The sequence below is a fragment of the Streptomyces sp. NPDC054765 genome, from assembly GCF_053612065.1.
In genome coordinates this window covers 55,202-112,305 of sequence record NZ_JBSHBP010000008.1, presented here as the reverse complement: position 1 = coordinate 112,305, position 57,104 = coordinate 55,202, and the positions used below count along the sequence as shown (strand labels likewise).

The following is a 57,104-nucleotide window of genomic DNA, read 5'->3' as shown; positions in this document are numbered from 1 at the left end:
CCTCGTAGAAGGGCCGCGCCGCGTTCGCGCGCCAGTCCACGAGCAGCGGCAGTTCGTCCTCCTCCGTGTGCAGTCCGATCCGCCCGATGCGCAGGGCCGTGCCGTCCGTCCAGTCGATGCGCCCGAAGACCAGCCCCTTCTCGGCGCCTTCCAGCCGGCCTATCTCCTTGGTCAGACGGTCGGCGGCGATCTCTCTCTCGTACGCCTCGCCGGCGCCGTCCGCCGGGGCCTTCAGCACACTCGCCCGGTTCGCTCGCGCCTCGGAAAGCCGCTCGGTGAGCAGCTCATACAATGAGGACACGTAACCTTGCTCCGATTCAACCGCACGCACGGCAGAATCATTTATGTTTGACAACAAGGGACTCCTTCGATTCGAGCCGCACCATACGGCCAAAGTTCCCTAAAGGTAAGTCTTGACTTACTTGTTGCGTCTATGTCCTTACGGCTGACCGCACTTCGTGTCATGCATTCTGTCGTTTCCCTTGAATGTCGGTGATATTTTGCCGTGCACGGGAATGGCAGTGAATCCACGGGAAAGGTTCGTGGTCGCGTCACGGGCCGGGACGGGGCTGGCCTGCATTCCAAATGCGGACACCGGGGGCCGCCGTGATCCGGTTGTGCGACGCGGCGAGTTGGGTGATGTTCCCGCCGCCGTGTGCGGCCCGGATGCCGGACCTCAACGACTCAACATGCTGACTTGACAGGGAAGATGAGTGTGATCGTCTTCCCCAGCCCCATGTCGTCGGCGAGACAGGCACCCAGTCCCAGCGAGGTCATCCGGTGCAGCCAGCCGAGTCCGCGCACCTGGTAGTCGCGCAGCGTCGCGGTGAGCGCCGCGGGCTGCCGTACGGGTGCGAGGTCGCTGCCTTCCGGGTCGGCGAGCCGGTCGCGCAGCCGGGCAAGCCAGCCGGCGGCCTCCACTTCCACCCGGCTGCCGTCCGCGTCCTCGGCGGTTCCGGTGAGTGCGGCGCCGAGCGCATCGAGCGGTGTGAGCTTGTGGTCCCGCCGCTCCCGGGCGGCCCGTACCGCCTCCGGGTCGATCAGTACCCACTGGTCGTGCAGCCGCACCAACGGCCGTCCCGCCTCGGCGAGCCGGTCCAGCTCACTCCTGCTGATCTCCCGGCCGCCCACCGCAAAGCGCCAGCTGAAGGAGAGCAAGGCATCCGCGGACAACAGTGACGGCAGTCCCGGTTCCGGCCCCTGCCCTCCGCCGTCGCCCTCCGCACCGGGCGGCCCCACCACGGCCCGGCCGGTCAGCTTGCGTGCCAGCTCCTTGGGCCAGTGCACCTGCACCCCGGCGGCGGCCAGTGCCCGCCCGCCCGGACCGAGCAGCTCGGCGACTTCCTCGTCGGCGAGATCCAGTGCCCCGGGCACTGCCGCGGACAACAAGGGGGTGAGCGGCGCCCACGCAGCCGCCGCACGGCGCAGCGTCAGCAAGGTGTCCCTCCGCGCCCGCGGCCCGAAGGCCTGCCCGGCGGGCGAAGTCCCCGCCCACACCTCAGCGGCATCCGCGACCGGCGTCGGATCGGTGAGGCTGTGCAATTGGACAACGGCGCTGAAGCCGATCCGGCCATCCACGGCGCCCGCGCCGACGTCACCGTCCGCCTCGCGCAGCTCCGCCGACCCGCTCCCCGCCGCTGACGACACCCCGCACGCACCGCCCTTGCCCACCCGCCCCTCGCCCCACGCACCGGACAGCGACCCACCCCGGCCATCGAGCCCCTCAGGCTCCGCGCCCTCCCTGCTCTTCCCCTTCGCACCCTCCGCGTCCACGCCGTGCACCTCCACCCGCAGCGAGATCCGCACGCCCGTGTCATGCCCCGCGGCGACATCCGCGGCCCAGGCACGCTGTTCGGGGATGTGCTGCGGCGCGGACACCGCGAAGGCCGGCGCTCCGGTGACCAGCGCCGCGCCGGGGGAGCGCGGCAGCCCGTCCGCCACCGCGTCGAGGAAGTCCCGCACCTGCCGCTCCGGATCCGGCAGCGCCAACGGATCGGAATCCGGCAGCGGAGCGGCGTGCGCGTACGGTGGCATCGCGGCGGCGAGATCGCGCAGCCGCCCGATGTCCGCCGCGTCGAGCGGGCCCAGCCGCCAGGCGTCATATCCGGCGGGACTCACCCCGGGCAGCAGCCGGCCACGCGCCGCGAGCTGCAGCGCCAGTACGGACGCGGCACCCCAGAAGGCGGCAGCCGGATGGGTGCCCCGCGCGGCCCGCGCGCGGGTGAGCACCGGCACCGCCTCGGCCACCGGCAGGACCAGGGCCGGGACCTCGCACAGCGAAACCCCGCCGTCCTCATCCGGCAGGGCCACATCCAGCCGTTCCGCCGCCGCACCTACCCGGCCCGCCGCACCATCTGCGGAAGGCGCCTCCCATACGGGCTCACCATCAGGGCGCCAGAAGGCGACCCGCCCGGCCCGTGGCGGATTCGACGGCAGGAAAACCGCTGCACAGCGGGAGAGCACGGAGAGCTGAGCGGGCGTGACCGCGGGGAGGGATGTCACTGGGTCCCGAACTCCTCAAGTTTGACTACTGGCGCCTGGAGCGCCCGAGAGTACAGGACGGCAGGCGTCTGCCTGGAACCTGCGGCGCGAAAACGGCGTTCAATGGAGTACACAGAGCGCGGCATACGCCGCGGAAGGGGCGTGAAGGATGTCCACACAGGCGAAGGTCGCGGTCGGCGGCGTCGCGGTGGGAGTGATCCTGCTGTGGCTGCTGCCCTTCTGGGCGGCCCTCTTGGTCATGGTCGGAATCCCGGCCGTCGCGTACCTGACGCTCGACTCCTCCCAACGACGCCGACTGCGCCGCGTCAGCCGCAAGCAAATCGGCCGCTGACCAAGCCGGACCCCCGCCTCACGCCGGACACGGCTCCGGTCGTACGCCCCGCCTTGGCTTACGCCTTGCACGGGGCCTGCCTCTTACGTGCCTCGCCCCATCGGGCGTGCCTCGCCCCATCGGGCCGGTGCCTCTCGCGGTTACCGATGGCCGGGGGTGGTGCGTTGTCGCTTCGCGGATGGCGCATGTTGCGCGTGGTGGGGGCTGGGTGTGGGGCTGGGGCTGGGGCTGATGGGGGCTGCCCTGCTCGGGTCGGTGCGTGTTGGGTGTGGCTGGGCTCGTTTCGCCTGGTCCTTGTGGGTGGTGGGGTCGGAGGGTTCCGGTGGGTCCCCTCCGGCCCCCGCGGCACTCACGAACCCCGCACGGCCCCAGCCCCCCACCAAGCCGGACCGCAAACGAATCACAGGGTACGAGCCTGCCGCCGTCGCCGGCCCCGCCCGCCGGCCCCGCGTCACAGACTCGCGCCAGCCCCACCCCGCCTCACACCGGCCGCGCCGCCAGCTCGTCGAGTGACAACAGCAGGCCGGGAAGCGCGGGCCCCCGGCCCACCGGATGCACCTCGCCCGGCTCGTCGTCCAGCAGCACGAACGCAATGTCATCGGTACGTGCGACCATGCTCCAGCCGGGCCCGTCGACCCGCAGCGTTCGCGCCTCACCGGCCGCGAACGACGACCGCACCCGCCCCGGCGGCGGCGGCTCGTTCACATAACCGCGCGCCTCCTCCAGCACCCGCCGCACCCCCTTGTGCGCGTGATCCCCGGGCTCGGCAAAGCTGTCCTCGTCATCCACCTGCTCCCGCCACACCGCCCACTGCATGGCGATCTCATCGGCGCCGAGCCGCCGCTGCGCAGGCCCCCACTCCTCGGCGTCCGGCGGCGCGAGCGGCGCCGGGTCGCCTTCCTCCGGCTCCGGATCGTGCGGCTGCGGCACACCCGGCGTCGATACGGCGAGCGCGAGCGGCCAGCCGGGCAGCGCTCCGACGATGCTGTCCTCCTCGGGGGACAGGTCGTACTCCATCCCGCAGTCCCATGCCGCGATCGCGCAGGCCACCAGCGACACATCCTCCGTCGCCACGGTCCAGCGCGCGCCGGCACTGTCCTGACCGAGGACCAGCCCGTAGCCCTCCGCGTACGGTTCGAGCCCGAGGCCCGCGCACACCTCTGGGTAGTCGTCGCCGAGCACGCTCGGGAACTGCGCGGGCGTCAGCAGCACCGCCGTCAGCACGAACAACTGGTCGTTGTCGGCGCTCTCGGTCGTGGGCACGCGGGCCTCCCCATCCAATCCATCGCGGAGTACGTCGGCGCACCCTAATTGGCTTGGTACGGCCTTGTCACCAGCCATACGCTGCGCAGATGTGTTTTACAGCAGCCGGATGCTCTTCGTGTGCCGGGCCTGCCGGGCCTGCCGGGCCTGCCGGGCCTGCCGGACCGCAGGGAAGAAGGCGCCGGCCTCGCAGGACCGGTCCGCCGCCCGCGGCGCCGCGCCGAGCTGATCGACCCGGGCGCCGACCCGGCGGTCCCCGAACGGCGTGACGTGGCCGGGTGGCGGCGCGCCCTGGAGACCGCATTGCGTGCGGACCTGACCTTCCACGGCGGCTGCTGCCGCGGTACGGGGCCGGGCCACAGACCGCGCACCCCGCGCGAGGTCCGGGAGGGGCCGGCGCTCGCCGACCGCACCGGCATGCCCGTCAAGAAGGCGCTCGCCGTAGTGGATCCGGCACTCACGGACCGCTACGGCGCCGAGCGCGCCCCGGTGGTGCGCGGAGCGAGCATGGCCCTCCTGGACAACGCGCTGCTGGAGGCCTTCCGCTATGAACGGCCCAAACCGGCGGTCCGGAAGGCCGTGCGCACCGCCCTGAAGCTGCGCGCCAAGGCCGTACGGCTGTTGCCGCCCCGCCGCATGCCCCACTACGCCCGCCAGAACCCGGAGATCAAGGGCTACCCGAACGGCTTCAAGGTGGCCGAGCCCGGCACCTTCCCCACCTCCCGCCGCACGGGCAGCTGCCCGGTGCCCCGCACGGACGGCCCGGCGGCGTGCTGAGACATGGTCACCGGCCGCCCGGTCACCGCCGGCGGACCGCCAGCGCGAGGTAACGGGAGTCCTCGTCCTCGTACCGGATCAGATCCCAGCCGCTGCCTGCCAGGAGGGGCCGCAGGTTCGGCTCCGCCCGTAGGTCGCCGGGGGTGACCGGGCGGCCCTTGCGGGCGGCGAGGGCGGCCCGCCCGAGGGGATGGAAGAGGGCCAGCCGGCCACCGGGGCGTACCGTCCTGGCGAGTTCAGCCAGGCCGCCCGCCGAGTCCGGCAGATGGGAGATGAGCCCGGCGGCGAACACCGCGTCCAGCGCGGCGTCGGGCAGCGGCAGCCGGGTCACGTCCGCGAGCAGCAGCGCCGCGTCACGGTCACGCCCGGCCCGTACGGCGGTTCGCAGCATCTCGGGCGTGAGATCCGCGCCCAGTACCGTCCCGCGCGCCCCCACGGCCGCCCGCAGCGCGGGCAGCGCACGCCCCGTGCCGCAGCCGGCGTCCAGGACCCGATCGCCCTCCTGGAGGCCCAGTTCGGCGACGCCCGCGGCATAGGCGGGGCCGTCGCCGGGGAACTTCGCGTCCCAGCCGGCGGCGCGCGGCCCGAAGAACGCACGGACCTCGTGCGGCCGGTCGGCGTGGTGGTCGGTCATCAAAAGCTCCTCCGGAGGCGGGACGGTCGGCGAGAGAGGCGGTGCGGGTGCACAGGACGCCCGCGACGGGCAGGGTCACCACGACGCCCAGGTTCGTGGCCCCGGTGGCGGCGCGCTGTGCAGGTCCAACTATCACGAATGTGACGGTGGGCGGGCTGCTTGATCCGAAGACGTGGCGGCTTTCGTAAACCCAGGGAAAACCGGACCGGTGAGGGGTACGGTCCTCGCCATGGATTTCGGGCGGCCCGCCGCCGGCTCCTCTCGCCGAGCCATGGATCCGCCTACACCGTGACGCGCAGGACCCTGCATCCTGGAGGAGACGGCCGATGAACGCCGCACAAGGGGCCCCGGAGGACGCAGCCCCGGCCCCCGACGCCGAGTTGACCCTGAAGATCTTAGTAGCGGGCGGCTTCGGCGTGGGCAAGACGACCCTGGTGGGCTCGGTCAGCGAGATCCACCCGCTGCGCACGGAGGAACGGCTCAGCGAAGTGGGCGAGACCGTGGACGACACCGCGGGAGTGGACCACAAGGGCACCACCACGGTGGCGATGGACTTCGGCCGCATCACCATCAGGAGGGGCCTGTCCCTCTACCTCTTCGGCACCCCCGGACAGGACCGCTTCTGGTTCCTGTGGGACGACCTGTCGGAGGGCGCGCTGGGGGCCGTGGTGCTGGCCGATACCCGGCGGCTGCAGGACTGCTTTCCGGCCGTCGACTACTTCGAGCGCCGCGCGATTCCCTTCCTGGTGGCCGTCAACTGCTTTGCGGAGGCAGGGTCCTACGGGGCCGACGAGGTGGCCCGCGCGCTGGACCTGGACCGTGGCACCCCGGTCGTGCTCTGTGACGCGCGGGATCGCGACTCCGGCAAGGAGGTGCTGGTCCGGCTCGTCGAGCACGCGGGACGGCGGCACTCCGCCCGGGTGTTGGACTCGGTGGGCTGACCGGCGGGCGGCAGGCGTGGCGCGGATGCCCGGACGGCCCGCGCCACACGCACCTCAGCCGGCCACGGCCACGAGGGCGACGACCTTGCCGATCTTTACCCGTACCACCAGCTCGCCCGGCACGCCGTTGCGGGCACCGTACTCCTCCGCACGGTCCTCGCCCATGTAACGGGCCGCGATCCGGGTCGCCCAGTGACGTACGTCCGACAGATCGTCGCTGATCTCCGCCGTCCCCTCTACGACCACGAAGGCAAACGGGGGCTGTTCGTCGTCGACGCACAGTGCCACCCTGCCGTCGCGGGCCAGATTGCGGCCCTTGACCGTGTCCGCACCGGTGTTGAACACCAGCTCGTCACCGTCCATGAGGAACCACACCGGGGCGGTGTGCGGGCTGCCGTCGGCCCGTACGGTCGCCAGTTTCCCGGTACGGGTGCCCTCCGAAAGGAACCTCTGCCACTCATCCTTCGTCATCTTGTGTGCCATGCCGACATCCTCAGCCATGCGGTACGCACAAGCTCCGCATGGCACGCCGGGCTGTGGGGCCGCTTGCCGAGACGGCGGGGGTGGGACAGGCTGGCCGGGCGGTTCGCGGACGGACCGCGCGCTGCGGTCCGGCCACGAGTGCGGACGGGGACACGGGGAGGAAGCAGCAATGGCATTGAGCAGCGGACTCGACTGGCTGCTGGACGACCTGACCAAACGGGTGCAGAAGGTGCGGTATGCGCTGGTGCTCTCCAACGACGGGCTGGTGACCGGGACGAGCGAGGGACTGGAGCGGGACGACGCCGAGCATCTCGCGGCGGTCGCCTCGGGGCTGCACAGTCTCGCGAAAGGCTCGGCGCTCCATTTCGGAATCGGCCGGGTGCGCCAGACCATGGTCGAGTTCGACGACGGAGTGTTGTTCGTGACGGCGGCGGGGGAAGGCAGCTGCCTGTGCGTGCTGGCGGGCGCCGACGCCGACATGAGCCAGGTCGCGTACGAAATGACCCTGCTGGTCAATCGAGTCGGGGAGCATCTGGGCGTGGCGGTCCGCCGGCCGGAAAGTTATCCACAGGTCTGAGGCGGTGCTTGACCCGCCGGCATCACCTGCGACTACAGTCGTCACTGTCAGTGATCGACCGAGTTGCGGGGGAAGCGACATGACAGTGATGTGCGACGGGCGGCAGACGCTCACGACGGGGCGGGCGGCCCGCGAACTGGAGCTGAGGACCGGCGAGTTCGAGCTCGCCACTCAGCTGGGAGAAGTGCGGACGGTCCCGGCCGGGACCGACGACCGGCCGGGAGGCAGCGGATCGCTCGGCCGACGCCGGGTCCCGGCGGAGGAGATCGCCCGGCTGCAGGCCGAGCCGGACTTCCCGGACGCGCTCCGCGACCGGATCCGCACGGTCAGCACGACCGAGGCCGCCGCACTCATGGGCATCGGGCCCGGCAGGGCGGTGCGTCTGACCCGGGCCGGCTGCTTCGGCCCCGTCCGGTTCTATGTGAACCGCTTCGGCGCGGTGGTCTGGCTCTATCTCGCCGCCGAGGTCGCCGCCTTCGCCGACCGTGAACCCGACCTGATGCGGGGCAACACCCCGGCCGCGATGCGGGTGATGCTCGACAGCGGACAGGACTGGCGGGCCCGCCAGTGGCGCAGCCGCCGGGTGGCCCAGCTCATGGGGCTGACCGACGACCCCTGGGAAGCGGCAGCGGTGATCGCCGCCGTGCTGCCGCCGGAGGAGCTGGCCTCGGTGGCCGAGAACCCGCTGGAACGGTCCCAGCTGCGGCGGCTCAGGCCCACCCTGGCGTCCGTGATCACGGTGACCCCGGCCGCCAGGGAATCCTTCGAGCGCGTACTGACGGCGGATGAGTTCGACGAAGTGCTGTGGTACCGCGTCCATCTCTCCCGCTGCCTGGAAAGGGCCCGCCGGGACGATCCGGGGCGGCTGCGGGCACTGGCCGCCGTGCCCTCCGCCGCCCGTCCGGGTCAGTCGCCGAGTTTCCTGAACAGCCCTTCCTGGACGACCGAGACCAGCAGTCTGCCCTCCCGGTCGTAGATCCGCCCGCGGGCCAGGCCCCGGCCACCGGTGGCGATCGGCGACTCCTGGTCGTAGAGGAACCACTCGTCCGCGCGGAACGGACGGTGGAACCACATCGCATGGTCCAGCGAGGCCATGTCGAACCCCCGCGGCCCCCAGAGCGGCTCGACCGGGATGCGGACGGCGTCCAGCAGCGTCATATCGCTGGCGTAGGTCAGCGCGCAGGTGTGCACGAGCGGATTGTCGCCCAACGGCCCGACCGCGCGCATCCACACCGCGCTCCGCGGCTCCGCACCCTCGATCTCGTCCGGTGTCCAGCGCAGCCGGTCGGCATACCGGATCTCGAACGGCATCCTGCGTGCCATCCGCTCCAGCGACGCGGGCAGATTGAGCAGGCGCTCGCGGACCTCTTCCGCGACTGTCGGCAGCTCCTCCGGGTCGGGCACCACCCGACGCAACGGCAATTGGTGATCGAAGCCGGCTTCCGGCTTGTGAAAGGAGGCGGTCAGATTGAAGATCGTGCGTCCCTGCTGGACGGCGACGACCCGGCGGGTGGTGAAGGACCGCCCGTCGCGGACCCGCTCGACCAGATACACGATCGGCACGCCGGGCCGGCCCGGCCGCAGAAAGTACGCATGGAGCGAGTGGACCGGGCGGTCACCTTCCGTGGTCCGCCCGGCAGCCACCAACGCCTGGGCCGCGACCTGCCCGCCGAAGACCCGCTGCAACGATTCCTGCGGGCTGCGGCCCCGGAAGATGTTCACCTCGATCTGCTCGAGATCCAGCAGATCGACCAGCATTTCGGCGGGATTGGTCATGACCGGTGGCCCTCCGTCAGATCCTTCGGCGGCCTCGGTCGAAGCCGTCGCCTCACAACTGACCCACATCCGTGACCCGCACCACCGCGCGACCCTCCTCGTCGGAGGCGGCCAGATCCACCTCCGCGGAGATGCCCCAGTCGTGATCACCGTTCGGGTCGGCGAAAGTCTGCCGCACCTTCCACAGCCCGTGCTCGGCATCCTCCTGAATCTGCAACAGCTTCGGGCCGCGCGCGTCCGGACCGGTGCCCAGCTCGTCGTATTCGTCCCAGTAGGCGTCCATCGCCTCGCCCCAGGCATCCACGTCCCAGCCGGAATCGGCATCCATCGCGCCGAGCTCCTCGACCTTGTCCAGCGCCGCCAGCTCCACCCGCCGGAACATCGCATTGCGCACCAGCACCCGGAACGCCCGCGCGTTCGAGGTGACCGGCCGGACCTGATCCGCCCGTTCCGCGGCCTGCTCCGCCGTCTCTTCTTCCGGGTTGGCGAGCTGCTCCCACTCGTCCAGCAGACTGGAGTCGACCTGCCGCACCATCTCGCCCAGCCAGGCGATGATGTCCTGGAAGTCCTCGGACTTCAGATCGTCCGGCACGGTGTGGTCCAGCGCCTTGAACGCACTCGCCAGGTAGCGCAGCACGATCCCCTCGGTGCGTGCCAGCTCGTAGTGGGACGTGAACTCCGTGAAGGTCATGGCGCGTTCGTACATATCGCGGATGACCGACTTCGGCGACAGCGGGTGGTCGCCGACCCACGGGTGACTCTTGCGGTACAGGCCGTAAGCGTGGAAGAGCAGCTCCTCCAGCGGCTTGGGGTACTCGACATCCATGAGCCGTTCCATGCGCTCTTCGTACTCGACGCCGTCGGCCTTCATCTCGGCGACCGCCTCGCCCCGTGCCTTGTTCTGCTGCGCGGCCAGGATCTGGCGCGGGTCGTCCAGGGTGGATTCCACGACCGAGACCATGTCCAGCGCGTAGGACGGCGACTCCGGGTCGAGCAGGTCGAACGCGGCCAGCGCGAACGTCGACAGCGGCTGGTTGAGCGCAAAGTCCTGCTGGAGATCCACGGTCAGCCGGACGATCCGGCCCTCCGCGTCCGGCTCCGGCAGCCGCTCCACGATCCCGCCGTCGAGCAGCGAGCGATAGATCGCGATGGCCCGCCGGATGTGCCTGAGCTGGTTCTTGCGCGGCTCATGGTTGTCCTCGAGGAGCTTGCGCATCGCCTCGAAGGCATTGCCCGGCCGGGCGATCACGGACAGCAGCATCGCATGCGTCACCCGGAAACGGGAGTTCAGCGGCTCCGGATCGGAAGCGATCAGCTTCTCGAAGGTGTTCTCACCCCAGTTGACAAAGCCCTCCGGCGCCTTCTTGCGCACCACCTTCCGGCGCTTCTTGGGATCGTCGCCCGCCTTGGCCAGAGCCTTCTCGTTCTCCACGACATGCTCGGGAGCCTGCCCGACCACAAAGCCGGCGGTGTCGAAGCCGGCCCGGCCGGCGCGGCCCGCGATCTGATGGAACTCCCGCGCCCGCAGCGTCCGTACCCGCGTCCCGTCGTACTTGGTCAGCGCCGTGAACAGCACCGTCCGGATGGGGACATTGACGCCCACACCGAGGGTGTCCGTACCGCAGATGACCTTCAGCAAGCCCGCCTGCGCCAGCTTCTCGACGAGCCTGCGGTACTTCGGCAGCATGCCCGCGTGGTGCACGCCGATGCCATGGCGGACATACCGCGACAGGTTCTGGCCGAACTTCGTGGTGAACCGGAAATTCCCGATCAGCTCGGCGATCTGGTCCTTCTCGGCCCGTGTACACATATTGATGCTCATCAGGGCCTGCGCCCGCTCCACGGCGGCGGCCTGGGTGAAGTGCACGATGTACACGGGGGACTGGCGGGTCTCGAGCAGTTCGGTGAGCGTCTCCGTCAGCGCCGTCGTGCGGTACTCGTACGACAGCGGCACCGGCCGGGTGGCCGAGCGCACCACCGATGTCGGCTTGCCCGTGCGCCGGGTCAGATCCTCCTCGAAGCGCGACATGTCGCCGAGCGTCGCCGACATCAGAATGAACTGTGCCTGTGGCAGTTCCAGCAGCGGAATCTGCCAGGCCCAGCCACGGTCCGGCTCGGCATAGAAGTGGAACTCGTCCATCACGACCTGGCCGATGTCGGCATCCTTGCCGTCACGCAGCGCTATCGAGGCGAGGACCTCGGCGGTGCAGCAGATGACCGGTGCATCGGCGTTGACCGAGGCGTCACCGGTGAGCATGCCGACGTTCTCGGTGCCGAACAGTTTGCACAGATCGAAGAACTTCTCCGAGACCAGCGCCTTGATGGGGGCGGTGTAGAAGGTGACCTGATCATTGGCGAGGGCGGTGAAGTGCGCACCGGCCGCCACGAGGCTCTTACCGGAGCCGGTGGGGGTGGAGAGGATGACGTTCGCCCCGGAGACCACCTCGATCAGCGCCTCCTCCTGGGCAGGGTAGAGCGAGATGCCCTGCTGCTCGGCCCAGCTCGAAAAGGCTTCGAAGAGGGCATCGGGGTCGGCGTCGTTCGGGAGATGATCGATGAGGGTCACGCCCCCATACTGCCTGCCTTCGGCCCGGATCAGGGAACCGAAGACCCAGATGGGGATCGGCTGAAGATCGACAACGCCGAATGCCGCCCGCCCGGACGGCCCCCGGACCCGGCCGTCCCGCCCCCGGCACCGGCCCAAGACGCCACCCCGGCGATCCTGACCTGCGAAGACGTACCGCACGGCAGCGCAGTCGGAGGCGGGTACGGTGCAGCACTCTTACGCTCCGTGCGATGTCAAGGGTGCGCCCTTGTTGCCCACCGTCACCCTCTGCATCGCAGCGCAGCCGGTACGTGTCAGAGATCACGCACCGTAGGAGGTCGGCGAGGTCGGCGAGGTCGGCGAGGTCGGCGAGGTCGGAGAGGTGGGCGAGGTGGGCGAGGTGGGCGAGGTCGGTGAGGCCGGCAGGGCCGGTGAGAGCCGGCAAGGCCGGCGGAGGAATCGCCTCGTCCGGATCGGGGGTGGGGGCTGACCGGGAGGCCTGATCAAGGAAGCGGGGGCAAGAAAGCGGGGGCAAGAAAGCCGTTCGGAAAGCTGTAGACGAGGTCAAGTAAGGCAGGCGAGCCGGGCGGCTCGGGCCGTTCCTGCATGGGGCGTCCGTCTCGGGGACGAGTGCGTCGACAGCAGCCGTTGGAGGCGATGGGGAGGGGGAGGGGGAAGGGGAGGGGGAGGGGGAGGGGGAGGCCCCCCAAGGATGAGGACCACCCGCACAGTTGGCGCAGTAGATACAGCGCACTCCGCCGGCGCCGGCCGTGACGAACGCCAGGAAGCTGCCGGTGCTCAGCAGTTGGCACGCAGTCCGGCGCTTCTCCGCCGGCCGGTCCTGCTGACGTTCCGCTCACGCCCCCGTCCGGGGTTGGCTCACCCCCTCCTCGTACGGAGATCATCTGACGCTACGCTGAGTCGCCGACCGGGCGTCAGGGGCGCGGTGCGGCAGTGCGAGAGGCGCACCGTGCGCGCAGGAGAACAAGCGCAAGACAACGTAAGAGAACAAGGGGTGGGAACAACCATGATGGGACCGGCACACTCGCTGTCCGGGGCCGCGGCCTGGCTGGGGGTGGGCGCGGCGGCGGCTGCCGCCGGACATCCGATGCCCTGGCCGGTGCTCGTCTGCGGGGCTCTGATCTGTGCCGGTGCGGCGCTCGCCCCGGACCTTGATCACAAGTCCGCGACCATCTCGCGGTCCTTCGGGCCCCTCTCGCGGACGCTGTGTGAAGTGGTCGACGCCATCTCGCACGGGGTCTACAAGGCGACCAGGATGCGTGGTGACTCGACCCGCAACGGAGGGCACCGCACGCTCACCCACACCTGGGTATGGGCCGTTCTGGTCGGTGGCGGGATGTCACTGCTGGCGATGCGGGGCGGTCGCTGGGCGGTGCTCGGCATCCTCTTCGTCCATATGGTGCTCGCCATCGAGGGGCTGCTGTGGCGAGCGGCCCGGGTCTCCAGCGATGTGCTGGTGTGGCTGCTGGGCGCGGCTTCGGCCTGGATTCTGGCCGGCGTTCTCGACCAGCCGGGCAACGGAGCGAGCTGGCTGTTCGACGAACCGGGGCAGCAGTACCTCTGGCTGGGCCTGCCGGTCGTCCTCGGCGCGCTGGTCCATGACATCGGCGATGCCCTGACCGTCTCGGGCTGCCCCATCCTGTGGCCCATCCCGATAGGCCGTAAGCGCTGGTACCCGGTCGGCCCGCCCAAGGGCATGCGCTTCAAGGCCGGTAGCTGGGTGGAGCTGAAGGTACTGATGCCGGTGTTCATGCTGCTGGGCGGCCTCGGCGGTCTGGGCGCCCTCGGATACCTCTGACGCACGCGGCGCCGGTGGAGGGGGAACCGGCGCACGGTCCGGGGCTGGGTCCGGGGCTGGGTCCGGAGCCGGAGCCGGAGCCGAGCGTGAACACTCGGGCGGGGCATCGTGGCGATCGCACACCGGCTGCACACCGTCCGCCCTACCACCAGGTTGCGCAGGTTGTGGTGGTGCCTGCGGCCTTGCACCCCCGCGCGGCCGCGAACACCCACCCGTCACCAGCGCTCATGATCACCTGGGCCCCTCCGCCCGAGGGGAATGGTCTGCACAGCGCACTCACGACAACGGCGGGTCGGCAGGGCCCCGGACTTTCGGCAGGGCCCCGGACGTGGGGCCCTGCCGCTGCTGCTTGCCGCATCAGCCGTGCCAGGACCGCCAGAGCGCCGCATAGGCGCCACCGGCGGAGACCAGCTCGTCGTGGCTGCCCAGTTCGCTGATCCGGCCCTCCTCGACGACCGCGATCACATCGGCGTCATGCGCGGTGTGCAGGCGGTGGGCGATCGCCACGACCGTACGGCCGTCGAGCACCCTGCCCAAGGAGCGCTCCAGGTCGCGGGCCGCCCGCGGGTCGAGCAGGGATGTCGCCTCGTCGAGCACCAGGGTGTGCGGATCGGCGAGCACCAGCCGGGCCAGCGCGATCTGCTGGGCCTGGGCGGGCGTCAGCGGGTGCCCGCCGGAGCCGACCTCGGTGTCCAGCTCCTTGTCCAGGGCCCGCGCCCAGCCATCGGCGTCCACCGCCCCCAGCGCGGCCCACAGTTCGGCGTCGGCGGCGTCGCTGCGAGCCAGCAGGAGGTTGTCGCGGAGCGAGCCGACGAAGACATGGTGTTCCTGGTTGACCAGTGCCACCTGCTCGCGGACCCGCTCGGCCGGCATCGCGGAGAGCTCGGCCCCGCCCAGGGTGACGGTGCCCGCCCGGGGACCATAGATACCCGCCAGGAGCCGGCCCAGCGTCGACTTGCCGGCGCCGGACGGCCCGACGAGCGCCAGCCGGGTCCCCGTGGGAACCCGCAACGAGACCTCACGCAGCACATCGACGCCCGCACGGTAGCCGAAGCTCACCCCGTCGGCGTGGACGTCCCTGCCGTCCGGGACCTGCTCCGTACCGGCGGCCTCCGGTTCGATCTCCCGGACCCCGACCAGCCGCGCGATGGACACCTGGGCCACCTGCAGCTCGTCGTACCAGCGCAGGATCATGCCGACCGGCTCGGTCATCATCTGCGCCAGCAGCGCCCCCGTCGTCAGCTGCCCCGGAGTGATCCAGCCCTGCAGGACGAAGGCGCCGCCGAGCAGCAGCACCGAGCCCAGGAGCAGCACATGCGTCAGATCGACGACGGGGAAGAGCACCGTGCGCAGAAACAGGGTGTAGCGCTCCCACTGGGTCCACTCATGGATCCGGCGTTCCGACAGCGTGATCCGGCGGGCGCCCAGCCGATGGGCCTCGACCGTACGTCCGGCGTCCACGGACTCGGTGAGCACCGCGGACACCGCGGCGTAGCCGGCCGCCTCCGAACGATAGGCGCCCGGCGCCCGCTTGAAGTACCAGCGGCAGCCGGCGACCAGCAGTGGCAGCGCGATCAGTACGGACAGCGCCAGCGGCGGCGCCGTCACGGTCAGCCCGCCGAGCAGCAGCACCACCCACACCACGCCGATGGCCAGCTGCGGTACGGCCTCGCGCATCGCGCTGGAGAGCCGGTCGATGTCGGTGGTGATCCGCGACAGCAGATCGCCGGTACCGGCCCGCTCCAGGACGCCCGGCGGCAGCGCCACGGAGCGGACGAGGAAGTCCTCGCGCAGATCCGCCAGCATCCGTTCGCCGAGCATCGCCCCGCGCAGCCGGACCATCCGGACGAATACCGTCTGGGCGGCCAGCGCGACGGCGAACAGCACAAGGGTGCCCTCCAGCGGGAGGTCCCGGGCACCCGCGGCCAGCTTCTCGACGACCCCGCCGAGCAGATAGGGGCCGGCCATGGAGGCGATCACCGCGGCGGCGTTCACCACGACGAGCACGGTGAACGCCGTGCGGTGACGGCGGATCAGCCCGCCGACGTAGGTGCGTACCGTGGCCGGTGAACCGACGGGCAGGGTGGTGAGGGTCTGCGGGGCGTCCGGATCGTGCTCCGGCGGCGCCAGGCCGATCATGCGCTCTCCTCGGTCTGGCCGGCCGACATCGCCGGCGCGGGTTCCGTTTCGCGGGTGACGACCGCGCGGTAGGCGGGATGGCTGTGCAGCAGTTCACGGTGGGTGGCCTCGGCGACGGCCTTGCCCTCCTGGAGGAACACCACCTGGTCGGCCTGTTCCAGGAGAAGCGGGCTGGAGGTCAGCACGACGGTCGTACGCCCCGTCCTGATCTCCCGCAGACCATCGGCGATCCGGGCCTCGGTGTGCGCGTCGACGGCACTGGTCGGCTCGTCGAGCACCAGCACCTCCGGGTCGGTGGCCAGCGATCTGGCGAGCGCCAGCCGCTGGCGCTGCCCGCCGGACAGTGACCGGCCGCGCTCGGTGATGTGGGTGCGCATCGGGTCTCCCGAGTCGTCGGCGGATGCCTGCGCCAGCGCCGTCAGCACATCACTGCACTGGGCCGCGGCCAGCGCCTTGGTGGCGTCCACCCGCCCGGAGGCCGGTACGTCGAGCAGTTCGCCGAGCGTGCCCGAGAGCAGCATCGGGTCCTTGTCCTGGACGAGTACGGCCTCACGGGCGGTGTCGCGCGGCAGATCGTCCAGCGGGGTGCCGCCGAGGACGACGGACAGCAGGCCGCTACCGTCACCGTCACCGTCGTCGTCGTGTCGCGGCGGGTGTCCGCCGAGGCGTTCGGCGAGCCGGCCCGCGGTGTCCGGGTCGCCGCAGACCACCGCGGTCAGCTGGCCGGCCGGGGCGGTCAGGCCGCTGACCGGGTCGTGCAGATCACCGGTGGGTGTCGTCCCCCGGCCGGTGGCCCGGCCGCCGGCCGGCCGGGTCTGTGCCAGTACGCGGGCCGTGCGCTTCGCGGACGGCTTGGCGAACGAGTAGGCCTGGGCGATCTCTTCGAAGTGCCGGAGGGGGAAGAGCAGGAAGGCGACCGCGCCGTAGATCGTGACGAGATCGCCCACGGCGATCGTGCCGTCGAGGGCGAGCCGGGTGCCGTACCAGACCACCGCGATGAGCAGCAGGCCCGGCAGCAGTACTTGGACGGCCGAGATCAGCGACCACATCCGGGAGCTGCGGACGGCGGCCTTCCGTACGTCCTGGGAGGCGCTGCGGTAGCGGCCGAGGAAGAGTTCCTCGCCGCCGATGCCGCGCAGTACGCGCAGTCCGGCGACGGTGTCGGAGGCCAGTTCGGTGGCCCGGCCGGCCTGCTCGCGCTGGGCGTCGGCGCGCCGGATGGCGGGCGGCAGCAAGGGCAGCACGGCCAGGGCCACCACGAGCACGCCGACGGCTACCAGCAGTCCGAGTTCCGGTTGATAGAGGGCCAGGGCAACGGCGACGCCGACCGTGGCCACGGCGGCGGAACCGAACCGGGAGAGCGCCTCGACGAACCAGCCGATCTTCTCCAGGTCGCCGGTGCTGACGGCGACGATCTCGCCGGCCGCCACCTGCCGGGTCATGGCCGGGCCCAGTTCCGTGGTCTTGCGGGCGAGCAGCTGCTGCATCCGGGCGACGCCGGTGATCCAGTTGGTGACGGCCGCGCGGTGGAGCATGGTGCCGCCGACCGCGATCAGTACGCCCAAGGCCATGATCAGGCCGCCGGCCAGGAGGAGCCGGCTGCTGTCGCGGTCCACCACGGCCTGCACCGCGAGTCCCACCGGCAGCGGGAAGGCGGCGATGCCGCCGACGTTCACCAGCCCCCAGGCGAGGGCCTTGAGCTGGCCGCCGAGCTGTTGTGCGCAGAGCCACAGAAGGAAGGCGCCGCCCGTTCGGACGTCCGGGACGCCCGGGTCGGGATGCGGAAGGTCGCGAATGTGCATGATGTCCCAGGCCAAGTCGTGGTGAGTGGTCGGCAACGGGCCGTCCCGGCAGGCGGAATACCCCTCTCGCTCGTCTTGTGTCCGGCGGAGGTTCTGGAAGGTTGGCCCGCGGCGTGGGCTGATTTCAAACGGTTTTTCCGCTGTGGCCATGCGATTCGGACAATCGTGCGGTGGTCGGTGGTCGGTGGCCGGTGGCCGGTGCACGGCGGACGGGTGCTGAACGGCCGTCAGGCCGACGGTGCGACCATGGACGTCATGCGAACAGCAGGCAGTGCGATGCGGACGGCGGCGGTGGCCGCGGCGGGGCTGGTCCTTCTGGCGGGCTGCGGCGGTGCGAGCGGCGGCCGGGACGGGGACGGCAAGGGCGACGGCGCGGACAAGGGGGAGCGCCCCGGCGGTCCGGCCCGCGGGGCGTCGGCCACCACCCACCTCAAGAACATCCCCGAGGTCGGCATCGCCCTGCGGTCGCGTATTCCCGCCGGTTCCCGGCAGGTCGTGGCGGTCTACGGCGAGGGTGCGAACTCCGCCGAGGCCACCGTCGTCCTCTATGACAAGGGCGCCAAGGGCTGGGACCGCAAGGGGAGTTGGGCCGCGCACAACGGCCGGTACGGCTGGACGACGGATCATCACGAAGGTGACAAGCGCAGCCCGGTCGGCGTGTTCCCGCTGACGGACGCGGGGGGTGTGCTGGCGGATCCCGGCGCCAAGCTGCCCTATACGCACTCCTCGGCGTTCACCCCGCCGTCGTACTGGTCGAAGAACACCCGTCACGACTTCGACTATGTCGTCGCGATCAACTACAACCGCGTCAAGGGGGCCTCCCCGCTGGATCCGACCCGCCCGCAGGGGCAGTCCAAGGGCGGCGGGGTGTGGCTGCATCTGGACCACGGCAGCGGTACCTCCGCCTGCGTCAGCGTCCCCAAGTCCGGGATGCAGGCATTGCTGCGCGCCCTCGATCCGGCGCGGCACCCCGTTGTGGTCATGGGGGACAAGGCGCACCTGGCGGCCTGAGCGTACGGGGCGCAGTGAGCGTACGGGGCGCGGGGTGAGTGGGCGAAGCGTGCGTCGAGCGCATGAGGCGTGGCGGCGTCGCACGGCGTGCAAAGCGGGAGGAAGGGGGCGCAGCAGTCACCCCTGCCCGAAACCGGATGGCCCGCGCACTTCTCCTTGGATCAAGCTCCAAGATTTCCGGGGAAGTTGCACGGACCTCTTTCGTGGTGCACGGCAGGCGGCCATAGTGACGGATCGTGGAAGTCCACTTCCGCATCACAGAATCCGTCCCTGGAGGAGTGCCCGTGCCGCACGCCACCGCAAGCCTCACCCGTCGCGCAGGGCGCTTCCTGCGCACCAGCCTGTTTGCGCAGGTCCTGATCGCTCTGCTCCTCGGTGTTCTCGTCGGACGGCTGTGGCCGCAGGCGGGATCGTCGCTCCAGCCGCTCGGTGACGGCTTCGTACGACTGATCAAGGCGATGATCGCCCCACTGGTCTTCTGCGTGGTCGTCGCCGGCATCACCAAGGCGGGTGACCTCAAGGCCTTCGGCCGGATCGGGGTCAAGGCCCTGATCTGGTTCGAGGTGGCGACCGGCATCGCGCTCGTCGTCGGCCTGCTGGCCGGCAATGTCTTCGCGCCCGGCGCCGGGATGCATATCGACCCCGCGTCCCTGGACAAGGGCGCGGTGGATGCCAAGACGGGCGGCGGACACCTGCCCTCCGCCGCCCAGTTCGTCCTGGAGTCCCTGCCGGACAGCGCCGTCGGCGCGTTCGCCGGGAACTCGCTGCTGCAAGTCCTGGTGCTGGCCTGCCTGGTGGGCGCCGCACTGCTGCACCTCGGGCAGAAGAAGGTGCCGCAGATCCTGCCGGTGATCGAGCAGGCCCAGGACGTCGTGTTCACCATCGTCGGCTTCCTCATGAGGCTCGCCCCGCTCGCGGTCTTCGGTGCCACCGCCCATCTGGTGGGGCAGTACGGCCTGGGCGCGATGTCGACGTACGGAAAGCTGATCGCGGTCTGTTACGGCGTCGCGCTGGCCTTCCTCGTGCTGCTCGGCTGCGCGCTCAAGGCCGTCACCGGGCTGAGCCTGTGGAAGTTCGTCCGCTACACCCGCGAGGAACTGCTGCTGGCGCTCGGCACCGGCTCCAGCGAGACCGTGATGCCGCGGATGATGCAGAAGCTGCGGGCCGCGGGCTGCCGGGACGACGCGGTGGGGCTGGTGCTGCCGACCGGCTACTCCTTCAACCTCGACGGCGCCTCGATCTACCTGTCCGTCGGCACGCTCTTCCTCGCCCAGGCCATCGGCGTCGATCTGTCGCTCGGCCGGCAGATCACCGTGGTGCTGGTCCTGATGCTGACCAGCAAGGGCATGGCGGGCGTGCCCGGTTCGGCGTTCCTCGCGCTGTCCGCGACGGCCTCCGCGCTGGGCGTCATCCCGGCCGCCGCGGTCGCCCTGCTGCTCGGCGTCGACCGGATCATGGACTCGATGCGGGTGACGACCAATCTGCTCGGCAACTGTGTCGCGGTCTTCGCGGTCTCGCGTTGGGAAGGCGCACTGGACCGGGTGACCGCGAAGAAGGTCCTGAACGGTGAGCTGCCGGCCGCCGCGCCGGCCGACCGGCCGACGGAGCAGGAGCAGGAGCAGGAGCAGGAGCAGGAGCAGGAGCAGGAACGGGAGCAGGAACGGGCGGCGGACCCGGCGGAAGCGGATCATCCGGTGAAGCCGCGCGGGGCGGCCGCCGACCCGGGCGCCGCCTCCGTCGCCACCCGCGACAGGTGACGCGGCGGGCCCGGCAGGCACGCAGCCGCCCGCCGGGCCCCGCGGCACCCCCGGCCCTTACTCCTGCGGCTTTTGCGAATCCATCCCCGGCCGCGCCTTCTTCCACAGCCCGCGGGTGAAGTCGGGAATCTCCTGCGGGGCGCCGTTCGCCTTGATCGAGAGATCGCTCAGCGGCACCGGTGCGGTCCAGGTCGCCGCGTCATAGACGTCGAAGTCCGGTACGAGGCCGAGCCGCATGCACTGCATCAGCCGGAAGACCAGCAGGTAGTCCATGCCGCCGTGACCGCCGGGCGGATTGGCGTGCTCCTTCCAGAGCCAGTGGTCCCACTCCGCGTATGTGGCGAAGTCGCCCCACTCGTCGTTGCTCTGGGCCGGCTCCAGATAGATCCGCTCGGGGTAGTCCTCGAAGAGGCCCTTGGTGCCCCCGAGGCTGTTGATCCGGCTGTAGGGGTGCGGGGTGGAGACATCGTGCTCCAGCCGGATCACCCGCCCCTTGGCGGTCTGTACGAGGCTGATCGTCCGGTCGCTCTCGATGTACGACTCCTTCCAGCTGGGGTCGTCCGCCGGCATGTGCTCCTTGCGGTACTTGGCGAGTCCGAGGGCGGGGGTGCCGACGCTGGAGATGCGTACGGCGCGGTCCCCGCGGTTGATGTCCATGTAGTTGGCGACCGGACCGAAGCCGTGGTTGGGGTAGAGATCGCCGCGCAGCCGGGTGTGCCACAGCCGACGCCACGGTCCCTCGTAGTACGCGGGGTCGAACATCAGGCCCCGCAGATCGTGGACATACGCACCGGCGCCGTGCAGCAGATCACCGAACAGGCCCGCATGCGCCATCCGCAGCACCCGCATCTCGTTTCTGCCGTAACAGCAGTTCTCCAGCTGCATACAGTGTCTGCGGGTGCGCTCGGAGAGATGGACCAGCTCCCACAGTTGGTCCAGGCGCAGCGCGAGGGGGCATTCCACGCCCACGTGCTTACCGTTGAGCATCGCCGTCTTGGCCATCTCGAAATGCCGGTCCCAGGGCGTGGCCGCGTAGACGAAGTCGATGTCGCCGCGCTTGCAGAGGTTCTCGAAGTCGTGGTCGCCGTTGGTGTGGACGGCGGGCGCGGGCTGCCCCGCGGCGGTGACCTTCTTGGCGGCCTTGGCGGTCTTGTCCTTCACCGGGTCGCACAGGGCGACCACACGGACGCCCGGCATCGCGAGAAAGAGGTCGATCATGCTGCCGCCGCGGTTGCCGAGTCCGATGATGCCGACGCGTACGGTGCTGCGCCGCTCGAACGGCACCCCGATCATGGTCCGGCTCCCGGCGGCGGGGGATGCGGATGCGGCACCGGCCGTCGCGGGGCCGGCCGCGGTGGGGGCGGCCGCCGCGGCGGGACCGGACGAGAGCCCGCCGATCCCCAGTCCGGCGCCCGCCGCACCGGCGGTCCACAGGACCGAACGGCGGCTCGGGCCCGCCTCGTCGGGGTCGTGGTTCTGCGAGGGTGCCTCGTTCATCGGTCCTCCAGGGGAGCGGTGGTGTGCCGGGGCATACGTGAACCTCGGTCAGGACCCTGTCGGCCGGCGGCCTGAGGCACAAGGGGGCCGATTGGACTCTTGATGCGCCACTCTTGGACTCTTGGCCGCAATACCGGACGGCCTGTGGCAACACCGGCCGCGCCGTTGACAACACCTTTCGCAAGTCGCTGAAAAGCCTTGCGGAAAGTGTTGACGTGTCCACGAGATAAACGGCAGGCTCCGAAGCGGAATCCCCCCATGGCGGCCCGGCGCGTGGCTGCTCGTGGGCGCGGTGCGTCCTGCCGTGCCCCGTGACGAAGGAGCCGCACGATGCAGCAACGTTTCCGTGTGCTGGGCGGGGCGCTGGCCGGAGTGCTGGCCGCCGCCGGTCTCGCCACCTTTGCGCCGTGGTCCTCGCAGGCCGCCCCACCCGGTGAAAAGACCGTCACCGCCACCCTGTTCGAGTGGAAGTACGCGGATGTCGCCAAGGCCTGCAGCAATCAGCTGGGCCCGGCCGGCTACGGCTATGTCGAGGTCTCACCCGCCTCCGAGCACATCCAGGGGGACCAGTGGTGGACCTCGTACCAGCCCGTCAGCTACAAGATCGCCGGACGGCTGGGCGACCGGAACGCGTTCGCCTCGATGGTCGGCGCCTGCCATGGCGCGGGCGTCAAGGTCATCGCCGACGCCGTCATCAACCACATGGCGGCCGGGTCCGGTACCGGCACCGGCGGCACCCGGTACAGCAAGTACCACTACCCCGGCTACTTCCAGGACCAGGACTTCCACGGCTGCCGCAAGAGCATCTCCGACTACGGCAACCGCAATGACGTCCAGACCTGCGAACTGGTGGGGCTCGCCGACCTCGACACCGGCAGCGACCAGGTCCGCACCACCATCGCCGGCTACCTCGACGACCTGCGGTCGCTGGGCGTGGACGGTTTCCGGGTGGACGCCGCCAAACACATCGCCGCCACCGACCTCGCCGCCATCAAGGGCAAGATGCGCGACCCGGGTTACTGGGTGCAGGAGGTCATCCACGGCGCCGGCGAGGCGGTACAGCCCGACGAGTACACCGGCAACGGCGATGTCGACGAATTCCGCTACGGCAGCCACCTCAAGAGCGCCTTCCAGAGTGGCAACCTGGCCCAGCTCAAGTCCGTCGCGGACGGCAAGCTCGGCAGCGACCGGGCCCGTACCTTCGTCGACAACTGGGACACCGAGCGCAACGGCTCCACGCTGACCTACAAGGACGGCGCGGCCCACACCCTCGCCAATGTCTTCATGCTCGCCTCGCCCTACGGCTCACCGAACGTCTACTCCGGCTACGAGTGGTCCGACAAGGACGCCGGACCGCCCAGCGGCAGCGGCGGCTGGACCAATGAACACGCCAAGCAGGCGATCACCGGGATGGTGGGGTTCCGCAACGCGGTGGGCTCGGCACCGCTGACGGACTGGTGGGACAACGGCGGCAGCGCCCTCGCCTTCGGCCGGGGCGGCAAGGGCTTCGTGGCCCTCAACAGCGGCGACGCCGAGCTGCATCAGGCCTTTGCGACCTCGCTGCCCGCCGGCACGTACTGCAATGTCGTCGCGGCCGCGCCGTCCTCGTGCGACGGTCATACGGTCACCGTCGGGGAGGACGGGAAGGCACAGCTCTCGGTGCCGGCCAAGGGAGCAGTCGCGCTGCACCTCATGCGCTGAGGCACTCGGGGTGCCCGATGCCCGGTGGCCGGACACCCGGTCGTGGGCGGGGCTGCCGGTGGCGGTGGCGGTGGCGGGTGGGGCGCAGGGGCCGGGGGGCCGGCTCCAGCAGCGGCATGACGGCACTCCTCCGGTTGACCCGGCGTCAGCTCAGTGCGGTCTGTCCGGCCCGTCGACCAGGGTGGACAGCAGACCGCCGAGCACCTCGCGCTGATCGGCGGTCAGGGGGGCCAGGATTTCCTCCGCCGCGGCCCGCCGCGCGCTGCGCAACGCGCGCAGCGTGGACCGGCCGGTGTCGGTCAGCTCGATCCGGACCACCCGGCGGTTGGCCGGATCGGGCACCCGGCGTACCGCGCCATGTGCCTCCAGCGCGTCCACGAGTGTCGTCACCGCCCGGGGGACGACTTCCAGCCGCTCGGCGAGGTCGGCCATCCGCGGCGGGGTGTCGCGGTAGTGGTCGACGATCCGCAGCAGCCTGGACTGCGCGGGGGTGAAGGCGATGTCCAGGTGCTCCAGGTGGTGTTTCTGGGCGCGGTGCATCCGGCGGGTCAGCCGTACCAGCTGTTCGGCGAGGTTGGTGGTGCTGACCGTCGGCTCGGGGGAGGGCATACCGCGAGGATAGCGGATGACAGGACATAGTTCATTGTGAGCATAGGTAACAATGAGCTAAGCTCCACGATGCTTGCCCTTGTCCCGCCCTGTCCGTTGCCCCTGCCCCCGTGAATCCGCACCCCTCGAAGGAGCCCATGCGCAGCGACGAACCCCAGTGGACCGCACCGCCCAAGGACCCGGGAAAGCCGGTCCCGCTGCGGCGGATCCTCACGCTCTTCCGTCCCTACCGCGCCCGGCTGGCCCTCGTCGGCCTGCTCGTCGGCGCCTCCTCGCTGGTCTCGGTCGCCTCCCCCTTTCTCCTCCGCGAGATCCTGGACGTGGCGATACCCGGCCGGCGCACCGGCCTGCTGACCCTGCTCGCCCTCGGCATGATCGCCACCGCCGTCACCACCAGCGTCTTCGGTGTACTGCAGACCCTGCTGTCCACCACGGTCGGCCAGCGTGTGATGCACGATCTGCGCACCGCCGTCTACGCCAAACTCCAGCGGATGCCGCTGGCCTTCTTCACCCGCACCCGCACCGGCGAGGTCCAGTCCCGGATCGCCAACGACATCGGCGGTATGCAGGCGACGGTCACCTCCACCGCCACTTCCCTGGTCTCCAATCTGACCTCCGTCATCGCCACCGTCTGCGCGATGCTGGCCCTCGACTGGCGGCTGACCGCCGTCTCGCTGCTCCTGCTTCCGCTCTTCGTCTGGATCAGCCGCCGGGTCGGCAACGAACGCAAGAAGATCACCACCCAGCGGCAGAAGCAGATGGCCGCGATGTCCGCGATGGTCACCGAATCCCTCTCGGTCAGCGGCATCCTGCTCGGCCGCACGATGGGCCGCGCCGACTCCCTCACCCAGACCTTTGCGGGCGAGTCCGAGCGCCTGGTCGACCTGGAGGTCCGCGCCAACATGGCCGGCCGCTGGCGGATGGCCACCATCGGCATCGTGATGGCCGCCATGCCCGCGCTGATCTACTGGGCGGCGGGCATGGTTCTCCAGCTCGGCGGCCCGGTCTTCTCCCTCGGCACCCTGGTTGCCTTCGTCTCGCTCCAGCAGGGCCTGCTGCGGCCGACGGTCGCGCTGCTGTCCACCGGCGTACAGATGCAGACTTCGCTCGCGCTCTTCCAGCGCATCTTCGAATACCTCGATCTGCCGGTCGCCATCACCGAGCCCGCCGAACCGGTCCGCCTCCCGGCGCCGCGCGGCGAGATCCGCTTCGAGAAGGTCCGGTTCTGCTACGACCCCGAGGCCGCCCCCACCCTCGACGGCATCGATCTGACCGTCCCCGCCGGCGGCAGCCTCGCCGTCGTCGGACCGACCGGCAGTGGTAAGAGCACCCTGAGCTACCTCGTGCCGCGGCTCTACGACGTGACCGGCGGACGGGTCACCCTCGACGGCACCGACGTCCGTGACCTCGACTTCGACACCCTCGCCCGCTCGGTCGGTGTGGTTTCCCAGGAGACCTACCTCTTCCACGCCTCGGTCGCCGACAACCTCCGCTTCGCCAAGCCGGACGCCACCGACGACGAGATCGAGCGCGCCGCCAGGGCCGCCCAGATCCACGACCACATCGCGGCCCTCCCCGACGGCTATGACACCCTCGTCGGCGAGCGCGGCTACCGCTTCTCCGGCGGCGAGAAACAGCGCCTCGCCATCGCCCGCACCATCCTGCGTGACCCGCCCGTCCTCGTCCTGGACGAGGCGACCAGCGCCCTGGACACCCGTACCGAACACGCCGTGCAGCAGGCCATCGACGAGCTGTCCGAGGGCCGGACCACCCTCACCATCGCGCACCGGCTCTCCACGGTCCGCGACGCCGACCAGATCGTGGTGCTGGATGCCGGCCGGATCGCCGAGCGCGGCACCCATGACGAGCTGCTCGCCGCCGAGGGACGCTATGCGGCGCTGGTGCGGCGTGACGCACACCTCACTCCGGTCGGCGATCAAGCGATGGCCCAGTAAGTGACCCGCGGGTAAGGTCAGTGGCGCGGCGGCCAGTTCACCGGTCGGGGTGGCCGCCGCAGGTGGGGTTGCCGGACCCCGGACCCCGGACCCCGGAGTCGGCCCCGGCCCCTGGCCCCCGGCCCCCGGCCCCACGCCCCCGGCCTCGGATGTGCTGCCCGCCCTCCATCAGGTCGGGCAGCCATCCCGCCGGCGACGGCGCGGGGCCAGCCGGAGCGCCGCCCCCGCCGCCGCTCAGTCCGCCCCCGCCGCCGCTCAGTCCGCGCCCGCCGCTGCTCAGTCCGCCCCCGGCGCCGCCGCCAGCAGAATCACCTCCAGCGTCCGCGGCCCGTGCACCCCCTCCACCCGGTCGAGTTCGATGTCGCTGGTCGCCGACGGCCCGGAGATCCAGGTCAGCGGGCGGTCCGGTGCCAGCCGTGGCAGCGCCTCCGGCACCGAGCCGACCACCTGGCCGGGGACGCGGACCACACACAGATGATGGTCCGGCACCAGCGTGATCCGGCGTCTTCCCTGGTTCGGGCCCGCGTCCAGGACCAGGGTGCCGGTCTCCGCGATCGCCACCGCACAGCCCGTCAGCACACTGTCCACGGCGTCCAGTTCCCGGGGCGTGCTCGACCCACGGTCCTCGACGCGGGTCACATCGGTTCCGGACGTCCACGACGCGTCCAGGCCCGGCGGCACCAGCACCGTCCGTGCCCCCCGCTCCGCCAGCAGCCGGCCGATCAGCCCCGGCAGCCCCTCCGCGTCACTGCGATGCACGACCGCCCGGTAGTCCGCGAGATTCTCCGCGAGCAGCTCGACGGTCTGTGCGCGCGTACGGGACCCGTGCACCCGGTGGTAGTCACGCGCCACCGGCGGCCCGCCCGGCCCCTCGCCGCGCGGCACATCCGCCAGCGCCCGGCGCACCCGCGCCAACACCACGTCCCGGCTGCTCACTCGGCGTCTCCTCGCTGCTCCGACGACGTGCCGCGGGTGCGCTGCCACCAGTCGCGGAAGGATTCGGCCGGCACCGCAGGCAGATCGCGCGTCTGCGACCAGGCACGGCCCGGTCCCGGCAGCCGCCGTGGATGCAGCCGACGGCTGCGGGCCGCCAGCCGCATCCCGGTCCGCAGTGCACCGGGGTGATCGAACGCCCAGGCCGCCGCGCGCATCGCGGCGCGTTCCGCGGCATGCCCCTTGGCCGGTTTGAGGACGGTGCGCGCCCCGCCCCGGGTGACCGGCCCGCCCTCCACGACCCGCTCCCGCAGATGCACCAGCACCTCGGGGATGTCGATGGCGACCGGACACACCTCGTAACAGGCCCCGCACAGCGACGAGGCGTACGGCAGCGAAGCCTCCAGCGCGCCTTCCACACCCCGCAGTTGGGGGGTGAGGATGGCGCCGATCGGGCCCGGGTACGGCGAGCCGTACGCATGCCCGCCGGCCCGCTCGTACACCGGGCAGACGTTCAGACACGCCGAGCAGCGGATACAGCGCAGCGCCTGCCGTCCGACGGTGTCGGCGAGGGTGTCGGTACGCCCGTTGTCGAGCAGCACCAGATGGAAGGTCCGCGGCCCGTCACCGTCCGTCGTGCCCGTCCACATGGAGGTGTACGGGTTCATCCGCTCGGCAGTGGAGGAGCGCGGCAACAGCTGCAGAAAGATCTCCAGATCCTGCCAGTCCGGCACCACCTTCTCGATGCCGACGACGGAGATCAGCGTCTCGGGGAGGGTCAGACACATCCGGCCGTTGCCCTCGGACTCCACGACGACCAGAGTGCCGGTCTGCGCGACCATGAAGTTGGCGCCGGAGATCCCGACCTTCGCCGACAGGAACTTCTCCCGCAGGTGCAGCCGCGCCGCCTCGGCCAGCTCGGCGGGGGAGTCGGAGAGCCCCTCCGGCGCCGGACGGCCCCAAGAGGCCATCTCACGGCGGAAGATGTCGCGGATCTCGGAACGGTTGCGGTGGATCGCCGGGACCAGGAGGTGCGACGGCAGATCGTGGCCGAGCTGCACGATCAGCTCGGCCAGATCCGTCTCGTACGCATGGATGCCGGCCCCGGCCAGCGCCTCGTTCAGCCCGATCTCCTGCGTCGCCATCGACTTGACCTTGACGACCTCCGTCTCACCGGTCTCCCGCACCAGCCGGGTGACGATCCGGTTGGCCTCGTCGGCGTCCGCCGCCCAGTGGACCTGCCCGCCCGCGGCGCTGACCGCGGCCTCCAGCCGCTCCAGATAGTGGTCGAGATGGCGCAGCGTACGGTCCTTGACCGCGGCGCCCGCCGCCCGTAGCTGCGCCCAGTCGTCCAGCTCCGCCACGGCCTTGGCCCGTTTGTCGCGGATGGTGTGGGTGGCGTGGGTGAGGTTGGCGCGCAGCCGGGTGTCGCGGGTGGACGCGGCAGCGGCCCGGGGGAACGCCGGCATGCCCAGGTAGGTGCCGCTCACCGCACCCTCCCTTCCGTACTGGCCAGGATCTCGGCGATATGGACCGGGCGGACCGCCGAGCCCTGGCGGGTGAGGGTGCCGCCGATGTGCAGCAGACAGGAGTTGTCGACGGTGCAGACCGCCTCGGCGCCGGTCCCGATGACGTGACGGACCTTGTCGGCGCCCATCGCCGCCGAGACCGCGGGGTTCTTCACCGCGAACGTACCGCCGAAACCGCAGCACTCCTCGGCGCCCGGCAGCTCCCTCAGCTCCAGCCCCTTGACGCGCTCCAGCAGCCGCCGCGGGCGGTCACCCAGCCCCAGCACCCGCAGCCCATGACAGGTGGGGTGATAGGTGACGGTATGCGGGTAGTAGGCGCCGACGTCCTCCACCTTCAGCACATCCACCAGAAACTCGGTGAGCTCGTACATCTTGGGCACCGCGACCGCCGCCGCGTCGACGAGTGCCCGGCCGCGCCCCTCGGCGGCCGCCTTCGCCCCGATCCGCGGATAGTTGTCACGCACCATCGCGGCACACGAACCGGACGGGGTGACCACGTACTCGTAGTCCCGGAACGCCCGGTCGAAGCGGTGCACCAGCGGTTCGGTGGCATGGCGGTACCCGGTGTTGAACTGCGGCTGACCACAGCAGCTCTGCTCTTCGGGGAAGCAGACCTCCACCCCCAGCCGCTCCAGCAGCGCCACCACCGCCCGCCCCGTCCGCGGATGGAGCAGGTCGTTGATGCAGGTGACGAACAGTGCTACCCGCACGTTGCACTCTCCTTTCGGCCGCCGCGGCCTCTGGCGGCCACCCGCTTCCGCGGTACATGATCACCTGGCGGCTCATACTGCCCCAGCAGCAGGCCGAGGAGAAGAACCCGGAGCGGAGGACCATGTCGAGTGCCGAACACATAACTGAGGACCGGGTGCCGAAGAGGACCGGCCCGCCGTCACGGGTGCGGCAGCTGGCCGCCGCCTCCATCGGCAACGCCATCGAGTGGTACGACTGGTACGCGTACTCCTTCCTCGCGGTCTACTTCGCCGGGCAGGTCTTCCCCGAGGGCGCCGGGAACTCCCTCGTCCCGCTGCTCTCGACCTTTGCCGTCTTCGCGGTCGGCTTCTTCATGCGGCCGGTCGGCGGACTGCTGTTGGGCGCGGTCGCCGACCGCCGCGGCCGGCGGACCGCACTGACGTTGACCATCCTGCTGATGGGCGGCGGCAGCCTGCTGGTCGCGCTCACCCCCACCTATGCGGCCACCGGACTGCTGGCCCCCCTGGTGCTGGTCATCGCACGTCTGGTGCAGGGCCTGTCGGTGGGCGGTGAGTTCGCGGCCTCCACGACCTTCCTCGTCGAATCGGCCGGCCCCGGCAGGCGCGGGCTGTTCTCCAGCTTCCAGTACGTGTCCACGACCCTCGGCCAGCTGCTGGCCTCCGGGACGGCGGCGCTGCTCGCGGCGCTGCTCACCGAGCAGCAGATGGGGCAGTGGGGCTGGCGGGTGCCGTTCCTCGGCGGCGCGCTGCTGAGCCTGCTGGGACTGTGGATCCGGCGCGGCGCCCAGGAGACCCTTCCGCACGCTCTCCCCGAGCAGCAAGCGGTCGGCCGCCCCGGCCTCTTCGAGGCGCTGCGCCGCCACCCCCGCCAGTCCCTGCTCATCTGCGGCATCACCGCGGGCGGCACTCTCGCCTACTACACCTGGACCACCTACCTGCCGACCTACGCGCAGGTCAACGCGGGCTTCGACAAGGGCGATTCGCTCACCGTCGGCACCCTCTCGCTCGTCTTCTTCGCCCTGCTCCAGCCGCTCGGCGGCATGCTCTCGGACCGCATCGGCCGCAAACCGCTGCTGCTCGGTTTCTCCCTGGGCTTCGCCGTCCTGGCGGTACCGCTGCTGCACCTGGTCACCGACGCGTTCGTCTCGCTGCTGCTGGTGCAGTGCGCGGGCATGGTGCTGCTCACCGGCTACACCGCGGTCGCCGCGGCCGTGAACGCGGAGGTGTTCCCCGCGCGGGTGCGTGCCGCCGGCATCGGCTTCCCGTACTCGCTCACCGTCGCCCTCTTCGGCGGCACCGCCCCTTACGTCGGCACCTGGTTCCAACAGGCCGGCCACGCCGGCCTCTTCCCCTGGTATGTGGCCGCGCTGTGCCTCGTCTCGTTCGTCGTCTATCTGACGCTTCCGGAGACGTCCCGGCAGAAGCTGGAGAAATAGCCCGGCGGCGGATACCTGTGAAGGCGCCGCCCGTCCCGGGACAGGGAGGGGCGGCGCCTTGGTGTGAGGCCTGTCAGACCAGCCAGCCCACGAGGTGGAGGATGTGGGCCAGAAGATTGGTGAGGATGTCCATCGGGATCTTCTCCTTGAAGTGGTGGGACTCAACTCTCCGGCCCAGCAAGGGGAGTCGACCGGAGGCGCGGTAACGGTCTGCAGTCCGCCGCTTGCGCCCCGTCATCATCGCCCGTCGCGCTGAGTCAATTGAAGCCCCGCCCTCTTCGATCATGCTTACCGACGAACGATTGCTCCCGGGCTCAGGTGTTCGCATGGCGATTCGGGCAAGGGTTCGCGCGGAGGTGCCTGTGGGGGTGCCCATGGGGATGCCTGTGGGGGGTGCCTATGGGGATGAGGCCGGCCTGCCCGGCCTCGATATCCACGGCCTCGATCACCACGGCCCCGACCTCGTGCACCCCGGTGTGGTTCATGCTTCACCTGGCTCGGGGAGAGCCGGATGTCTTCCCCGGCGGGCCGGGGAGCGGCACCCGGCCGTGCGACGCGTTCGACGGCGGCGGCAGCCGGTCGCGCCCCACGAAACCCGCTCAGCGGCCGCCGGCGATCAGCAGTGGCGCGCCGCCCGGTGCGGACGCCGTACGGCCGTTCGCGGCCGGCACGCCGTCCAGTGGGGAAGGCACCGCAGCCAGCAGCCCACGGGCGGCAAGCTCCGGCCGTACGCCCTCCCCGAACCAGTACGCCTCCTCCAGATGTGGATAACCCGAGAGCACGAAGTGCTCGATGCCCAGGGCGTGGTACTCCTCGATCCGGTCGGCCACCTCGGCATGGCTCCCGACCAGCGCGGTGCCGGCCCCGCCGCGCACCAGACCGACACCCGCCCACAGATTCGGCGAGATCTCCAGCTTGTCCCGCGAGCCGCCGTGCAGCGCCAGCATCCGCTGCTGCCCCACCGACTCGCTCTTGCCCAGTGCCTGTTGGGCGGCCGCGACCGTCTGCGGATCGAGGTCGTCGAGCAGCCGGCCGGCGGTCGCCCAGGCATCCTTCGAGGAGTCCCGGGAAATGGTGTGCAGCCGGATGCCGAACCGGACCGTGCGTCCCTCCTTCTCCGCCAGCCCGCGAATCCAGTCGATCTTCTGCTTGACCTCCCCGGGCGGCTCGCCCCAGGTGAGATAGACATCGACGTTCCGGGCGGCGACCGGCCCCGCTGCCGCGGACGAGCCCCCGAAGAAGATCTGCGGCAGCGGGTCCGGCGGCAGCGCCGTCAGACCACCTTCGACCTGATAGTGCTCACCCTGGAAGTCGAACGGTTCCCCGCCCCACACACCCCGTACGACTCGCAGGAACTCATCCGTACGGGCATACCGCCGGTCATGGCCGAGATGATCGCCGAACCGCCGCTGCTCGGTCGAATCGCCCCCGGTCACCACATTGAGCAGCAGTCGCCCGCGCGAGATCCGCTGATAGGTCGCGGCCATCTGCGCGGCCAGCACCGGCGAGATCACCCCGGGCCGGAACGCGACCAGGAACTTCAGCCGCTCGGTGACCTGGGTGAGTGCCACCGTCGTCAGCCAGGCGTCCTCGCACCAGGTACCGGTCGGCGTGAGCACCGCCTCGAACCCCAACTGCTCGGCAGCCTTGGCGATTTGGGCCAGATACTCGATGTCCGGCGCCCGCACCCCGCTGACCGGCGTGATGCGGTCACGCCGGATGCCGCCATCCGTGTAGGCATGGCGGTCGACGAGGGTCCGCCCGTCGCCGCCGGTCGGCAGAAACCAATGCAGGTGTACGGACATCTCACTGAGCCTTTCCATAGGTACGCGGCGCCGTGCCCGAAGGCGGCAGGCCGCCGTTGAAGCGGGGGTCGACGAACTTCCCGAAGTCGAAGGAGCGGGGAATCAGCTTCAACGCTGCGAACGAGTCGACGATCTGCTGCTCGGAGGCGATGGCGGCCTTGTCCACGGCAACCGTGACCGCCGTCCCCCGGGTGCGCTTGACCGCGTCCAGCGCCACCTTGTCCGGCAGCCCGGTCTCCTTCGCCCAGGCCTTCGCCCAGGTGCCGGGGTGCTTGAACACCCAGTTCTGCGCCCGCCGCAACCGGTCCGTGTAGTCCTTCAGCGCCGCGGACTTCTTCTTGTCATCCAACGCGGCAGGTGCGGCAACCTGGAAGCTCAGCCCGTTGACGACCCCCTGCCCGGTGGTCAGCACCCGGGCATCGGCCTGCTCCAGGGCCTGTGAGGTGTACGGGTCCCACACCGCCCAGGCATCCACCTTCCCCCGGGTGAACGCGGCGAGCGCATCGGCCGGCTGAAGGTAGTTGAGGGTGACGTCCTTCGGCGTCAGCCCGGCCTTCTTGAGCGAGGCAATGAGCTGGTAGTGCGCGGAGCTTCCCTGGGCAACGGCGATCGACTTGCCCTTCAGCTGCGCCGGCCGCTTGAGCGGGGAGTCCTTCTTCACCAGGACCGTCTCGCCGTCCGACCTGCTGTGCGTCCCGGCGATCACCTTGATCTTCGATTTCGCCGCCGCGGCGAACACCGGCGGGGTGTTGCCGACCGCACCGACATCCACCGCCCCCGCGTTGACCGCCTCCAGCAGTGGCGGCCCCGAGGTGAAGGTCGACCACTTGATCTTGTACGGAAGGTCGTCCAATTCCCCGGCGGCCCGCAGCAACGCTTCCGAACCGCCTTTCTGGTCACCGACGTTGAGCGTCAGCGACCCCTTGCCGTCGGTTCCGCTGCCGGTACCCCCGCCGGCCCCTTTGGCTTCCGGAGAGCCGTCGCAGGCGGCCAGTAGCAGGGTGAGCGGGAGCAGCAGGGCGGCCGGGGCGAGAGGGCGTGGTCTCATGGGGCATCCGTTTCGTTCTGGGATGGGCGAGGGGGAGTGAGAGGAGGAGGGAATGGGGGAGTGGGTGGTGAGGAGGGGCGGCTGCCTGCCGCGCCCGCGGCTCTGATGTCACGCGGTGCCGGAGGGGGAGGCCTCGGCCAGGCCAGGGCCCACCGCCACCGGCGCACCTTCGCCGGCTGCCGCTGAACCTTCACTGTCCTCCGCGCCCTGCACGCCGAGCCGGCCGAGCAGACGGGCACGCAACACACCGAAGCGCGGATCGGAGACATCGCGTGGCCGCGGCAGATCCACCGTGGTCTCGTACGCGATCCGGCCGCCCTCCATCACCAGTGCCCGGTCCGCGAGCAGCAGTGCCTCTTCCACGTCGTGGGTGACCAGCAGGACCGCGCAGCCACGCTCCTGCCACAGCTCGGCCACCAGACGCTGAGCCGTGATCCGGGTGAGTGCATCGAGGGCGCCGAACGGTTCGTCGAGCAGTAGCAGATCAGGCTCGCGCACCAGGGCTCGGGCGAGCGAAGCACGCTGGGCTTCCCCACCGGAGAGCGTCTTGGGCCAGGCGTCCGCCCGATGGCCGAGCCCGACCTCCTCCAACGCCCGTACGGCGACCGCGCGTTCCGGCCGTCCCGGCAGCCCCAGCAGCACATTCCGCCAGACCCGTTTCCAGGGCATCAGCCGGGGCGCCTGGAACGCCACGGCCTTGCGGCGCGGCACCAGCACCTCACCCTCGATCTCCCGGTCGAGCCCGGCCAGCACCCTCAGCAACGTCGACTTGCCGCACCCGCTTCGCCCGAGCAGCGCCACGAACTCGCCCGGCTGGACGGACAGATGCAGACCGTCGAGGACGGCCCGTTCGCCGAAGCCCCGCACCAGCCCGTCCGCCTGCACGGCGGAGTCGGAGCCCGCGGAGCGGGGACGCTCCTCGTGCCGGGTGCCGGTCACTGACCCGTGAACGTCGGTCGCCATTGCAGCAGCAGCCTTTCGAGGGTACGAACGAGGAAATCGGCGATGAGCCCGAGGAACGCATAGACCACCAGGCACACCACGATCACATCGGTGCGGAAGAATTCCCTGGCCCGGTTCATCAGAAAGCCGAGGCCGTCGTCGGCGTTGATCTGTTCACCGAAGACCAGTGCGAGCCATGCGGTGGCCAGCGCATAGCGCAGCCCGGTCATGGCACCCGGCAATGCGCCGGGCAGCACCACATGCCGGATCAGCCCCCACCGGCTCAGCCCGAGCGATGTCCCCGCCTCCACCAACTGCGCATCCACACCGCGAATCCCGGCATAGACATTCAGATAAAGGTGGAAGGCAACACCCAGTGAGATCAGCGCAATCTTGGGTGCCTCGCCGATACCCAGCCAGATGATGAACAGCGGAATCACACCGACCCAGGGGATGGAGCGCAGCATCTGCACCGTCGCGTCGACCAGATCCTCGCCGAGCCGTGAAAGCCCCGATACGAGTGCCAGCACCACACCGGCCACGCCACCCAGCAGCAGTCCGACCACGACACGTTGGAGAGAAACCAGCACGGCCGACGGCAGCGTTCCGTCCGAGACCAGGTCGCCGGCGGTGGCAGCAATGGTCCCGGGCGAGGCCAGAATGCCGGCCGGCAGTGCACCGCTCGCACTGAGCACCTGCCACAGCACCAGCAGTGCGACGGGCCCCACCGTACGACGCAACCACCGTGGCACCGACCACCGGCGACCGGAGACCGGAACGACGCGGGCAAGTTCCGGACCCGCGCCGCCGGAAGCGGACGTCACCCCCGTCTCCGCGCTCTTGGAAAGCGACAGTTGCCGTGCTTCACCGGATATATCGGGTGGGACATGGCGGGCCGCGACCTGATCGACAGTCATGAATGCTCCACAGGGAGGAGAGGGAGGAAAAAAGGGGCCGGCGGGGCTGGGGAAGGAGGGCGCACAAACGAACGCACGACGACACAGCACACAGGCGACGGCAGCAAAGGCAATGGAAAACCAGCCGAGCGACAGTGCAAGGTGGCGACAAACCGGAAAGCCCGAAACGGCTGATGCAGCGAAACTCGAAGCATCGCAACGGGAGAGCGAAAGCCGTGAAACGGCCTCAAGGGGCCGCAGCATTCCTGGGAAGAGTCCCGCAAGGAGCCGCGAAACCTAGCCCGGCATCAACAACGGCAGAGGCAACGCACCGGCATCAGCAACAGCCGCCGCCGCGACACGCGGCAGAGGCCACCCGCAGCAGGTCGATGTGACCGCGCGTGGTGAGCAGGGCTGATGGAGACATGTCGCTGAACGTAGTGGTGCGCTGTGAGAGGGGTCAAACGTCATCTCGGCTGGTGGACGGTTGTTGCCGGAGCATTGAGGCAGCATTGCGGAAGAGGCTCGCGGGGTTGCGGGCCAGGGCAGGTTGGCCGTACCAAAATGAACACATGAGCACCGCATTTACCACCCGCACCCTGGACATCACCACAGGCTCGGCAGAGACCGTCGCCGACCTCACCGCCGACTGCGCCGCCTTCCTCCGAGAGGCGGCAGACGGCCGCGACGGCCTGCTGAATATCTTCGTTCCGCACGCCACAGCCGGCATCGCCGTACTGGAAACCGGCGCAGGCAGCGACGAAGACCTCCTGGCCGCCCTGCACGACCTCCTCCCGGCCGACAACCGCTGGCGCCACCGTCACGGCAGCCCCGGCCACGGCCGCGACCACGTCCTGCCCGCCCTCGTCCCACCCCACGCCACCCTCCCGGTCATCGCGGGCCGGATGGCGCTCGGTACCTGGCAGTCCGTCTGCTTGGTCGACACCAACATCTCCAATGCCAACCGTCAGGTTCGACTGAGCTTCCTGGGCTGAACAAGATCGTCCTGGGGGTGGCCGCGAATTCTCCGTACCCTGCGTGCCCGAAACGGAGAGACCTTGCACTCAGCTTTCCCTGCGCGCCACCGCGGCGCGACAGATCCACAGTGCGGAATCCTTCCCTCCATGAGCTGCGAATCTGCAAATCTCGCGAAAGGTGCGGATGCTACCTTCGCAGGAAAGAGCGAGGGAAAGGAGCCTGGTCACCGCATGGGACGGCCTGCCGGACGGAAGATCTATGCCCACGCCAAACTGCGCAGACTGCGTCGTGAGCGGGGAATGAACCAGGTGGAACTGGCCCGCGCCCTGGGCCTCTCCACCAGCTATCTCAATCAGATCGAGCACAGCCAGCGCCCCCTCACCGCTCCGGTGCTGCTGCGCATCGCCGAGGTCTTCGGCATCGATCCGGAGTTCTTCTCCGAGGCCGACGAGGAGCGGCTGGCCACCGATCTGCGGGCAGCCCTCGGCGACGAGGCATGCGGCGCCCCGGTGCTGCCGGAGGAGGCCGTGGACATGGCACGCGATCATCCCGAGGTGGCCAGGGCGCTCGTCTCGCTGCACCGCCGCTACCGGGACGCCGCGGAGCGGGTAGTGGCCCTCGCTTCCCCCGAGGACACCGCGGCCCTGCTGCCCGCCGAGCCCCACGACGAAGTACGGGACTTCTTCTACGCCCACCACAACCACTTCGAGGAACTGGACACCGAGGCCGAGCGGACCGCCGAACGCCTGGGGCTCGGTACCGCGGGACGAACAGCCGACGCGCTGACCGACCGGCTCGCCGAACGCCATCACCTCAAGGTGGTCCAGGCAGCGCCGGAACGGTCGGCCGACGCACGCCGCTTCGACGCCGACAGCGGGCTGCTCCTGCTGTCACCGTGGCTCAGCGAAGGACAGCGCGCCTTCCAACTCGCCACCCAGCTGGCCTTCCTGGAACATGCCCCGCTGCTGGACGCCCTGGTGACCGGTAGCGAACTGGGCTCGTCCCAGTCGGCGGGGCTGGCCCGGATCGGGCTGGCCAACTACTTCGCCGGCGCCCTCCTCATGCCGTACACCGCCTTCCACCAGGCGGCCGAAGAGCTCCGCTATGACGTCGAACTGCTCCAGGCCCGCTTCGGCGTCGGCTTCGAGACCGTGTGCCACCGGCTGTCCACCCTCCAGCGCACCGGCCACCGCGGCGTGCCGTTCTCCTTCCTGCGCGTCGACCGCGCCGGCAACATCTCCAAACGGCAGTCCGCCACCGACTTCCACTTCTCCCGCCTCGGCGGCACCTGCCCGCTCTGGACGGTCTACGAAGCGTTCTCCGCACCCGGCCGCATCCTCACCCAGGTCGCCGAAATGCCCGACGGCAAGCGCTACTTCTGGGTGGCGCGTACCGTCACCCGAGGCGGCTTCGGACACCGCGCGCCACGCGCCGACTTCGCCGTCGCGCTGGGCTGCGAACTCCGGCACGCCCCTCGCCTGGTGTACGCGGAAGGCACCGCACTCGACGATCCGAGCTCCGCAACGCCGATCGGACTGGGCTGCCGCATCTGCGAACGCCAGGACTGCGCCCAGCGGGCCCGGCCCCCGGCCGGCGGACGGCTGGCCGTCGACCCGGACCGGCGCAGCCATGTGCCCTATCCGGTGATCACGGACAGGTGACCGATCGTCGGGGCCGCGTCCTACCTGTCGTCTTCGTCCCGGCCGTCTGCGAAGACGAAGAGGGGCTTGGCGTCATGTGCGGGTGTTTCGGCGAGTGTGATGGCTTCAGTGAAGCGTTCGAGCGGGAACGGCCGGCCCTGGGGGATGCTCAGCACTTCCTCAGCGACGAGACTGCGGACCTGGGACAGCGCGTGCAGCGCATCCTCAGGTGAGGCAGTGCCGAACCAGCGGTTCAGCCAGAAGCCACGGACCGCTTTGGTCTCGTAGATGAGCGAGCGTGCCTGCAGCGGGATCGTCAGCGCTGCCGGATCAGTCTGCCGATGGGTGGAGAGCGCGCCGTAGACCACGGTCTCTCCCCCCGGAGCCAAGGCCTGGAATACCTGGGCACCTACGGGTCCCGCGACACAGTCGATGGCCTTGCGCACGCCGGCCGGTCCTGCAATCTCGGCCACCCGCTGCAACAGGTCCTCGTCCTCGGTGCAGATGACCTCGTCACCACCGAGCGCCTTGATCTCCTCAACGGCACCACGTCGCCGCACGACATTGACCGTGCGCATACCCAGATGCCTGGACAGCTGGATGACGAGCCGGCCGACGGTGGAGCCCGCGGCCGTCTGCAACAACCATTCACCCGGCTGTACGTCGAGTTCGCGCGTCACGAGGAGCAGCGCGGTCAACGGGTTGACGGCGAGTTGGCAGGCGCTGGAGTCGCTCAGATGGCCGGGGACCGGCAGAAGCCTGTGTGTATCGGCAACAAGGTATTCCTGCCAAGTGCCGGTCACATGCGGCGGCCCGGGTACCGCCGGGACAGCAACGGCCACCACACGCTCACCGATCTTTAGTCCCTCGGTATCCGGGCCCAGGGCCTCAATACGGCCCACGCACTCCATGTGACCCCCGACAGCGGGAAACTCGGGGGAGAAACCGTAACGGCCGCGCAGCACGTGCAGATCACTGGCGTGGATCGGAGTCGCCTTCACACGGATCAACGCCTGCCCGGCTTCCGGCGTGGGCACAGGCAGGGATTCCAGCCGCAGGACATCGGTAGGCTCGCCGACCTTTCCGGCTACGAGCGCGAGCATGGATTGAGGAAGCATGAGTGACCTCTTCGTCTCTCAGCGCCCGACGAATCAGTCCTGGGCGGTTCCGAGTGCGTTGCGCAGGAACGTCGTTGCCTGGTCGATGGCTCCGCGAGCGGCTTTGGAGTCACTCAGCGAGTTGAGCATCATGAAGTCGTGGACCGTGCCGTCGTAGCGCACCGTGGTCACCGGCACGTCGGCTGCTCGGAGCTTGGCGGCGTACGCCTCGCCCTCATCGCGCAGCACGTCGGCCTCGTCGACGATCAGCAGGGCGGGCGGCAGGCCGGAGAGCTGTTCGACGGTGGCGTGGTTGGGAGACGCGGTGATCTCCGCGCGTTGGTCCGGGTCGGTCGTGTAGGCGTCCCAGAACCATTCCATCAGCTTGCGGCTCAGGTAGTAGCCGGTGGCGAATTGGTCGTAGGAACCGGTGTTCATGGCCGCATCCGTGACCGGGTAGTACATCGACTGCTGTACGAAGTTGACGTCACCGCGCTCCTTGGCCATGAGGGCGAGTGCGGCGGTCATGTTCCCGCCGACCGATTCCCCGGCCACTGCCATGCGCTGTGCATCCAGCCCCTTGGACGCCCCCTCGCGGACGATCCACTGCGCGGTGGCGTAGCCCTGCTCGATGGCCACCGGATAGTGCGCCTCGGGCGACGGCGTGTACTCCACGAAGGCCACTGCCGCACGGGCGCCGACCGCCAACTCGCGCACCAGGCGGTCGTGGGTACCGGCATTGCCCAGCACCCAGCCACCGCCGTGCATGTACAACACCACGGGCAGCGTTCCGGTGGCGCCCTGCGGCTTGACGATGCGTACCCGTACATCGCCCACCGCTGCCGGAACCGAAACCCACTCCTCGTCGGCCGGCAGCTTGTCGACCGGCGCGGCCTGGAGGTCGTCGAGCACCTTGCGGGCTGCGGTCGGATCCAGCTCGTACAGGAACGGATGTTGCGAGGTTGCGTCGGCGAGCTCCTGTGCCTCGGGTTCGAGGATGATGGAGGCGGTTTGACCAGCCATGGGAATGCTCCCTGGGAAATCCGAGAAGCGCATCAGAGAGCGCGGGGCGCTGGAGAGCGCCGCGCTGCGCTCGGGCTGCGGAGCGGTCGGCAGAGCCTCCGCCCCTGTTCAAGCCCCTGATGGGGATATTTGTCCATGGTAATTGCCCGTCCTTTGCCCGTCCTCCGCAGATGCACCGGCTGTCAGTGGCGGGTCACGTGCCTGGGCGGGGAGCTCGTAGGTGCCGGCGCCGGGCCAGCTCTTCGTCGTCGGCCAGAGTGAGCATGGGCTGACCCGGTGCGCACATCATGGTGACGAGGAAGCGGCTCCGGGAGTCCGTCCGGTTGTTTCCGTCCTGGTAGTGGATGACATCGCCGCCCGGCTCCCAGAACGTCTCCCCGGCCTGGATCACCCGCTCCGGCTCACCTTCCAGCTCGAAGAGCATCTCCCCTTCGAGCATGTAGCCGAAGGCAGGTCCCGAGTGCCGGTGCGGAGGGGTGCCGGGATCGCCGGGAGGGAACTCGACGACAACCGTCATCGCCTCCGCCCCCTCAGGAATGAACGGCGGTTTCGCCGATTGCAGCACGGTGAGCGCCGTCTTCCATGCTTCCGAGCGCGGTTGACCCTCGGCGCTGTCTGCCACCTGTTCGTTGTGCGACATGGCGAGGTCTCCAGTGGTGGTCCGGCCGCGTCAGGTGAGCCAGTCGGTGTAGTGGGTGGGGGCGATGCGTGCGTTGCCCTTGGTGGTGAGCACATCGCCGTCGACGGCGGCGAACATGCCGGCGGTGTCGTCGGTGATGACCGTGCGGCCGTCGGGTCGGGCGTTCAGGGTGATCCGGCCGAGTTCGTCGAGGGGACGGACGTCGGGACCGCCGACGTCGAGGGTTCCGTTCAGAGGGGTACCGGCGGCGACTTCGGCGACGGTGTCGGCGACGTCCTGGGCGGCGATCGGCTGGAGTGGGGTGGTGGGCAGGCGGACGGTGTCGCCCTCGGTGGTCCAGGACATGAAGGCGTCGATGAACTCCATGAACTGGGTGGCGTGGACGATCGAATAGGGGATCGGCCCGGCCTTGAGGATGTCTTCCTGCAAGACCTTGGCACGGTAATAGGCGAGGCCGGGCACCTGGTCCGCGCCGACGATCGAGAGGATGACGAAGTGCCCCACCCCGCCTTTGTGGCCGGCGGCCAGGAGGTTGTCCATCGAGGTCTGGAAGAAGGCGGGAGAGGCGTCGTCGAAGGTCGGGGAATTCGTCAGATTGACGATGCCGTCTGCTCCGGCCACCGCCTCCTCCACGCCCTGGCCGGTGATCACGTCGACACCTGTGGCCGGCGAGTGCGGCACGGCCTCGTGCCCGGCGGCGTTCAGCTTATTCACGACCTGCGACCCGATCAGACCGGTACCGCCGATGACTGCGAACTTCATGGGTCACCTTTCGTCGCGCACCGATAGGTCATGCGTCCAGATTGCGGCGATGCAGTGCACGGCGCACGCTGGGCCGTGCGCTCCCGCGGGCATGCCGGTGGCGCTGCGTGCTCACGGCATCGCTGGTGGCAATCGACGTAAAGAGCGTTTGTCCCAGCACGGTTGATGGGTAATGCGGCCTGCTCGTGGATGATTTGCTGGGTGTTGGCCCAGGGGGAAGCGACGGGGCAAGCTCTGGTGAGGCCCGTGACGGTCCGAGTGCGTTCAGCTGTGGGCACCGCCGCTGTGGGAACAGGGCAGCATCCGCGCGTACGGCGGCCGGAGTTGGCAGGCTGATGGCGTTGATCCCCAGAGCCCCGCAGCCCTGGTGACGCGCGCGCACGGTGAACGCCCCCTGCTCCCCCCGTTGCGGCTCCGTGCTCTTGACGTCTGTCTCCACCGGTGCTCCGAGTGTGGGGCACGCCGGATACCGGTCGGGTGGAGTGGTGTGGTGTGGTGGAGTCAGCCGGGAACGATCAGGTCGATCCCGTAGGCCGCGACCGAGAGGCAGGCGGCGAAGCACAGCACGGCCGTGACGGCCGCCACCTTCTGGTGCCGGCCCCGGGGCACGTCGGAGGCGGGCTCGCCGTGCCCGGCGCGGGCCCACGCGGCCAGTCCGAGCGAGAACATCACGACCACCACCACGGTGATCCCGAGGCTGACACCGAAGACCCCGGCGAGAGTGCCCCAGTCGATGTCCATCCCGCTCCCCTTCCTCGACGACGGCCCGCCCGGCTCAGGCGGCCGACCTGACGGTGGGCTCCGCGGCAGGTGCCGGCACCTCATTGACGTTCTCCGGGCTCACCGGACGGCGGCGCGAGAGCACGTAGAAGCCCGCCGCGGCGGCCAGCGCGATGCCCGCGACCAGGGCCACCCCCACGTTGCCCTGGTCGGCCAGCCACGCTGCCAGGCCTCCCACCGCGGCCGCGGACGGCAGCGTCAGCAGCCAGGACACCGCGATCCGTCCGGCGACGCCCCAGTGCACGTGTGCCAGCTTGCGGCCCAGCCCCGCGCCGAGGATGCTGCCCGTGCACACCTGGGTGGTCGACAGCGCGAACCCCAGGTGCGACGAGGCCAGGATCACCGCGGTCGCGCTGGTCTCGGCGGCGAAGCCCTGCGGGGCCTGGATGTCGGTGAGTCCCTTACCCATGGTCCGGATAATTCGCCAGCCGCCCACGTAAGTGCCCAGGGAGATCGCCAGGCCCGCGCTCAGCACCACCCACCAGGGCGGCCCCGCGCCATGGCTGAGCACCCCGCTCGAGATGAGTGCCAGGGTGATGACCCCCATCGTCTTCTGGGCGTCATTGGTGCCGTGCGCCAGGGCCACCAAGGACGCAGACCCGATCTGTCCCGCGCGAAAGCCCTTCCCGACGGTGCGGCGCGAGGTCCTCCGGGTGATCATGTAGGCGAGGTAGGTGGCCAGCAGCGCTATCACGCAGGCCACGACCGGCGAGGCCACCGCAGGGATCACTATTTTCTCGATGATCGCGCCGAAGCGCACCGCGGAACCCCCGGCCCCCACCCACACCGCGCCGATCAGCCCGCCGAACAGGGCGTGGGACGAGCTGGAGGGCAGCCCGAGGAGCCAGGTGACCAGATTCCACAGGATCGCCCCGATCAGCCCGGCGAAGATCATCACCAGGGACACTTTGCTGTCTTGGACTATGCCGCCCGAGATCGTCTTGGCCACCTCCGTGGAGAGGAAGGCGCCGCCCAGATTGAGCAGACCTGCGACGGCGACGGCGACCCGGGGGCTCAGCGCCCCGGTGGCGATGGAGGTGGCCATCGAGTTGGCGGTGTCATGGAACCCGTTGGTGAAGTCGAAGGCCAGCGCCGTGAGGATCACGGCCACGAGCAGGAAGGAGACAGATGCCATCCCGGTCCTCCACGTCGAGGGCGGTCCGGCCGCGCGCACGGAAACTGTGTACGAACCGCCGTCCCTCCCACGCTAAGCGCCCCTCCGAATCGCCGCCAACGCGACGGTGTGGGCTCGTTGGTGGCGGTTGGATGCGGTCGGCGCCGTGCCGGACTCGGCGGAGGGCGTTGAGCGGCACGACGACCTCGGATCCGCGGGGAGCCAAGCCGCGGAAGCGATCGAATTCGGAAGCCCGGCACAGCCCCAGTCGCGACATCTCTCCGCCTGGCTGAAGAGGTGAGTCATGGCCGGACGGGCGGTGGGAAGCTCAAGGAGCGCCAGCGGATCGTTCTGAACGTCAGCCATCAGCCGTCGGCGCACGCGCGGGGCCGGCGCCGGGAAACACCGGCTGGGCAATTCCAGCGGTCGCAGATCTCGTCGCCGGGCTGAAGAAGGTTTGTGGGGTCCCGTTTACGATCCGTCGGCCCTGTGCCTGAGCCAGGCGGCCCTGGCGCGGATGCTGGAGATCTCTCCCAGTTACCTCAACCAGATGGAACACGACTCGCGCCCGCTGACCGTCCCGGTCCTGCTCCGTCTCACCGAGGTGTTCGGCGTCGATGCGGGGTTCTTCTCCGAGCACGACACCAGCCGGCTGGTCGCCGATTTGCGTGATGCCCTCGTCAACGAGATCACCGCCGACCGGGTGTCCTCCTCCGACCTCGCCGAACTCGCCTCCCGCAGGCCGGCCGTCGCCGGGGTGCTGGTCGATCTCGGCCGCCGCAACCATCAGCTCGCCGAGCGGCTGTCCGAAGCCGCGGAGGGAAGAGGGCAGACCATCACCGCACTGCCCCGTTCCGCACATGAGGAGATCCGCGAATTCTTCTACCGCCGCCGGAACTACCTCCACGACACCGATCTCGCCGCCGAGGAACTCGCCACAAAGATCGGCATCCGCCCCGGCGAGGTCGTACGCGTCGACCGCGCGGGAAACATGTCCAAACGACAGTCCGCGACGGCCTTCCACTTCTCCCGCGCGGGCGGAACCTGCCCCCTGTGGAACGTCTACGAGGCATTCGCGGCCCCGGCCGTATCCACGTACAGATCGCCGGGATGCCGGACGGGCAGCGCTACCTGTGGACCGCCCGCGCGATCACCCGGCACCGCGGTGGCTGGGGCGAGCCCGGCAAGACCTTCGCCATCGGCCTCGGCTGCGAGATCCGGCACGCCTCCCGGCTGGTCTACTCCGACGGCCTGGACCTCGACAACGCCGCGGCGGCAACCCCGATCGGCATGGGCTGCCGCATCTGCGAACGCACCGACTGCCCGCAGCGGGCGGTGCCGCCACTGGACCGCCGGCTCGCGGTGGACGAGAACAGGAGCACCTTCGTGCCCTACCCCGTCGCCGAACAAGACGCCTGAGCGCGCGCGACCGCAGGCGCACATCCCGGCCAGGCCCGCTCCACGGGCCGCAACCGGCGGCGTGCGCGACTGCGAAGCGCTCTTGTGCGGGCCGTGGCGGGGTGGACTTACTAGGACGTCCAACTATATGTTCGGGGGCAAGGCCCGCGGTGCAGGGAAGCCGGTGCGATTCCGGCGCGGTCCCGCCACTGTGACCGGGGAATGCGCTCCCCGAAAGAGACCGGCCACTGACGGAGAAGTCCGTCGGGAAGGCCGGGGAGCGTGTGCTGATCCGGGAGTCAGGATACCGGCCGCGGGGTGTTCCGTGTTGTCCACGAGGATGGAGCAGACACGCATGGCACCGGTGTGCACCCACGCTCTCGACCGGCGAAACCGACGGCTACCGATCACCGGCATCTGACGGTTGCCCAGCCCTGCGTTTCTCGTGCTGCCCGTGCGCACGCCGTCCGGCGTCCGTGCCGGGCCGGCGCGCCATCCCCGGATCTCACCTGACGGAGAGCAGGCTTTCATGGTCCGTGAACTGGCACATTTCATCGGCGGCAAGCACACCCCGGGCACTTCCGGGACCTATGGCGATGTGTACGACCCCAACACCGGTGAGGTCCAGGCGCGTGTCCCGCTCGCCGACCGCGCCGAGACCGAGGCGGCGATCGCCGATGCCGCCGAGGCTCAGCGTGAGTGGGGCGAATGGAATCCGCAACGCCGAGCCCGCGTGCTGCTGACATTCCTCCAACTGGTCGACGGGGAAAGGGAATCACTCGCCCGACTGCTGTCGTCCGAGCACGGCAAGACGGTGGCCGACGCCCACGGAGACCTGCAACGCGGACTGGAGGTCGTCGAATTCGCCGCCGGCATCCCGCATCTGCTCAAGGGTGAGTTCACCGACAACGCCGGCAGCGGGATCGACGTGCACTCCCTGCGCGGCCCCATCGGCGTCACCGCCGGCATCACCCCGTTCAACTTCCCCGCGATGATCCCGCTGTGGAAGGCCGCGCCCGCGCTGGCCTGCGGCAACTCCTTCATCCTCAAACCCTCCGAACGCGACCCCTCCGTACCGCTCCGGCTCGCCGAACTGTTCCTGGAGGCGGGCCTCCCGCCAGGCGTCCTCAACGTCGTCAACGGGGGCAAGGAAGCCGTCGACACCTTGCTGACGGACCCCCGGGTCGGTGCGCTCGGCTTCGTCGGCTCGACCCCGATCGCCGCGCACATCTACGCCACCGCGGCCGCGCACGGCAAGCGTGCCCAGTGCTTCGGCGGCGCCAAGAACCACATGATCGTGATGCCGGACGCCGACCTCGACCAGGCTGTCGACGCGCTGATCGGGGCGGGCTACGGCTCGGCGGGAGAGCGCTGCATGGCGATCTCCGTGGCCGTCCCCGTCGGCGAGACCACCGCGGATGCCCTGGTGGAGCGGCTGAAGGAGCGGATCGGGCAGCTGCGCATCGGCCGCAGCGACGACCCCGAGGCCGACTTCGGGCCGCTGGTCAGCCGGGATGCCCTCGACCGCGTACGCCGCTATGTCGACATCGGCGTCAATGAAGGCGCAGAACTCATCGTGGACGGAAGGGGCTTCACGCTCACTGGGCACGAGAACGGCTTCTTCATGGGCGCCTCGCTCTTCGACCGGGTCACCCCGCAGATGCGCGTCTACCGGGAGGAGATCTTCGGCCCCGTGCTGTGTGTCGTGCGGGCCGCCGACTATGAGGAGGCACTGCGGCTGCCCAGCGAGCACCCGTACGGCAACGGCGTCGCGATCTTCACCCGGGACGGCGACACCGCCCGCGACTTCACCCGCCGGGTGAACACCGGCATGGTCGGCGTGAACGTGCCCATCCCGGTGCCGGTCGCCTACCACACCTTCGGCGGCTGGAAGCGATCCGGCTTCGGCGACCTCAACCAGCACGGGCCGGACGCGATCCGCTTCTACACCCGCACCAAGACCGTCACCTCGCGCTGGCCTTCCGGGGCCAAGGAGGGCGCGAGCTTCACCCTCCCGACCATGCAGTGAGCGCCATGACCACCACCATGCTCACCGACGACCAGCTCGCCCTCGTCGTGGCCACCCTCGACTTCACCCAGGACCACCTCACCCCGAACGCCGTGCAGTGGGACCAGGACAGACACTTCCCGGTGGACGTCCTGCGCAAGGCCGCGGGGATCGGCCTCGGCGGCATCTACGTCCGGGAGGAGGCCGGTGGCAGCGGGCTCAGCCGGGCCGACGGCGTCCTGATCTTCGAGACGCTGGCCTCCGGCTGCCCCTCCATCGCCGGCTTCGTCTCCATCCACAACATGGTCGCCTGGATGATCGACCACTACGGCGACGCCGCCCAGCGCGAACGATGGCTGCCCAGACTGTGCGCCATGGAGGACCTGGGCAGCTACTGCCTGACCGAACCGGGCGCCGGCTCGGACGCCTCCGCACTGCGCACCCGCGCCGTATGCGACGGCGACAGCTACCTCCTCACCGGCGTCAAGCAATTCATCTCCGGCGCCGGCGCCTCTCAGGTCTACGTCGTCATGGCCCGTACCAGTGACGACGGCCCACGCGGCATCTCCGCCTTCCTCGTCGACAAGGACGACCCCGGGCTGTCCTTCGGAGTGAACGAGAAAAAGCTGGGCTGGAACGCCCAGCCCACCCGCCAAGTGGTCCTGGACGGCGTGCGCGTGCCCGCCGACCGGCTGCTCGGCCGGGAGGGCGACGGGTTTCGCATCGCCATGAACGGGCTGAACGGTGGCCGGCTCGGCATCGCCGCCTGCTCGCTCGGCGGCGCCCGCGCCGCCCTGGACGGCAGCCTGGTCCACCTTGCCGACCGCGAGGCGTTCGGCGGGCGCCTGCTCGACGCGCAGGCACTCCAGTTCCGCCTCGCCGACATGGCGACCGAACTCGCCGCAGCCCGCGCCCTGGTCCACCAGGCCGCACAAGCACTGGACCGCGGCGACCCACAGGCCCCGCAACTGTGCGCGATGGCCAAGCGGTTCGCCACCGACACCGGCTACTCCGTCGCCGACCGCGCCCTCCAACTGCACGGCGGCTACGGCTACCTCACCGAATACGGCATCGAGAAGATCCTCCGCGACCTGCGGGTGCACCAGATCCTGGAAGGAACCAACGAGATCATGCGCGTCATCGTGGCCCGCGGCCTGACGGAGGCACTGCGATGACCGGCACCGACGAGTCCGTCCTCCTGGCCACCGAGGGCCGCGCCGCCCGCATCACTCTCAACCGCCCCCGCGCCCTCAACGCCCTCACTCACACCATGGTCGAGCGGATCGACGACGCGCTGACCGCCTGGGAACAGGACCCCGCCGTCGAAACCGTGATCCTCACGGGCGCGGGGGAGCGCGGTCTGTGCGCGGGCGGTGATATCCGCTTCATCTACGAGGACGCGCAGGCCGGAGGAAGGGCATCGGCAGCGTTCTGGCGGGACGAATACCGGCTCAACGCCCGTATCGCCCGCTACCCGAAGCCCTATGTCGCCCTCATGGACGGCATCGTGATGGGCGGCGGCGTCGGAGTCTCCGCCCACGGCAGCGTCCGCATCGTCACCGAACACTCCCGGATCGCCATGCCCGAGACCGGCATCGGCTTCGTCCCCGACGTCGGCGGCACCTACCTGCTGGGCCTCGCACCAGGCGAACTCGGTACCCATCTGGCGCTCACCGGCACACCGGTCGGCGCCGCCGACGCCCTGCTCTGCGGCCTCGCCGACCACTTCATCCCCGCAGACCTCCTGCCCCACCTCCTCGCCGACCTCACCACCACCGAGGTCTGGGACACCCTGGAACGCTACGTGCGACAGCCACCGCCCGGCGCACTCGCCGAACAGCGAGCCTGGATCGACTCCTGCTACCGCGCCGGCACGGTGGAAGAGATCATCATGTGCCTGCGTGCCCACCCTGCTCCCGAGGCCGCACGGGCCGCCGAGACCTTGACCGAGAAGTCGCCCACCGCCCTCAAGGTCACGCTCGCCGCACTGCGACGTGCCCGACGGCTCAGTCCCCTGGAACGCGTACTGGAACAGGAGTACCGGATCTCCTGCGCCGCCCTCTCCTCGCACGACCTGACCGAGGGCATCCGCGCTCAGGTCATCGACAAGGACCGTGCCCCCAAGTGGTCACCGGACACCCTGGCCGACGTCACCGACGCGGACGTGGACCGGTTCTTCACACCACCCGAGCCGTCCGGACCCGAATCGGGACTTGGCCTCGCCCCACTCGCATCAGCGCAGGAGGTGCCCTGGTGAACGGCGACACCCGCACCATCGGCTTCATCGGCCTCGGACACATGGGCGGCCCGATGGCCGCCAACCTCGTCAAGGCCGGCCACCGGGTGATCGGCTTCGACCTGGTGCCCGACCTCCTCGCCTCCGCTGCCGGTGCCGGGGTCAAAGCGGCCGGGTCGTCGGTGGAGGCCGCGACCGCAGCAGACGTGGTGATCACCATGCTGCCCGCGGGGCGTCATGTCCTGGACCTGTACCGGAACGAGGGGCTGCTGACCGCAGCCCGGCCCGGAACGCTGTTCATCGACTGCTCGACCATCGACGTCGCCGACGCACGCTCCGCCCACGAAGCGGCCGTCGCCGCCGGCATGCGCGCCCTGGACGCCCCCGTCTCCGGCGGCGTCGTCGGCGCCGAGGCCGCCACCCTCACCTTCATGGCCGGCGGCGCCCAGAGGGAATTCACAGAGGCCCAGCCGCTGCTCGCTGCCATGGGCAAGAAGGCTGTCCATTGCGGCGGGGCCGGCGCGGGGCAGGCCGCGAAGATCTGCAACAACATGATCCTCGGCATCTCGATGATCGCCGTCAGCGAGGCCTTCGTCCTCGGCGAAAGCCTCGGCCTGTCCCACCAGGCACTCTTCGACGTCGCCTCCACCGCATCCGGGCAGTGCTGGGCCCTGACCGTCAACTGCCCCGTGCCGGGACCCGTCCCCACCAGCCCCGCCAACCGCAACTACCTCCCCGGCTTCGCCGCCCCTCTGATGGCCAAGGACCTCGGCCTGGCCGCCAACGCAGCACGCGCGGGCGGCGTACCCACCGAACTCGGACTGAAGGCAGCCGAGTTGTACGCCACGTATGCGGCCGGAGCAGGAGCCAACGAGGACTTCTCCGGGATCCTGCAAACCTTGAGGGACAGAACCGCCCCCGAACACGGACTCGGACCCAAGGACGACGCGAAGGGCGGCACCCCCGCATGACCGACCCCCAACAGGTGCCCTACGAGACCATCCTCGTCGAACGCAAGGGCCGCACCGCCCTGGTGACCCTCAACCGCCCCAAGGCCCTCAACGCCCTCAGCCTCCAGGTCATGACCGAGGTCGTCGCGGCAGCCGAGGCCCTCGACCGGGATCCGGACATCGGCTGCATCGTCCTGACCGGCTCCACGAAGGCGTTCGCAGCCGGAGCCGACATCAAGGAGATGGCCCCGCAGGGCTATCTCGACATGTACCTGAGCGACTGGTTCACCGCCTGGGACCGCCTGGGACAACTGCGCACCCCCACCATTGCCGCCGTCTCCGGCTTCGCCCTTGGCGGTGGCTGCGAACTCGCCATGCTCTGCGACATCCTGCTGGCCGCCGACACCGCCGTATTCGGGCAGCCGGAGATCAAACTGGGCGTCATCCCGGGCATCGGCGGATCCCAGCGGCTGACCCGAGCCGTCGGCAAGGCCAAGGCGATGGAGATGTGCCTGACCGGCCGCACCATGGACGCCACCGAGGCGGAACGCGCCGGCCTCGTCTCACGGGTCGTCCCCGCTGTGGACCTCCTCGACGAAGCCTTCGCGGTCGCCGAAACCGTCGCGGGCATGTCCCTCCCTGTCGCGATGATGGCAAAAGAGGCGGTCTCCCGGTCCTTTGAGACGACCCTGACCGAGGGGGTCCGCTTCGAACGGCGGCTGTTCCATGCTGTGTTCGCGACCATGGACCAGAAGGAGGGCATGAGCGCCTTCGTCGACAAGCGGCCGCCGGAGTTCGTCCACCGCTGAGGGACGGAGTGCCCTCGGTGTGGGCCGGGCAGCAGGGGGACGGCCCAGACCGAAGGGCGGCGAAGCGCAGCTACGTTGGAAGCCGACCGCCGAGATTCACGCCGGCACAGTAGCCCCCGTGCCATGTAACCGAGGCCCAGCCCCATCGGGCGGGGCCTCGCCGCACACCGACCGCCCCGCGCCGTCTCCTTGTACCTGACGTGCATGTGAGGCGCCTCGGATCCGAAAGGGTCACCGAGAATCGTGCGAGTTGCCTTAACGGAGCTTCGCGGATACCAACATCGATAGTGTCAACCGTCAGGTGCGCTTGAGTTTCCTTGGCCAGTGAGCTTCGACCACAACGGCTGTGGGCGAAGTCGGGGCATGTTCTGGTGATGAGGGCGGTCTCCACCAGTCAGCGCATCACCCGCGGGCCACGCCGGCGCGACCGCGGTTCGCTGAGGGAACGCCTTGCAGGCGGTGGTCGGCGGTGATGCTGATTGTGCGCGCAGGGCGCTGTCTCCAGGCTTGCGGGTCACCGTCTCCCTGGTGAGCCGATCGAGGTTCGCGGCGGCCGAGACCGCGCCGTCCACTATCCGTGCTGATCCGCCAGGTTTCGTGGGCCGGCCGTGGTGGGGCCGAGCGGAGTACTCGGTTCGGACGGGATCGGGCCGAATGCCATCTGGCGCGCGGGCAAGAAGGGGTAGGCGATGCTGCACATGGTCGGCTGCGGCCACAACCGGGTGCCCGCCGTCTCCCACTCGCGTGCGGGTGGGTGAACCATGAAGCCACGCCCCCGTGTCGGCCGAAGCTGCACGATCGGGCCCGTTATTGTCAGCTCTTGTGCCATTGAGCTGTGCGTTTGTGAACCTCAAGCCCGGCGTCGGAAAGACGACGAGTGCTGTGTGGCTGGCCCATGCGCTTCATGAATCGGGACTGTCGCCCCTGCTGGTCGACGGTGACCCAGCTGCTTCCGCGCTGCGCTGGAGCGAGCTGGCCGGTGGCTTTCCGTTTCCGGTGGTCGCCCTGCCGGTGGGGGACGTCCACCGTCGCGTGAACGACTTCCTCGGCGACCGCCGGGCCGTCGTGCTCGATGCGCCCCAGCTGGAGGACCATCCCCGGATTGCCCGCAGCATTATGCGGTACGCCGGTGAGTGGATCGTTCCCGTGACTCCCGCTCCCATCGAACTGGACCGGATGGCACCCATCCGCGGCGAGATGGCGGACGTGCAGTCCCTGCGTGCTGAGCCGGCCCGCACGGCGGTCCTGCTCAATCGCACCAACCGTCCTGATGCCACGCGCACCGGGCCCGATGCCGATGCTCGCGAGGCACTCACCGAGCGGGGTTTCGAGGTGCTGGACACCCAGATCGCGCGGCTTGACCTGTACGCCCAGTCTTTCGGGAGCCCGGTCCAGGCCAAGGGCTCGGCGTATATGGACTTTGCAGGGGAACTGATCGAGCGTCAGGAAGAGGCATGAGCCAGCGCAGGGAAAACTACCGTGCCGCATTGCGGCGAGAGCAGGACGACGTCTCCGGACCCCGATCCACCAAGGTCACCACGCTGCAGAACAGGTACATCCGGGTGACCGTCGAGATGGATCCCGACCTGCAAGGCGATCTGATGCGATGGGTGGGCCGGCCGGTCTCCTCGGTAGCACTCGTCGGCGCGACCGTTCTGCACAGCCTGGTCGCCACCGTCGGCAGGGTGTCTCGGTCCGGAGGCTAGGCCGCTCCGCCGCGCCCCCGCTGACGCAGCCACGCAGGGCGGGTGCCCCCAGTCCGCCGCCCCCCACGGCGTCGACGAGCTTGCCGTACGTCGCCGGTACGCCTGCCAGCAGTGTGAACGGGCTTCGGGCTGGCGTGGTCACCCGGGAACGGCCGTCCTGGAAGGCGGTCTTGGTAACGAGACGCCGGGCATGCCCCCCGGAGCAGATCCATCTCGCTCGTGGTTGCCGGGCGGACTGGCTGCTGTGATGGGCATTGATCCGGCTGGTCCCGGATGAGCTGTACCCGTTTCGGCCATCGTGCCGGCCTCATGGCGGGTGGCCGTGGTCGGCACGATGACCGACAGGTGCGGGTGTGGTGATCCTGTTCGTCGCAATGACGAACTGACCTCACAGCGGACGCCTCGCAGCATCGTTGGTCACAGGACGGCACTCATGGCGCCGAGGTACGCATCTCGGCTAGCGTCCGGGTTGCCTTAACGGAGCTTCGCGGACTCCAACACGGACACCACGGATCGGCAGGTCCGGTTGAGTTTTTTTCGGGTAGGAGGCGGCGTCGACGGGGTGAAGTCCGGCCGCATCCGCGGCGAACCGTTGCAGCCCCTTCGAATGGCCGTCGGCGCTGCTCGTCTTGGCTACGAGAACCGATCAGTTGCGCGTCCGCTGTACCCGGCCGATCGGGCGGCAGGCGCGCGGCGGGCGCATCGGAGAACGGACCGACAAAGTGGGCCGAACGCACCGGAGTTGGCGGTCCTCGGGTGGACGGGGGCCAGGCAGCGCATCAGTAACTCAGGGGAGTTGGCCGGGTGCTGCACGCGAGTGTCCTCACTGGCCCCACCGGTCACCTGCACAACACCTCCACACAGGGGAACCCCGTTACACAGCTATGACATAGCCGACTTGACGATCACTGTCGTTGCGCAAGTAGATTCACCATGAACCAAGTAGGCTCGTCTTAAACCGATTTTCTCCTAACGCACCGGCGCCCCCTCGCCAGGAAAAGGAACGCCCCATGGGTTCCCACGCCCGTCCCAATCGCATACACCGCACCGGAGTCCGGATCGCGATGGTCGCACTTGTTGGTGCCGCCCTGCCGATCACCGCCGGCGGCCTCGCCCAGGCGGCCACCCCCGGCGCCACGCACTCCACAGACGAGAACGGCCAGCAGGGTAGCGACGCCACCACAACGGTCGCCCAGAACCAGGGCGTGCATCAGCCCTCTGCCCAGGCGGCACGGCACGCGGTCAAGGACAAGGCCGCGGATGCGCAGGACGTCAAGGACCAGGCTGCTCCCCAGGTCAAGGCCGACCACGCCTTCCTTCTGGACGCGCGTGACGGCAGCCAGGAGCGCGAGATGTGGGCCGGGGCCAAGGCGGACGAGAGCGTGCCGATGGCCAGCACCACCAAGATCATGACTGCCCTGGTGGTGCTCAAGCACCCGGAGTGGCTGAACCGGCAGGTCACGGTGAAGCAGGAGTACCGGGACTACGTCCAGAAGGCCGGCGGCAGCACCGCCGACCTCCAGACCGGCGACACGCTGACCGTCGAGCAGCTGATGCACGCCATGCTGATCCCGTCCGGCGACGACGCCGCGATGGCTCTGGCCGACAACTTCGGCTCCGGGGCCACCATGGACGCGCGGATCGCCGACTTCGTGAACCAGATGAACGTCGAGGCGCAGCAACTGAACCTGACCGGCACGCACTTCGACACCTTCGACGGCATCTCGCACGGCAACAACCACAGCACCGCCCGCGACCTGGCCAAGCTCGGCCAGCGCGCGATGCTGCAGCCGGTGTTCGCCGACATCGTGAAGAACAAGCAGTTCAAGACCGAGGCCCCGGCGGCCAACGGCCACACCCGGTACTACACCTGGAACAACACCAACGCGCTGCTCGGCACTTACGACGGCGCCCTGGGCATCAAGACGGGCAGCGGCCCGGAGGACGGCTACTGCCTCGTCTTCGCCGCCAAGCGGGACAACCGCACCCTGGTCGGCGCGATCCTCAAGGACGACAAGGGCCGCTTCGACGACGCCACCAAGATCCTCGACTGGGGCTTCGCCCACTGAGCAGGCAGCGTCCCCGGCGCCGGGCGGGTACCTCGCGCACCGCGCGCGGTACCCGCCCGGCTTCTGGCCCAGCCCACGCCACCGTCAACTGCGCAGGCCCGCCTCCGACGAGTTGAGCTGCGGTATTCGTGGAGCTGCCCTGGACGCCGGGCAGCGCCGGTAGCGCCGAGGCCGATCAGCACGGCGAACACGAGGCCGTCCTGCCGTCTGCAAACCGGGCCGCCCGCGAGGTGGGGCTGATGACGTGGCTGTTGCCCGGGGCTGTATGACCAGAGCGCCGAACCGTTCCGAGGCGCGAGCGGGACACACGGAAGGCAGCCTGACGGGCACAGCCGAGGTCAGGCGCTCCTCCACGGGGCCTTTCCTACTTCGCATACCTGGGGTAGGTCTGCGGGTGCCACTGTGGTCGCGCCACGGCTTCGCTCGCGGGTGAATGATCTGGCCCAGCAGATCCGGCACGTATGCGGCCTTCACTTCGGCCGGTGGACCGATCACGGCGTCGTGTGCGCTTCAGCTGGCGTCGGCGAGCTTCTACGACGGCCGTCTCTGATGCTGTGGGCGTGCCGGGCCGTTGGCGGTATCGCGGAGGCAGCTCGTCTCGCGGCGGGGGCCACGCCGTTCCACAGCCCGTATCTCCTCGGCCGACGCGGCGATCTCCAAGAACGCCCCGGTGTGTTCGCCCCCCACCGATGGGGCCAGGAAGGTGCCGCACCGCTCCGTGGCACCAAGGTGGCCTTCGGTGGCGGAGCCCGTAAGCGCATCGGTGACGACTTCGGGATGGCCATGGCCATCACCGCCCTGGCCACCGTCGCACAGCGGTGGGAACCGGAGCCCCTTCCCCACACCCGCGTCCGCCCGGTCCCACGAGCCGTCCTGGCCCCGCATGCCCTGCCCATGCGACCGCGGCACCGGCAGGACCTCTCCCACCGGACGGGGGCACCGTAGATTTTGCGGCCGCGGCCGCGGCCGCGGCATCGGATCGGAGCGGAGCGGGACCGGAGAACTTCCGGCAAGTGACGGTGCGACTCGGCCTGTGCTGGTCGGCACGTGACGGCCTGCCCTTGCGGGCAGGGTCCGCAGTGCGGCAGGGCACACTCACGGAAACGTCGCGACGCCGCGAACTTTTGCCGCAGGGGCCCCATCTCCTTTCATGAAGACGCGCGCAGAGCCGACGAGCGTGCCGGCCATGGCACTTCGAGGAGAGTTGCGCATGAGAAGCGCTGAAGACATCCCTGTCGCGTGGAGGAATTCATGAAGTTGTGGCGTTCCCGTATCGGTGTCGGTCTCGCAGTCGGTGCCGCAGCAGTCGCCATTCCGCTGTCCGCCACCGCCGCCTTCGCCGCCCCGCCCCCCGGCGGTGGCTGGACCGAGGCCGGTGCCGAGAGGTACCCCTCGAAGGCGGCGTGCGAAGCGTCGGAACTCCCGAATGCCCAGGCGAACGGGTACCACGAGGTGTGGTGCGACGACAGCAAGGCCATCATGCCCCTCTTCTACCGCTGACCGGTCTTTGCCCGGCGGGCGCTCGTCCCGCTGACACTGCGCCGAGAAAGCCCGCTGCCCCCGTGCGGCACATCGGGGGCACCGACTTTCCGCCCGGTCGAACGGCCGCAGTGTCTTGTCAGCCCCAAAGAACCATTTCCGCCGGAGATTTCGCGAGCGCGGCGGCGAGCCAGGAGAGTTCGGGAACCGCCGAGACGGCTGCCGCGGCGTTGCTATCGCCGTGCGCTGCACGGGGAAACCATCACCCCTACGAACGCAAGAGGAAGAATGAACGACTCCCTGCCCGTCGTCTTGGTACACGGTTTCTGGCACGGCAGCTGGTGCTGGAGCCCGGTGACCGAGCACCTGGCAGCCCGCGGTATCCATTCGGTCGCGGTCGATCTCGACGGACACGGACTGCGTGGGCCCGCACCTCGCTCCCGCTGGGCGCGGCCGTTCGACGCAACGTCGTTTGCCACGGAACCGTCGCCGGTGGCGACTGTCACCGCAACTTCCACGGCGGCTGTCCTCGCCGACCGGATACGGACGATCGGCGCCGGCCGGCCCTGTCTCGTGGTGGCGCACAGCATGGGCGGCGTGGTCGCCACCGCGTTGGCGGAACTCGCTCCGGAACTCGTGGGCGGACTGGTCTACGTCTCCGCGTTCGCCCCGGTCAACGGGGTGCCGGCGGCCTACTACACCACGTGCCCGGAGAGCACGGGTGAAAAGGTGAACCGGCTGATCGCAGCCGACCCGGCGGTGGTGGGCGCGGTGCGCATCGACACCGGTGACCCGGAGAGGCGCGATCAGATCAAGGAAGCCTTCTACAACGATGTCGATGACCGCACGGCGAATGCCGCGATCGCCCTGCTGAGCACGGACGGGCCGGTGGGAATCCCCGGTGAGCAACTGACCGTTACCCTGCAGCGCTACGGCAGTGTCCCGCACTCCTATGTGGTCTGCACCCGGGACAACGTTATTCCTGTGGCGCTGCAGC

At 69.9% G+C, this 57,104-nt stretch carries 47 protein-coding genes, 3 pseudogenes and 1 riboswitch (2 of these 51 running past the window's edge); of the genes and pseudogenes, 25 read left to right on the top strand and 25 right to left on the bottom strand.

What is annotated here, in order from left to right; translation table 11 throughout:
* Positions 1–301 carry the beginning of a HelD family protein gene (locus ACWGJY_RS08115; protein ID WP_453259946.1) on the bottom strand. The gene continues 1,727 nt to the left of window position 1, outside the view, so the window shows 301 of its 2,028 coding nt (coding positions 1–301); the start codon lies at positions 299–301; its stop codon lies beyond the left edge, outside the window.
* A gap of 407 nt (positions 302–708) precedes the next feature.
* Positions 709–2,502, bottom strand: a pseudogene (locus ACWGJY_RS08110) (SNF2 helicase-associated domain-containing protein); the annotation flags it as partial.
* Positions 2,503–2,650: 148 nt separating this feature from the next.
* On the opposite strand from ACWGJY_RS08110, the gene ACWGJY_RS08105 reads away from it, so the two are divergent.
* A complete protein-coding gene (locus tag ACWGJY_RS08105; protein ID WP_085925021.1) occupies positions 2,651–2,833 on the top strand; it encodes a hypothetical protein in 183 nt (60 codons plus the stop codon).
* A 480-nt stretch (positions 2,834–3,313) separates the two neighbouring features.
* Here ACWGJY_RS08105 and ACWGJY_RS08100 read toward each other — a convergent pair whose 3' ends face one another.
* Entirely contained in the window at positions 3,314–4,096 is a 783-nt protein-coding gene (locus ACWGJY_RS08100) for a hypothetical protein (RefSeq protein WP_453259945.1), read from the bottom strand.
* Between the two features lie 480 nt (positions 4,097–4,576).
* Here ACWGJY_RS08100 and ACWGJY_RS08095 point away from each other — a divergent pair.
* Positions 4,577–4,873 (top strand): annotated as a pseudogene (locus ACWGJY_RS08095) (oxygenase MpaB family protein); the annotation flags it as partial.
* 22 nt (positions 4,874–4,895) lie between these two features.
* Here ACWGJY_RS08095 and ACWGJY_RS08090 read toward each other — a convergent pair.
* The gene (locus ACWGJY_RS08090) at positions 4,896–5,507 is read right to left on the bottom strand and encodes a class I SAM-dependent methyltransferase (protein ID WP_453259944.1); all 612 of its coding nucleotides are present in this window, start codon (positions 5,505–5,507) and stop codon (positions 4,896–4,898) included.
* Positions 5,508–5,833: 326 nt separating this feature from the next.
* On the opposite strand from ACWGJY_RS08090, the gene ACWGJY_RS08085 reads away from it, so the two are divergent.
* Complete coding sequence (locus ACWGJY_RS08085; protein ID WP_453259943.1) at positions 5,834–6,448, top strand: GTP-binding protein; 615 nt, start codon at positions 5,834–5,836, stop codon at positions 6,446–6,448.
* Positions 6,449–6,502: 54 nt separating this feature from the next.
* Here the strand turns inward: ACWGJY_RS08085 and ACWGJY_RS08080 are convergent, their stop codons facing one another.
* Positions 6,503–6,931: a PPOX class F420-dependent oxidoreductase gene (locus ACWGJY_RS08080; protein WP_453259942.1), complete on the bottom strand. Its 429-nt coding sequence runs from the start codon at positions 6,929–6,931 to the stop codon at positions 6,503–6,505.
* A gap of 169 nt (positions 6,932–7,100) precedes the next feature.
* On the opposite strand from ACWGJY_RS08080, the gene ACWGJY_RS08075 reads away from it, so the two are divergent.
* Positions 7,101–7,508 (top strand): roadblock/LC7 domain-containing protein, encoded by a 408-nt coding sequence (locus tag ACWGJY_RS08075; protein WP_453259941.1) that lies wholly within the window; start codon positions 7,101–7,103, stop codon positions 7,506–7,508.
* Positions 7,509–7,596: 88 nt separating this feature from the next.
* Complete coding sequence (locus tag ACWGJY_RS08070; RefSeq protein WP_453259997.1) at positions 7,597–8,484, top strand: DUF6397 family protein; 888 nt, start codon at positions 7,597–7,599, stop codon at positions 8,482–8,484.
* Here ACWGJY_RS08070 and ACWGJY_RS08065 read toward each other — a convergent pair.
* Together ACWGJY_RS08065 and ACWGJY_RS08060 are read right to left on the bottom strand one after the other, a co-directional pair.
* Entirely contained in the window at positions 8,415–9,284 is an 870-nt protein-coding gene (locus ACWGJY_RS08065; RefSeq protein WP_453259940.1) for an acyl-CoA thioesterase, read from the bottom strand. The genes ACWGJY_RS08070 and ACWGJY_RS08065 overlap by 70 nt on opposite strands.
* A gap of 52 nt (positions 9,285–9,336) precedes the next feature.
* Complete coding sequence (locus ACWGJY_RS08060) at positions 9,337–11,850, bottom strand: DEAD/DEAH box helicase (RefSeq protein ID WP_453259939.1); 2,514 nt, start codon at positions 11,848–11,850, stop codon at positions 9,337–9,339.
* Between the two features lie 1,006 nt (positions 11,851–12,856).
* Between ACWGJY_RS08060 and ACWGJY_RS08055 the strand changes: the two genes are divergently transcribed.
* On the top strand, positions 12,857–13,648 hold the full coding sequence (locus ACWGJY_RS08055; protein ID WP_453259938.1) for a metal-dependent hydrolase: 792 nt from the start codon (positions 12,857–12,859) through the stop codon (positions 13,646–13,648).
* Positions 13,649–14,005: 357 nt separating this feature from the next.
* Here ACWGJY_RS08055 and ACWGJY_RS08050 read toward each other — a convergent pair whose 3' ends face one another.
* Positions 14,006–15,787, bottom strand: a complete 1,782-nt coding sequence (locus ACWGJY_RS08050; protein ID WP_453259937.1) for an ABC transporter ATP-binding protein — start codon at positions 15,785–15,787, stop codon at positions 14,006–14,008.
* The gene (locus tag ACWGJY_RS08045) at positions 15,784–17,589 is read right to left on the bottom strand and encodes an ABC transporter transmembrane domain-containing protein (protein WP_453259936.1); all 1,806 of its coding nucleotides are present in this window, start codon (positions 17,587–17,589) and stop codon (positions 15,784–15,786) included. The genes ACWGJY_RS08050 and ACWGJY_RS08045 overlap by 4 nt, the downstream gene beginning before the upstream one ends.
* A gap of 246 nt (positions 17,590–17,835) precedes the next feature.
* Here ACWGJY_RS08045 and ACWGJY_RS08040 point away from each other — a divergent pair, with 246 nt between their 5' ends.
* Complete coding sequence (locus ACWGJY_RS08040; protein ID WP_453259935.1) at positions 17,836–18,600, top strand: hypothetical protein; 765 nt, start codon at positions 17,836–17,838, stop codon at positions 18,598–18,600.
* Positions 18,601–18,884: 284 nt separating this feature from the next.
* On the top strand, positions 18,885–20,357 hold the full coding sequence (locus tag ACWGJY_RS08035) for a cation:dicarboxylate symporter family transporter (RefSeq protein WP_453259934.1): 1,473 nt from the start codon (positions 18,885–18,887) through the stop codon (positions 20,355–20,357).
* A 57-nt stretch (positions 20,358–20,414) separates the two neighbouring features.
* Here the strand turns inward: ACWGJY_RS08035 and ACWGJY_RS08030 are convergent, their stop codons facing one another.
* Positions 20,415–21,854 (bottom strand): Gfo/Idh/MocA family protein, encoded by a 1,440-nt coding sequence (locus tag ACWGJY_RS08030; protein WP_453259933.1) that lies wholly within the window; start codon positions 21,852–21,854, stop codon positions 20,415–20,417.
* A 330-nt stretch (positions 21,855–22,184) separates the two neighbouring features.
* On the opposite strand from ACWGJY_RS08030, the gene ACWGJY_RS08025 reads away from it, so the two are divergent.
* Positions 22,185–23,555: an alpha-amylase gene (locus ACWGJY_RS08025; RefSeq protein ID WP_453259932.1), complete on the top strand. Its 1,371-nt coding sequence runs from the start codon at positions 22,185–22,187 to the stop codon at positions 23,553–23,555.
* A 150-nt stretch (positions 23,556–23,705) separates the two neighbouring features.
* Here ACWGJY_RS08025 and ACWGJY_RS08020 read toward each other — a convergent pair whose 3' ends face one another.
* Positions 23,706–24,164: a MarR family winged helix-turn-helix transcriptional regulator gene (locus tag ACWGJY_RS08020; RefSeq protein WP_453259931.1), complete on the bottom strand. Its 459-nt coding sequence runs from the start codon at positions 24,162–24,164 to the stop codon at positions 23,706–23,708.
* 137 nt (positions 24,165–24,301) lie between these two features.
* Between ACWGJY_RS08020 and ACWGJY_RS08015 the strand changes: the two genes are divergently transcribed.
* Entirely contained in the window at positions 24,302–26,119 is a 1,818-nt protein-coding gene (locus ACWGJY_RS08015) for an ABC transporter ATP-binding protein (protein ID WP_453259930.1), read from the top strand.
* Between the two features lie 276 nt (positions 26,120–26,395).
* Here the strand turns inward: ACWGJY_RS08015 and ACWGJY_RS08010 are convergent, their stop codons facing one another.
* From ACWGJY_RS08010 to ACWGJY_RS08000, 3 genes are read right to left on the bottom strand one after another with little or no spacing between them, the layout of a single operon-like run.
* Positions 26,396–27,055: a LutC/YkgG family protein gene (locus ACWGJY_RS08010; protein WP_453259929.1), complete on the bottom strand. Its 660-nt coding sequence runs from the start codon at positions 27,053–27,055 to the stop codon at positions 26,396–26,398.
* Entirely contained in the window at positions 27,052–28,542 is a 1,491-nt protein-coding gene (locus ACWGJY_RS08005; protein WP_453259928.1) for a lactate utilization protein B, read from the bottom strand. The genes ACWGJY_RS08010 and ACWGJY_RS08005 overlap by 4 nt, the downstream gene beginning before the upstream one ends.
* Positions 28,539–29,291 (bottom strand): (Fe-S)-binding protein, encoded by a 753-nt coding sequence (locus tag ACWGJY_RS08000; RefSeq protein WP_453259927.1) that lies wholly within the window; start codon positions 29,289–29,291, stop codon positions 28,539–28,541. Before ACWGJY_RS08000 ends, ACWGJY_RS08005 begins: the two co-directional genes overlap by 4 nt.
* A 122-nt stretch (positions 29,292–29,413) precedes the next feature.
* Here ACWGJY_RS08000 and ACWGJY_RS07995 point away from each other — a divergent pair, with 122 nt between their 5' ends.
* A complete protein-coding gene (locus ACWGJY_RS07995) occupies positions 29,414–30,727 on the top strand; it encodes an MFS transporter (protein ID WP_453259996.1) in 1,314 nt (437 codons plus the stop codon).
* A gap of 599 nt (positions 30,728–31,326) precedes the next feature.
* On the opposite strand, the gene ACWGJY_RS07990 is transcribed toward ACWGJY_RS07995, so the two are convergent.
* The 5 genes from ACWGJY_RS07990 to ACWGJY_RS07970 form a co-directional block, all read right to left on the bottom strand.
* Positions 31,327–32,532, bottom strand: a complete 1,206-nt coding sequence (locus ACWGJY_RS07990; protein WP_453259926.1) for an LLM class flavin-dependent oxidoreductase — start codon at positions 32,530–32,532, stop codon at positions 31,327–31,329.
* 1 nt (position 32,533) lies between these two features.
* On the bottom strand, positions 32,534–33,580 hold the full coding sequence (locus ACWGJY_RS07985) for an ABC transporter substrate-binding protein (protein WP_453259925.1): 1,047 nt from the start codon (positions 33,578–33,580) through the stop codon (positions 32,534–32,536).
* Between the two features lie 108 nt (positions 33,581–33,688).
* Positions 33,689–34,543 (bottom strand): ABC transporter ATP-binding protein, encoded by an 855-nt coding sequence (locus ACWGJY_RS07980; RefSeq protein ID WP_453259924.1) that lies wholly within the window; start codon positions 34,541–34,543, stop codon positions 33,689–33,691.
* Positions 34,516–35,439, bottom strand: a complete 924-nt coding sequence (locus ACWGJY_RS07975) for an ABC transporter permease (RefSeq protein ID WP_453259923.1) — start codon at positions 35,437–35,439, stop codon at positions 34,516–34,518. The genes ACWGJY_RS07980 and ACWGJY_RS07975 overlap by 28 nt, the downstream gene beginning before the upstream one ends.
* A gap of 316 nt (positions 35,440–35,755) precedes the next feature.
* Positions 35,756–35,845, bottom strand: a complete 90-nt coding sequence (locus tag ACWGJY_RS07970) for a putative leader peptide (RefSeq protein ID WP_453259922.1) — start codon at positions 35,843–35,845, stop codon at positions 35,756–35,758.
* Between the two features lie 145 nt (positions 35,846–35,990).
* Between ACWGJY_RS07970 and ACWGJY_RS07965 the strand changes: the two genes are divergently transcribed.
* Both ACWGJY_RS07965 and ACWGJY_RS07960 read left to right on the top strand, forming a co-directional pair.
* Complete coding sequence (locus ACWGJY_RS07965) at positions 35,991–36,413, top strand: secondary thiamine-phosphate synthase enzyme YjbQ (protein WP_453259921.1); 423 nt, start codon at positions 35,991–35,993, stop codon at positions 36,411–36,413.
* A 213-nt stretch (positions 36,414–36,626) separates the two neighbouring features.
* Positions 36,627–38,057: a short-chain fatty acyl-CoA regulator family protein gene (locus ACWGJY_RS07960; protein WP_453259920.1), complete on the top strand. Its 1,431-nt coding sequence runs from the start codon at positions 36,627–36,629 to the stop codon at positions 38,055–38,057.
* A 20-nt stretch (positions 38,058–38,077) separates the two neighbouring features.
* On the opposite strand, the gene ACWGJY_RS07955 is transcribed toward ACWGJY_RS07960, so the two are convergent.
* From ACWGJY_RS07955 to ACWGJY_RS07930, 6 genes are all read right to left on the bottom strand, one after another.
* Positions 38,078–39,139 carry a zinc-dependent alcohol dehydrogenase family protein gene (locus ACWGJY_RS07955; RefSeq protein ID WP_453259919.1) on the bottom strand — a complete coding sequence of 354 codons (1,062 nt, stop codon included), beginning with the start codon at positions 39,137–39,139 and terminating at the stop codon, positions 38,078–38,080.
* A 48-nt stretch (positions 39,140–39,187) separates the two neighbouring features.
* The gene (locus ACWGJY_RS07950) at positions 39,188–40,156 is read right to left on the bottom strand and encodes an alpha/beta hydrolase (protein WP_453259918.1); all 969 of its coding nucleotides are present in this window, start codon (positions 40,154–40,156) and stop codon (positions 39,188–39,190) included.
* Positions 40,157–40,349: 193 nt separating this feature from the next.
* Positions 40,350–40,796 (bottom strand): cupin domain-containing protein, encoded by a 447-nt coding sequence (locus tag ACWGJY_RS07945; RefSeq protein ID WP_453259917.1) that lies wholly within the window; start codon positions 40,794–40,796, stop codon positions 40,350–40,352.
* 30 nt (positions 40,797–40,826) lie between these two features.
* Positions 40,827–41,558: an SDR family oxidoreductase gene (locus ACWGJY_RS07940; protein WP_453259916.1), complete on the bottom strand. Its 732-nt coding sequence runs from the start codon at positions 41,556–41,558 to the stop codon at positions 40,827–40,829.
* A 501-nt stretch (positions 41,559–42,059) separates the two neighbouring features.
* Positions 42,060–42,299 (bottom strand): hypothetical protein, encoded by a 240-nt coding sequence (locus ACWGJY_RS07935; protein ID WP_453259915.1) that lies wholly within the window; start codon positions 42,297–42,299, stop codon positions 42,060–42,062.
* 34 nt (positions 42,300–42,333) lie between these two features.
* Positions 42,334–43,473, bottom strand: a complete 1,140-nt coding sequence (locus ACWGJY_RS07930; RefSeq protein ID WP_453259914.1) for an anion permease — start codon at positions 43,471–43,473, stop codon at positions 42,334–42,336.
* A 436-nt stretch (positions 43,474–43,909) separates the two neighbouring features.
* On the opposite strand from ACWGJY_RS07930, the pseudogene ACWGJY_RS07925 reads away from it, so the two are divergent.
* From ACWGJY_RS07925 to ACWGJY_RS07870, 12 genes and pseudogenes are all read left to right on the top strand, one after another.
* Positions 43,910–44,871: pseudogene (locus ACWGJY_RS07925) on the top strand (short-chain fatty acyl-CoA regulator family protein).
* A gap of 130 nt (positions 44,872–45,001) precedes the next feature.
* Positions 45,002–45,180, top strand: a riboswitch (cobalamin riboswitch).
* Between the two features lie 199 nt (positions 45,181–45,379).
* Positions 45,380–46,879, top strand: coding sequence for a CoA-acylating methylmalonate-semialdehyde dehydrogenase (locus ACWGJY_RS07920; RefSeq protein WP_453259913.1), 1,500 nt, complete (start codon positions 45,380–45,382; stop codon positions 46,877–46,879).
* 5 nt (positions 46,880–46,884) lie between these two features.
* Positions 46,885–48,033, top strand: coding sequence for an acyl-CoA dehydrogenase family protein (locus ACWGJY_RS07915; RefSeq protein WP_453259912.1), 1,149 nt, complete (start codon positions 46,885–46,887; stop codon positions 48,031–48,033).
* The gene (locus ACWGJY_RS07910; RefSeq protein WP_453259911.1) at positions 48,030–49,115 is read left to right on the top strand and encodes an enoyl-CoA hydratase/isomerase family protein; all 1,086 of its coding nucleotides are present in this window, start codon (positions 48,030–48,032) and stop codon (positions 49,113–49,115) included. Before ACWGJY_RS07915 ends, ACWGJY_RS07910 begins: the two co-directional genes overlap by 4 nt.
* Positions 49,112–50,065, top strand: a complete 954-nt coding sequence (gene mmsB, locus ACWGJY_RS07905; protein WP_453259910.1) for a 3-hydroxyisobutyrate dehydrogenase — start codon at positions 49,112–49,114, stop codon at positions 50,063–50,065. Before ACWGJY_RS07910 ends, mmsB begins: the two co-directional genes overlap by 4 nt.
* Positions 50,062–50,853 (top strand): enoyl-CoA hydratase, encoded by a 792-nt coding sequence (locus ACWGJY_RS07900; RefSeq protein WP_453259909.1) that lies wholly within the window; start codon positions 50,062–50,064, stop codon positions 50,851–50,853. Before mmsB ends, ACWGJY_RS07900 begins: the two co-directional genes overlap by 4 nt.
* An 843-nt stretch (positions 50,854–51,696) precedes the next feature.
* The gene (locus tag ACWGJY_RS07895) at positions 51,697–52,311 is read left to right on the top strand and encodes a nucleotide-binding protein (RefSeq protein ID WP_453259908.1); all 615 of its coding nucleotides are present in this window, start codon (positions 51,697–51,699) and stop codon (positions 52,309–52,311) included.
* Positions 52,308–52,559, top strand: a complete 252-nt coding sequence (locus ACWGJY_RS07890) for a hypothetical protein (RefSeq protein WP_453259907.1) — start codon at positions 52,308–52,310, stop codon at positions 52,557–52,559. Before ACWGJY_RS07895 ends, ACWGJY_RS07890 begins: the two co-directional genes overlap by 4 nt.
* 1,010 nt (positions 52,560–53,569) lie before the next feature.
* A complete protein-coding gene (locus ACWGJY_RS07885) occupies positions 53,570–54,628 on the top strand; it encodes a D-alanyl-D-alanine carboxypeptidase family protein (RefSeq protein WP_453259906.1) in 1,059 nt (352 codons plus the stop codon).
* Positions 54,629–55,177: 549 nt separating this feature from the next.
* Positions 55,178–55,573, top strand: coding sequence for a cytochrome P450 (locus tag ACWGJY_RS07880; RefSeq protein ID WP_453259995.1), 396 nt, complete (start codon positions 55,178–55,180; stop codon positions 55,571–55,573).
* Between the two features lie 306 nt (positions 55,574–55,879).
* Positions 55,880–56,128: a hypothetical protein gene (locus ACWGJY_RS07875; protein ID WP_453259905.1), complete on the top strand. Its 249-nt coding sequence runs from the start codon at positions 55,880–55,882 to the stop codon at positions 56,126–56,128.
* Between the two features lie 267 nt (positions 56,129–56,395).
* Positions 56,396–57,104, top strand: partial view of an alpha/beta hydrolase gene (locus ACWGJY_RS07870; RefSeq protein WP_453259904.1) — the 5' portion only. The gene runs 149 nt beyond the window's last position; only the first 709 of its 858 coding nucleotides appear in the window; the start codon lies at positions 56,396–56,398; its stop codon lies beyond the right edge, outside the window.

Bases quoted from the DNA above. Each gene is read 5' to 3' on its own strand.
- ACWGJY_RS08105 (WP_085925021.1), top strand. From the start codon at position 2,651: ATGTCCACACAGGCGAAGGTCGCGGTCGGCGGCGTCGCGGTGGGAGTG.
- ACWGJY_RS08090 (WP_453259944.1), bottom strand. From the start codon at position 5,507: ATGACCGACCACCACGCCGACCGGCCGCACGAGGTCCGTGCGTTCTTC.
- ACWGJY_RS08085 (WP_453259943.1), top strand. From the start codon at position 5,834: ATGAACGCCGCACAAGGGGCCCCGGAGGACGCAGCCCCGGCCCCCGAC.
- ACWGJY_RS08080 (WP_453259942.1), bottom strand. From the start codon at position 6,931: ATGGCACACAAGATGACGAAGGATGAGTGGCAGAGGTTCCTTTCGGAG.
- ACWGJY_RS08075 (WP_453259941.1), top strand. From the start codon at position 7,101: ATGGCATTGAGCAGCGGACTCGACTGGCTGCTGGACGACCTGACCAAA.
- ACWGJY_RS08070 (WP_453259997.1), top strand. From the start codon at position 7,597: ATGTGCGACGGGCGGCAGACGCTCACGACGGGGCGGGCGGCCCGCGAA.
- ACWGJY_RS08065 (WP_453259940.1), bottom strand. From the start codon at position 9,284: ATGACCAATCCCGCCGAAATGCTGGTCGATCTGCTGGATCTCGAGCAG.
- ACWGJY_RS08055 (WP_453259938.1), top strand. From the start codon at position 12,857: ATGATGGGACCGGCACACTCGCTGTCCGGGGCCGCGGCCTGGCTGGGG.
- ACWGJY_RS08050 (WP_453259937.1), bottom strand. From the start codon at position 15,787: ATGATCGGCCTGGCGCCGCCGGAGCACGATCCGGACGCCCCGCAGACC.
- ACWGJY_RS08045 (WP_453259936.1), bottom strand. From the start codon at position 17,589: ATGCACATTCGCGACCTTCCGCATCCCGACCCGGGCGTCCCGGACGTC.
- ACWGJY_RS08040 (WP_453259935.1), top strand. From the start codon at position 17,836: ATGGACGTCATGCGAACAGCAGGCAGTGCGATGCGGACGGCGGCGGTG.
- ACWGJY_RS08030 (WP_453259933.1), bottom strand. From the start codon at position 21,854: ATGAACGAGGCACCCTCGCAGAACCACGACCCCGACGAGGCGGGCCCG.
- ACWGJY_RS08025 (WP_453259932.1), top strand. From the start codon at position 22,185: ATGCAGCAACGTTTCCGTGTGCTGGGCGGGGCGCTGGCCGGAGTGCTG.
- ACWGJY_RS08020 (WP_453259931.1), bottom strand. From the start codon at position 24,164: ATGCCCTCCCCCGAGCCGACGGTCAGCACCACCAACCTCGCCGAACAG.
- ACWGJY_RS08015 (WP_453259930.1), top strand. From the start codon at position 24,302: ATGCGCAGCGACGAACCCCAGTGGACCGCACCGCCCAAGGACCCGGGA.
- ACWGJY_RS07995 (WP_453259996.1), top strand. From the start codon at position 29,414: ATGTCGAGTGCCGAACACATAACTGAGGACCGGGTGCCGAAGAGGACC.
- ACWGJY_RS07990 (WP_453259926.1), bottom strand. From the start codon at position 32,532: ATGTCCGTACACCTGCATTGGTTTCTGCCGACCGGCGGCGACGGGCGG.
- ACWGJY_RS07985 (WP_453259925.1), bottom strand. From the start codon at position 33,580: ATGAGACCACGCCCTCTCGCCCCGGCCGCCCTGCTGCTCCCGCTCACC.
- ACWGJY_RS07980 (WP_453259924.1), bottom strand. From the start codon at position 34,543: ATGGCGACCGACGTTCACGGGTCAGTGACCGGCACCCGGCACGAGGAG.
- ACWGJY_RS07975 (WP_453259923.1), bottom strand. From the start codon at position 35,439: ATGACTGTCGATCAGGTCGCGGCCCGCCATGTCCCACCCGATATATCC.
- ACWGJY_RS07970 (WP_453259922.1), bottom strand. From the start codon at position 35,845: ATGTCTCCATCAGCCCTGCTCACCACGCGCGGTCACATCGACCTGCTG.
- ACWGJY_RS07965 (WP_453259921.1), top strand. From the start codon at position 35,991: ATGAGCACCGCATTTACCACCCGCACCCTGGACATCACCACAGGCTCG.
- ACWGJY_RS07960 (WP_453259920.1), top strand. From the start codon at position 36,627: ATGGGACGGCCTGCCGGACGGAAGATCTATGCCCACGCCAAACTGCGC.
- ACWGJY_RS07955 (WP_453259919.1), bottom strand. From the start codon at position 39,139: ATGCTCGCGCTCGTAGCCGGAAAGGTCGGCGAGCCTACCGATGTCCTG.
- ACWGJY_RS07950 (WP_453259918.1), bottom strand. From the start codon at position 40,156: ATGGCTGGTCAAACCGCCTCCATCATCCTCGAACCCGAGGCACAGGAG.
- ACWGJY_RS07945 (WP_453259917.1), bottom strand. From the start codon at position 40,796: ATGTCGCACAACGAACAGGTGGCAGACAGCGCCGAGGGTCAACCGCGC.
- ACWGJY_RS07940 (WP_453259916.1), bottom strand. From the start codon at position 41,558: ATGAAGTTCGCAGTCATCGGCGGTACCGGTCTGATCGGGTCGCAGGTC.
- ACWGJY_RS07935 (WP_453259915.1), bottom strand. From the start codon at position 42,299: ATGGACATCGACTGGGGCACTCTCGCCGGGGTCTTCGGTGTCAGCCTC.
- ACWGJY_RS07930 (WP_453259914.1), bottom strand. From the start codon at position 43,473: ATGGCATCTGTCTCCTTCCTGCTCGTGGCCGTGATCCTCACGGCGCTG.
- ACWGJY_RS07920 (WP_453259913.1), top strand. From the start codon at position 45,380: ATGGTCCGTGAACTGGCACATTTCATCGGCGGCAAGCACACCCCGGGC.
- ACWGJY_RS07915 (WP_453259912.1), top strand. From the start codon at position 46,885: ATGACCACCACCATGCTCACCGACGACCAGCTCGCCCTCGTCGTGGCC.
- ACWGJY_RS07910 (WP_453259911.1), top strand. From the start codon at position 48,030: ATGACCGGCACCGACGAGTCCGTCCTCCTGGCCACCGAGGGCCGCGCC.
- ACWGJY_RS07900 (WP_453259909.1), top strand. From the start codon at position 50,062: ATGACCGACCCCCAACAGGTGCCCTACGAGACCATCCTCGTCGAACGC.
- ACWGJY_RS07890 (WP_453259907.1), top strand. From the start codon at position 52,308: ATGAGCCAGCGCAGGGAAAACTACCGTGCCGCATTGCGGCGAGAGCAG.
- ACWGJY_RS07885 (WP_453259906.1), top strand. From the start codon at position 53,570: ATGGGTTCCCACGCCCGTCCCAATCGCATACACCGCACCGGAGTCCGG.
- ACWGJY_RS07880 (WP_453259995.1), top strand. From the start codon at position 55,178: ATGCTGTGGGCGTGCCGGGCCGTTGGCGGTATCGCGGAGGCAGCTCGT.
- ACWGJY_RS07875 (WP_453259905.1), top strand. From the start codon at position 55,880: ATGAAGTTGTGGCGTTCCCGTATCGGTGTCGGTCTCGCAGTCGGTGCC.